Below are 57,671 nucleotides of genomic sequence, written 5' to 3' on the forward strand. Positions count from 1 at the left end.
GCGGAATCATCCGCTCTTTTTTTGTTTGCTATGTATAGCTCCTGCTGTTATTCAGCAGCAGAAACTTCTCTGATCGCGCGGCGGTCGAACGTTAGACGTGTGTTTTCACCAGTCTTAATGACGACTTTGCTTTCGTCGATAGAGTCAACAGTGCCGTGCAATCCCCCGATTGTCACTACTGAATCGCCTTTTTTCAGTTCCTCCTGCATTTGGCGCACAGCCTTTTGCTGTTTTTGCTGAGGACGAATCAGCAAGAAATAAAGGACCGCAAACATTAAAATAATAGGAACCAATGTACCTAAAGTGCCTGTCATAATTTTCACCCCTTTCTGTAAGCCAGTGATTAATTTTTATTTAGAAGCTTTTCGCATTTGGCTTGTTGTAGCCGTAACGCTCAAAGAACTCTTCTCTGAAATCACCCAGACGATCCTCACGAATAGCCTGTCTCACCTGCTCCATTAAGTGTAACAGAAAATGAAGGTTATGATAAGTTGTTAATCGAAGGCCCAATGTTTCGTTGCAGCGGATCAAATGTCTGATATACGCGCGTGTGTAGTTTTTACATGTGTAGCAATCACACTCTTCATCAATCGGACGGAAATCTCTTTCGAATTTTGCATTTTTCATATTGAGACGGCCATCAGCGGTAAACACTGTGCCATTTCTTGCAATCCGAGTAGGCAGCACACAGTCAAACATATCGACCCCGCGGATCGCCCCATCGATCAGCGCGTCCGGAGAACCGACCCCCATCAGATATCTTGGTTTATCCTTCGGCAAAAGCGGTGTTGTAAACTCAAGCACACGATTCATGACATCCTTCGGTTCACCTACAGATAATCCGCCTATAGCATATCCCGGAAAATCAAGAGAAATCAAGTCTTTCGCGCTTTGCGTGCGAAGATCTTCATATTCTCCGCCTTGCACGATGCCAAACAGCCCTTGTTCATCCTGACGGGTGTGGGCATTCAGACAGCGTTCCGCCCAGCGGCTTGTCCGCTCAACTGAGCGCTTCATATAATCGTACTCTGCCGGATATGGCGGGCATTCATCAAACGCCATCATAATATCAGAGCCGAGTGCGTTTTGGATCTCCATCGCTTTTTCCGGAGATAAAAACAGCTTGTCCCCATTTAAGTGATTGCGGAAATGGACGCCCTCTTCCTCTATATTACGAAACTTGCTCAAAGAAAAGACCTGAAAACCGCCTGAATCTGTTAAAATCGCGCGGTCCCAATTCATAAATTGATGGAGCCCGCCCGCTTCTTTCACAATATCCTGGCCCGGTCGGAGCCACAGGTGATACGTGTTGCTTAAAATGATGCCCGCATCCATTGCTTTCAGCTCTTCAGGCGACATCGTTTTGACTGTCGCCAGTGTGCCCACCGGCATAAAAACAGGCGTTTCAAAGGAGCCATGGGGCGTATGCACTTTGCCCAGCCGCGCCCCTGTTTGTTTGCATTCTTTTATAAATTCATAGCGTATTGGTTGTTCAGCCACTTTTGGTGAGGCCTCCTGTTCTCAAATTATAGAATCAGCATCGCGTCTCCGAAGCTGAAGAAACGGTATTCCTCTTCCACCGCATGGTTATAGGCGCGCAGAACGTTTTCTCTTCCCGCAAGCGCACTGACCAGCATAATCAATGACGATTTAGGCAGATGGAAGTTTGTAATCATTCCGTCAATGGCTTTAAATTCATAGCCCGGATAAATAAAGATAGATGTCCAGCCGCTTGATGCTTTAAATTGTCCGTCATGCTCCCCGGCAATCGTTTCAAGCGTGCGTGTCGAAGTTGTGCCGACGGAAATGATTCGGCCGCCCTTTTCCCTTACTTTGTTTAAGGCCGCAGCCGTTTCTTCTGACATTTGATAAAACTCCGCATGCATATTATGCTCTTCAACGTCATCGGCACTCACAGGGCGAAACGTGCCAAGGCCTACGTGAAGAGTAATGAACTCAATTTGCACACCTTTGTCTTTCAATTGCTGCAAGATTTCTTCCGTGAAGTGAAGGCCTGCAGTAGGCGCTGCGGCAGAGCCGATTTCTTTTGAAAACACTGTTTGGTAGCGCTCTCTGTCATCAAGCTGTTCTTTGATATATGGCGGGAGCGGCATCTCTCCAAGGGATTCCAGCACCTCATAGAAAATGCCTTCATATTGAAATTCTACTTTTCTGCCGCCGTGCTCAAGCTCATCCGTACAGACTGCCTTTAATCTTCCGTCTCCAAACGTCACTACGGTTCCCTTTTTCACCCGTTTCGCCGGTTTGACAAGCGTTTCCCATTTGTCACCAGCTTCTTGTTTGAGCAAAAGAAGTTCCACTTTCGCGCCGGTATCCTCTTTTGTTCCGAATAACCGCGCCGGGAGCACACGGGTATTGTTCAGCACAAGGCAATCTCCTTCTTTAAAGAAGCTGATAATATGCTTAAACGAGCTGTCAGTCAGCTCTCCCGTATGTTTATCAAGCACCATCAGCCTTGAAGCATCACGCTGTTCCAACGGCACTTGTGCAATTAAACGTTCCGGTAATTCAAAATCAAATAAATCGACTTTCATGATGATTTCACCTTTATTCTAGTCTTTTGTTATTTCATTCTGCCGAAAAGAGTAAGCAAAATTGATAATACCACACTTATGATGATACAAGTGACAACCGGGAAGAAAAACGTGACATTTCCCTTTTTCACAAAAATATCTCCCGGCATCTTGCCGACAACATGCAACACCGCTCCGATGATAAGCAAAACAGCACCAAGAATCATAATGATCTTAGGGAATTCAGTCATATCGGGGAGCCTCCATTTGGAAGTGATGATAAACGGCCGGTGTCACGATCCTTCCACGCGGCGTTCTTTGGATAAAACCAATTTGCAGCAGATACGGTTCGTAGACGTCTTCAATCGTATGCGGTTCTTCGCCGATCGTGGCTGAAATGGTATCAAGACCCACAGGTCCTCCGTTAAACTTTTCGATCATGCCCATCAGGAGCTTGTGGTCAATATGGTCCAAACCGAGACGGTCAACCTGAAGCCGCTCCAGCGCATCCTGCGAAATCTCTTCCGTAATCCGGCTGTCACCCAGCACCTGGGCAAAATCGCGGACCCTTCTCAGCAGGCGGTTCGCTACGCGGGGCGTCCCTCTCGATCTTCTCGCGATTTCAAGAGCAGACGGGTGATCAATCTCAACCTCGAATACGTCAGCGGTTCTTGTGACAATGTCCGCCAGCTCTTCTTGCGTATAGTATTCAAGTCGCGACATCACGCCGAATCGATCTCTTAACGGCGCCGTCAAAAGCCCTACCCTCGTCGTGGCGCCTACAAGCGTAAAAGGCGGCAAGTCGAGCCGGACGGAGCGGGCAGAGGGGCCTTTACCGATCACAATATCCAGACAAAAGTCTTCCATCGCAGGATAAAGCACCTCTTCAATTGATCTGTGCAGCCTATGTATTTCATCAATAAATAATACATCACCCGGCTCCAGTGCCGTTAATATGGCGGCCAAATCACCAGGTCTTTCAATCGCAGGCCCTGACGTCGTCCGCAATTCCACTCCCATTTCATTAGCAACAATGGAAGCAAGCGTCGTTTTCCCAAGTCCCGGCGGCCCGTACAGAAGAACATGATCCAGCGTCTCCTGTCTCATTTTTGCCGCGTCTATAAATACGCGCAAATTTTCTTTCACCTTATGCTGCCCGATATACTGCGCCAGATTTTGCGGCCTCAAACTTTGCTCTATCATTGATTCATGGTTGTCTGCTTCACTTGAGACGAGCCGTTCATCCATGAACATCACCTTACTTCAATAGTTTTTGTAATGCTTTTTTCACATATTGGTCTGTTGTCAGTCCAGCTTCTTCGTTTAAGTGAGGAAGCACCTTTTTGATTTCTTTTTCAGCGTAACCGAGAACCCTGAGGGCCTCAAGCGCTTCTTCGAGAGCCGTTTCTGCTGTTTGCTTTTCAAGCCTTTCTTCATGATTAAACAGGTTTTCAATCATTTCAGGCACGACATCAGCGAGCTTTCCTTTTAAATCAAGAATAATCTGGCGCGCGGTTTTCTTTCCTACACCAGGAAACTTGACCAAAAAGGCTTCATCCTCATTTTCAATCGCTTGGATAACCGCTCCAGGATCACCTGAGCCTAAAATGGCGAGTGCCCCTTTTGGACCGATTCCGGTCACGTTTAACAGCTTTGTAAAGAGCGCCTTCTCCTCTCTTGTTGAAAAACCGTAGAGCGAAAAAGCATCCTCTCTGATATGATGGTACGTAAAAATCGTCTCTTTGTTTCTCTCCTTGTATATAAACGGATTCGGCGTGAAGATCTGATAGCCAATGCCGCCGTTCTCTATCACAATATATTGGGGAGATACATAATCAATCGTCCCTTTTACAAATTCGATCACGCAAATTCACCTCTTTGACTGTTCTTCATTGTACCATAAAAACAGCCAAAGTCTCATAGAAAAGTTAACATACGTTCGCTTCTCTCTCATTCTTTCACGAAAAAAAAGACATGAATACATGTCTTCAATCAGCGGACGTCAACCGCTGTATGTCTTCATATGTTCTATTACGTCCTCAAACTCCGCTTTCGTCCGAAATGGAATGCCTTTCAGCAGATTTTTTTGCATATGGCTCTCCAGCCTTTCTAAATCAATTTGAAAAAAAGACTGAATCGGTTCGGAATCTGACTCAGGCCGCCCATGAAAGGTGGAAATCACGCCATGATCCGATACACCGATATACCCGTTCACCTTGCTGAGCGGAGAAATATCATCCATTTGCTTCCGGAAGAGTACATAGCCCTTTTTTTGTTCGACAAGCGTCCAGCCGGCATAAGCTGCCCAAAAATCATCCATAGAAAGCACTTTTTCATGCTTATGCTCAATGCTGACATCGCCGTCCAAATACACTTTTTCAAGCTGCACATGCACCTGCAGCGGCTCATAGTGCTCCACTTCCGCCCCTAATGCGCGGGGAGGAGCGCCTATTAGAAATGCTGCGGCTGAGCAAAAAATGCCCAGCAAAAGATACGCCGTGCTGAATCGTTTCACCCTCTACACCTCTTTGCACACGTTTATGACTAGTTTGACCAAAGAGGTTACTGCTTAACCGTTTTCTCGAAATTTGTTTGCGCGTTTTCTCTGACAAGCCGTTCCTCCGTCAAGACATCGGCGCTTTGCTCAGAAATCGTCAAGAATTGCGTCAGAAAAGCACTGAAAAAATACAATGCCGCAAAGATCCAAATCACCCCGCCTGCACCGAGCGGACCAATGAAAAGACTGACGATGCCTGGCGCGATAAACGCACATAAACCAGAACCTAAATTCAACACTGACATGGCAGCCCCTTTATTACCAGGTGCAAGCGTCGGCAAAAGCGCGCTTAATGGCACGTACCCAGCCAATGCCGCACCGTAACAGCAAGCGATCACCATCAGCACCCAAAACTGATGCCCGATCAACTGAGGCGTGTAATAAAGCGCCAGCGTAAAAATCCCGCACCCGACACCGCCAAACCACATCACAGTATTGCGCCAGCCAAGTTTATCTCCGACTGCACCAAAAATGATGTTACATACAATATTCACAAAAAACAGCGTCCCCCATATTTGCAGCCATTCCGAAACGGAATACCCGTAACGCGCTAAATAAGTAGGAAGAAAGATGGCAAATCCGAATTGCCCTATGGCATTAATTGTCTTGACCACTCCGCCAATGCCGACCTTAGGGTTTTCAAACATAATTGTAAACGCCTTCGACAGTTCTTTCCATTTCGGCTGATCTGGTTGGTGTACAGGTGTGAATGTATCTCTATTAAAAAATAAGGCGAGGAATCCGCCTGCCGCCACAAATAACAAAGCGCTCCAAAGCGTATTGATTTCTCCAAAGGCCGGAACCGCATAGCTGGAATAGAACGGCCCGAGCACGTTAAGGCCGCACGTAAACATAAACCAAAACCAGCCGACAGCTTTTCCGAGAATACGATGAGAGGTGCTGTATGACACCCACACGAGAAAAGAGTATGCAAACAGCGGATATCCCAAGCCTCTAAGTGCATAGCTGCCTAAGAGAGCCGGATAATGCATATGAGGAATCGCCCAGCCGATAAAAGCAACCGAACCGAGGATAAATGCAAGCAAACCGACAGTCATCGTTTTTCTTGGCCCCCAAGTTTGGACAAACGTGCCCGAAAGCCAAGCCGAGATGGTGACTGCAATGCCGTACATGGTAAATAAAGATGCGGATTGCTGCATGCTGAGACCGTGATCAACAAGAAAAGGAGACAGCCAGCCTTGTTCGAGCCCGTCTCCAACCATAAAGATGACAACGCCAATATAACCCCAAACCATGTGAGAAGGAATTCCGATTTTGTTCAAAATAGTTCCTTTACCTTGTGCTGTATTCATTTTCTCCACCGCCTGCTTAAAGTATCAAAGTATCGATGGAGGTTATATACCCAAGCTTTGTGACTGTTAATCCTGCTTGCTCAAAACGCGATTTTTTCATTGTGCTCGACACTGACAGGCATACCGATAGCAAGAGACTGCTGAGCCGCTCTGGCGATCCGCTCCGCTTGAAAACCGTCGTTGCCCGTGCAGGCAATTTCCCGGTTTGTGCCGATCGCTTCTGCAAACCGAATCATCTCCTCCTCATACGCATCCTTATAGCGCTCAAGGAAAAAGAAATGCGGTTTATCCTTCATCACGAAATCAGCCGTTGACACTTCGACTGTCGTCGGCCTGCTGTTGTCTGCCGCTGCCGAGCCTTTCGTCCCGAAAACCTCGACTCGCTGGTCATATCCGTACACAGCTTGACGGCTGTTGTCAATCACAGCCATGGCACCGTTTTCAAATGTCAGTGTAATGACAGCGGTATCAATATCTCCCAGCTCTGCAAAGGATGGATTCACCAAAGCCGCTCCTTTTGCATACACTTCCGTCACTTCACTTCCCATAATATATCTGGCCATATCAAAATCATGGATCGACATATCCATAAACAACCCGCCAGAAGTGCGGAGATAATCTACATATGGGGGTTCTGGGTCCCGCGACGTGATTTTTAACAAGTGAGGCGTACCAATTTCACCATTTTCAACAATGGTTTTGATTTTTTTAAAATGAGGATCAAAACGGCGGTTAAAGCCGACTTGAAGTGCAACTCCGTGTTTTCGGACGGCCGCAAGCGCTTCTTTGGTTTCATCTAGAGAAAAACTGATAGGCTTCTCACAAAAAATATGTTTTTTCGCCTCTGCCGCTTCCCTGATCATCTGTGCATGCGTGGCTGTCGGTGAGCAAATAAGAACAGCTTCAATATCAGGGTCATGCAATAAATCACGATAGTCAGAGGTTATGTATTCAATCTGATGGCTCTCAGCCCAGCTTTTTAGATCGCTTGCCTGATTATCAGAGACCGCCTTTATTTTCATATGAGGAATTCGGCCGATATTTTGAACATGAAGTTTGCCGATGCGTCCAGCACCGATAATCCCTGTCACAATCTGTTTTGTCATTGCTTGTTCCCCCTTGAACATTACGAAAGCGCTTCATTTTAAATTAATACTATCCCATTTGTAAGCGCTTTTCAAGAATGGAAATGATCGCTCTATGTCTCTTTTATCACAATCAAGGCTTATAGATAGCCTTCCTCTTCAAGACCAGATACACTAGATATAGGCTCTTTTTCCGAACAGTTTATGATTTTCCTGCAAACAGCTGCATAAAATAGAGCAAAGAAGGTGAATGAAATGCTGACAAAAGCAGAGGCACTGGCCCATTCAGTCATATACCGCAAGAACAGCAGATTTGATAAAGTCATAGAAAAGTCTGAAGAATTAACACTAATCGGCAAGGGAAGAAGCGCCTATGTATTTGCCTTAACAGAAGGCAATCGAAACATGGCGCTGAAAGTATTTTTTCCAGAGTATCAAGCGACAGCCATCAAAGAAGCCGCGATCTATGAAAAATTAGCCGGGTCCGCATTCTACCCTGACATTTACGAAACTGGTGATTCATTTATTCTCATGGAATATATAAAAGGTGAAACCTTTTATAACTGTTTGAAGAAAGGCATTGCGATCAATGACGACATGATTCAGCAGGTTGAAGAAGCACTGTCTGACGCCCGGGCAGCCGGTCTGAATCCGTCAGACATTCATTTGCGGAATTTGATATTGACTGAAACCGGCACAGTGCGGGTGATTGACGTTGCAAGATTCGAACAGACCAAAACGTGTACGCAGTGGAACGATTTAAAATCAGCGTACCATGCGCTCTACAAAAAACCGATATTCCCCAAAAAGATTCCGGGTTTTTGGCTGGAAATTATCGCATTTTTATATAAAAAAGATTGGTTTCAAAAGCATTTCGCACAGCGGAAAAGAAAATATTCTTAAATTGAAAAGGCAGCCGCTTGAGCGGCTGCCTTTTCAATTTATATTTACTTTCTGCCAGCAGAAATCATTTTCATTTGTTCAGGTGACAGCTTAATCAGATAGCCCCTCACAGTTAAGTAAACCGCTTTTGAGTCTTCCTCTCTGGAATGACAATACATTTTCTCCATTTCTGTCTCCCCCACCCTTTATTTGTTTATTTCATCATACCAGCCCTTTATTGAGCAGATTTTAAGGAAATGTAAAGATCGTATGAAGGAGAAAATACAGAAGTTCACACATGAATATGCCGTAAAATCCAACTTATCATATTGTTTTCCTCGATATCGCCGGTTGTCAGTCATCTGTTAAACTCTTATGTATCCCGTAATACCTTGAGCTTAGAGCGGCCAGAGGCGAACTTGTGAATGAAAACAATCTATCTACGGTAATGATCTAGACAGCAGTCCCATCCTAATCAATCACAATACTATGAAAATCGGCCATCACGCTTTACATGATATGGATGAAACGTATGAATGATGATCATCGGATACATACAGATCCGCCGCAGGCGACACTGAAGTGATGAAACATGAGTCAAGATAAACAGAACTAGTGAAAGACGACCTAATTATAGATTGACGTAGCTTGGCCATTTGCTGTTAAAGGACTTTAGCAAAAATTCCCTCAGTTGCCTTATAAAACAACGCGGCATCTCCTTTTCTCCCTCGTATTGATAATTACCCGTTATATAATGTGACAAATCAATTGTAGAAATAGTTCAATTAGCCCAAAATCCTTGTTATATATGTATTCTATATGTAGCGAGGAGGAAGCTTGATGGAAGATTTTGTTACTCATTTAAACGCGGTCTTATGGAGTACGCCCGTCATTTATATGTTATTGGGAGTCGGATTGATCTTTTCTATTATGACTCGTTTTTTACAAGTCAGACATTTGAAAGAAATGATTGTTCTGATGTTCAAAGGGAAGAGCTCTAAAGCCGGTGTTTCTTCTTTTCAAGCATTATCGATTGCACTGTCCGGCCGAGTGGGAACAGGAAACATTGCGGGTGTGGCGACAGCAATCGCCTTCGGCGGACCCGGTGCGGTGTTTTGGATGTGGGCGATTGCCTTTATCGGTGCGGCGAGCGCCTTTGTTGAGTCAACTCTTGCCCAAATGTACAAAGTGAAACAAGACGGCCAATATCGAGGCGGCCCCGCTTATTATATCGAAAAAGGATTAGGCATTAAGTGGTTTGCCATCATATTTGCCGCCGCTGCCCTTATTGCAATGGCCCTGCTGATGCCGGGCGTACAGTCCAACTCTATTGCGGCCGGCGTCCAAAATGCATTTGGCATTTCTCCTGCCATCACAGGCGGTGTTCTCGTTTTATTGTTAGGATTTATCATTTTTGGCGGCATCAAGCGTATTGCCAGTGCTGCGCAAATGATTGTTCCGTTTATGGCCATTGGCTATATCCTGCTGTCTTTCATCATTATTGTTATGAATATTTCTGAATTGCCTGCAGTGATTTCATTAATTTTCAAAAGCGCGTTTGCATTGGATTCCGCTTTTGGCGGCCTAATCGGCATGGCGATTTCTTGGGGTGTCAAACGAGGCATTTACTCAAACGAAGCCGGCCAGGGAACAGGCCCGCATCCGGCGGCGGCCGCAGAAGTTTCCCATCCGGTCAAACAGGGGCTGGTTCAGGCATTTTCGGTTTATATTGACACCTTATTTGTGTGTTCCGCTACAGCTTTCATGATCCTATTTACCGGGATGTACAATACCCAATCTGCAGATGGTTCTTTTATCGTACATCATCTTAAAGGCGTAGAGGCTGGACCTGGTTTCACTCAAGCGGCCATTGACAACGTCCTTCCCGGATTTGGCGCTGGTTTTGTTGCTATCGCTTTATTCTTCTTCGCATTTACAACGATTATGGCGTATTACTATATCGCAGAAACAAATATCGCCTATTTAGCCCGAGGCAGGGATGGCAAATGGGCCATATTTGGATTAAAACTGATTATTTTAGCCGCGACCTTCTACGGAACAGTAAAAACAGCTTCACTTGCTTGGGCATTAGGTGATGCAGGGCTTGGCATTATGGTATGGCTGAACGTCATTGCGATCGTACTGCTTGCCAAGCCAGCGCTAATCGCTTTAAAGGATTATGAGCGCCAAAAGAAGCAGGGCTTAGACCCGGTCTTTAATCCGAAAGCGCTGGGCATCAAAAACGCTGATTTCTGGGAGAAAGAATACACACAGGAAAATGAGCGTGTCTCTTGAATACACCAAAACGGGCTCGGTATGATATCGAGCCCGTTTTTCTATGAGCGCCAATTTGTATATACTTCTTGAACATCATCGTCATCTTCAAGGATGTCGATCAATTTTTCCAGCTTCTCAACAGCCTGATCATCGGCTTCCGCATATGTTTTCGGAAGCATGGTCACCTCTGCCGAAGAAATTGGATAGTTCGATTCGAGAGCTGTTTTTACGCCTTCAAAACGCTCGGGCTCCGTTAATACCACATAATGATCTTCTTCTGTCTGCAGCTCTTCTCCACCTGCTTCCAGCACATCAAGCATGAGCTCATCTTCATCTATTTGATGTTCTGTACGGTCAATCGTCATAAATCCCTTCCGTTCAAATAAAAAGGACACACATCCGTTTTCCCCCAAACTTCCGCCATTTTTATGAAATGATGTCCGCACATTTGAAGCTGTTCTGTTTTTGTTATCTGTAACACATTCAACCATGACGGCAACCCCGGATGGGCCGTAGCCCTCATAGGTAATTTCCTCATAGCTGCTTCCGTCTTGGTTCCCAGCGGCTTTTTGAATGGCACGGTCTATATTTTCATTCGGCATATTGGCGCCTTTTGCTTTTTCGATGACAAGACGCAATGCTGAATTTGTTTCGGGATCAGCTCCCCCTTCTCTCGCTGCCACATAGATGTCTTTCGCAAGCTTCATAAATATTTTTCCGCGCTTTGCATCCTGCGCATTTTTCCTTTTTTGTATGTTTTTCCACTTGGAATGGCCAGCCATGCTTTCACCTTCTTTTATCATTTTCTATGTACACTTTAATGTTTGTTTTTCACTGATGCAAAGAAAAAGGCTGCCGAGCGGCAGCCTTACAGTCTAGCGGGTGTTCATTTTGTGCAGCTTTCTGAACAGCCCTTTATCTGTCGATACTTGAACGTCACGGCCATTCGCATAGTTGCGTGCAGCTTTCGTAACATTATCCCTGTCGGACTGAGTGAACTCTCTGTGGCTTCTGACTGCGACAACCACTTTGTCATCCGTTACCATTACTTGTGTGTCAATGACGTTTTTGACTTGTTTCACCCGGTTGGCAATTTTTGCAGCCAGTCTTCTGTTTTCCTGGTTTTCATATCCGTTGTTTGTCGCATTTCGGTTCATGTTTCTGTTATTGGTGTAGTTATTTGTTCCGTCAGTTGCCAAGGGAACACGATCATCAGCAGTAACACCGTTACGGTTATTCACATTAGTCGTGTTTCGATTACCGTCGTTCTGGTCCTCCATTAATTCTGTAACAGGACCATCGTTGTCGACTCCTTCTCCCTGTCTGTCAGCATCATTTTCATTTGTATAATATCCAATTGGACGGGTATTGCCGTTATTGCGCGTATCATTCTGAGCATTATCGTTTGCTCCGCATGCTGTTAAGCCGGCTGTCATTAAAATCAAGCTCGCGATCGTCATTTTTTTACCCAATGGAAAAACCCCCCGTGGACGAATTGAGCATGTTTGCTCTGTATTATCATGCGCGTCCGAGGGGCATGTTAAGCTTGTCAGTTCTGTCCATTTGGCAATAGTCTGCGCGAAACAAAAAAAGGAACGATTTACATCGTTCCAAATCATCACTCATTTTCTTCTTCCGGCCGGCCAAACATTTGGTTGACAGAAGGCTGATTCGCCATTGGCATAGAAGCTCCGGCCGCATATGGATTTGGGTTTGGGTTAGCTACGCCATACGGTGGCATATAAGGGTTTCCATAAGCTCCCGAATAGCCAGGTGCGGAGAAATATGGCTGATGATTATCGTCACAGCCGCAATCGTCGGGATCATTGTATGGCATGTAGCCAGGAGCCGCAGACGGCTGGTATGCTCCCATCACTTGAGGACTCCCATAATAAGGGCCATAGGGCATTTGTCCATACGGAGATCCATAAGCCGGAGATGCGTATTGAGGCGCTCCGTATGAACCGTAATGTCCGTGATGGCTGTTTTCATGATGCTGGTTTTCAAATTGGCCCGGATCATACTGAGGCGATACAAAGCTTGGCTGGTATCCATAAGGCTGAACCATTGGATAAGCTTGTGCCGGATAGTACGGGTAGCATAATCCTGATCCCGGAAGGACTGGTGAAATTGGGACCGGACATGGGACGCAGTGAGCCGGATAATGATAATAAGGCTGAACAGCCGGCCCCGGCATATTCGGAACTGTGTGATGAATATTTTCTTCTTCCATACCGCCTACCTCTGGCGCCTTTGGCATATTAGGCATATTTGGATAATTTGCATTTTCCATATTACTCATAGCCTCCTGTTGTGGAAATTGATCTTGCATGTGATGCATATGATCCATATTTCCGTCATGATGTTTTTTCGGCTCCTCCGGTTTAGGAGGCGACCACGGCTGGAAAAGCTGTTTCATATCATAGTAATCGTTCACATCAGCCTCAGGGTATACATTTTCCTGCAAATTAGGCATCGGCGGGACATACGGCACAGACTCCTTTTCTTTCGGCTTTGTGTCTTCTACGTCAACAACGGACTTAGGCTTTTCTTTCGCATATGGATGTTCTTGCTTCATACTTCCGGCCGATGCCGGACTTTTGCCTGCTAATGGCTCTTTTCTGACTGGGACAGCTTCAGACGGCACTTTTATTTTCATTCCAGGCATGATTAAGTCTGGATTGCTAAGCTGCGTATTGAGTTTTTTCACTTCCTCAATATCAACTCCGTATTTTTCAGCTATTTTCCAGAGCGAATCGCCTTTTTGAACGATATGGATTTTCAACGTTTTCCCCTCCTATGCAAAACGTGAACAGTTCAGCTGAGATTACAATATGTTTCTTCACAACATATGCCCAAACAAAAGAAGTTATGAGTCAGGAGGGGAAATATTTCTGATTCTACGTAATCGAAAGCATATGGTTCAGGGCAAGGAGGGCATCTTGCTGAATGGCTTTCGGCACCTTGATCACGCCTGACGGATCTCCTTTTTCTATTTGTTCCAAAGACCACAGCAAATGCGGCAAATCGATTCGATTCATTGTCAGACACGGGCACATGTCAGGGTTAAGTGATTCGATTTGTTTATCAGGGTGCTCGTGAATGATCCTCTGGACAAGATTCATCTCTGTTCCGATTGCCCACTTGCTTCCCGCCGAAGCCTGGTTGATTGTATCGATAATATATTTTGTTGAACCGCTGTCGTCACTTAGCGTTACGACTTCATGTGAGCATTCCGGGTGTACAATGACCCGAATGTCAGGGTCTCGCTCTTTCACATCATAGATATTTTTCACAGTGAATTTTTCGTGAACTGAGCAATGCCCTTTCCACAAAACCACTTTCACATTCTTATGCTCAGATTCGGTAACTAATTCTTCTTTTATCGGATCCCACACAGCCATATCTTCAAGCCTAATGCCTAGATCATAAGCCGTATTTCTCCCTAAATGCTGATCAGGCAAAAATAAAATTCGTTTTTTCTGTGTAAACGCCCATTCAAGCACTTTTTTCGCGTTTGAAGAAGTCACGGTCGCCCCGCCATGCTTACCGACGAAAGCCTTGATCTCCGCAGTGGAGTTTACATACGTTAAAGGTATGATCGTATCTCCGAAAGTATGCTGAAGCTTCTCCCACGCCCTATTAGTCTGCTGCATGTCAGCCATATCCGCCATAGAACACCCTGCTCTCATATCGGGCAGGATAACCGTTTGTTCCGCGCCTGTCAGCATATCAGCGGTCTCTGCCATAAAGTGCACACCGCAAAATACAATATAATCCGCATCTTTATTTTTTTCCGCGATTTGAGCCAGTTGAAGGGAATCGCCTGTTTGATCAGCAAATTGTATCACTTCATCTTTTTGATAATGATGGCCCGGTATAAAGAGCCTGCTGCCGAACTTTTTCTTAATGGCGGCAACACGAGTTTCCATATCTTTTCTCGACATTCCTTTGTAACCTTCAGGCATCATATCATTCGATTGTTTTATCACATCAAGAATTGACATAATGGCATTCCTCCACAGATTCATTTGATAATGTGACATCCATGCTGATATCTAAACTCTTGACCGAATGTGTCAGAAATCCTAATGATATATAATCCACACCCGTCCCTTTAAAAGCAGCCAAAGTTTCTAACGTAATCCCTCCTGAAGCTTCAGTTTTGATATGGTCCGGTGTGAGAGTTGCGAAATGGCGGACTGTCTCTGGCGGACAGTTGTCAAACATAATAACATCCGCTCCTGCATCTATTGCTTCCCGCAGCTGTTCCTCCGTTTCAATTTCCACTTCGATTTTCACCATATGCCCAGCGGCTCGGCGCGCTTTTTGGCACGCCTCTGTAATAGAGCCGCAGGCCGCAATATGATTATCTTTGATCATGATGCCGTCATATAAGCCGAACCGGTGATTAGACCCGCCGCCGGCTTTGACAGCGTATTTCTCCAGCATTCTCAACCCTGGTGTTGTTTTTCTCGTGTCACAAATTCCAATCTGTTCATCATCCAGCCGCCGAACAGCCTCCCCTGTCATCGTCGCAATTCCAGAAAGCCTCTGAATAAGATTTAATACGACCCGCTCTCCTGATAGAAGCGCAGCTGCCGGACCGCGTAACACGGCAATCACTTCACCTTTTCGCAAAATGTCTCCATCTGTTTTATGTAAACGGGTTTGAACATCTTCGTCTAATAACATAAAGCCTTCTTTTATCACGGCAGCTCCCGCAAAGATGCCATCTGACTTTGCAACAATCTTTGCTTCACAGCTCTGTTCTCCAAATATAGACTGCGATGTAAGATCCCCCATCCCTATATCCTCAAGAAAAAAGTGATTCAGCATTTTTTTCAGCTGTACATGATTCATTTTTCCAAATCCCCTCGTTTTTTCTAATCTTTGTTCCGGTTTTTGTATGGACAATTTGTCTTCCCTGCCAGCGCTCATCAGAGTGAGGAAAGTCGGTGCGAAAGTGGGCCCCTCTGCTTTCCTCCCTCAAAAGCGCGGACGATGTCATTAGTTTTGCAACCTGCCATAAATGAGTAAGCTCCAGCTGAGATATTGTGATATCCTTCACATTTACTTCCTGATAAGGCAGCATATGAAGCCAGTTGCTTAGCTCAACCAAACTGCTTTGTTCCCGCAAGATGGACATGTGGTTTGTCATTCTGCTTTGCAATTCATACATCTCTGTATTCGGCACCCTGTATACTACAGTTTGTGGAGCAGATTGATATCGGCTGTAATAAGCCGGTTTTTGCATCATATGCTCTGCTGCCCTTTTTCCAAACACCAGGGCCTCTAATAAGGAATTGCTCGCAAGCCGGTTTGCTCCGTGTAAACCGGTGCATGAGGTCTCACCAACTGCATAAAGCCCCGGAACTGTCGTTTCCCCCCATTGATTAACTAAAACACCTCCCATCAAGAAATGCATTCCTGGGGCAACAGGTATTTTTCCGCTTTTTATATCAACCCCTGCTTTTTCACAAATAGCGGTGATGGTAGGGAAACGCGCTTCGAAATCAGAAATCGCGCTGCAGTCGATATAAACGCTGTTTCCTTTTGCCATTTCTTCATGAATTACCCGTGAGACGATGTCCCTTGGAGCCAGGTCACCTAAAGGATGCCGTTCAGCCATAACCCGGCGGCCCTGTTCATCAACTAAACATCCTCCTTCCCCTCTTACAGCTTCAGAAACAAGCCCGTAGGAAACACCGTGTTTCACAAGCAGTGTCGGGTGAAATTGAGTAAACTCTAAATCAGTTAGTTCCGCTCCGGCCCGATAAGCCAGTGAAAGACCGTCACCTGTGACAGATGGATCGTTTGTATGGTGAAGAAACAGGCTCCCGCATCCGCCGGCCGCCAGCACCACTTCATCCGCATGCCTTACGTTGATCCGCCCTTGGCTATCTTTTGTCATGACGCCGATACAGCGTCCGTGATCAATTAGTAAATCTACCGCCGTTTCATGCTCGATTAACTCGATTTTGCTGTTGACCTGTTTCAGCAAATACTCGACAAGCAGCCTGCCTGTTGTGTCTCCCCCTGCATGAAAAATGCGGTTGTGCGAGTGGGCTCCTTCTCTGCCAAGACATACATCGCCTTGATCGTTGCGATCGAATGGAAATTCTCTTTCTAATAAGTTTTGAATCATCCATTTCCCATCATGTAAAACGTCTGCTGCAATAGCTAGATCGTTATGCCCGCACCCGGCATACAGCGTATCCTCCAGATGGGCTTCAATTGAATCAAGCTCTGCATAAGCCGCAGCAATTCCGCCTTGTGCATAGACTGAATTGCTGTTTTTGACGCTTTTTTTTGTGATGACAGTCACTTCGTATGAGGGCGGAAACGCTGACGCTAAGGAAAGTGCCGCCGCCCCTGAACCGATGACTGCAACCGTCTTTTTAGACATATGCCACCCTCCTGTTGTTTACACCTGTCTTGACACCTATATTTACACAACGATAGAATAAACTCAAGAGTTTTTTATGAGAACGGATGGAGGTAAGACCGGATGATTTATTTAGATTATGCAGCAACAACGCCTATTTGTGAGGAAGCCCTTCACGTCTATCAGAAGCTCAGTATGGATATTTACGGCAATGCCAGCAGCCTGCATGACGCAGGTGGAAAAGCAAAATACATATTGGAGTACTGCCGCGAAAAAATCGCTGACATCATTGGCGGAGAAGCAAGCGGCATCTATTTTACAAGCGGCGGCACTGAGTCCAATTTTCTGGCCATTCACTCATTGCTCAACGGACTGCCAAAATCCAAAAGACATTTCATTACGACTGCCATGGAACATCAGTCCATTCACAATTGTGCCGGATTTCTGGAACAGCATGGATTCGATGTAACCATCATTGAACCGAATGAATTCGGGCTTATTACCGAGGAAATATTAGCAGCCCATATCCGCCCGGAAACAGGTCTGGTATCTATTCAGCATGCCAACTCTGAAACCGGGATTATTCAGCCCATTCAGCGTCTGTCTTCCTTTCTGCACAAAAGGGATATTCTTCTCCATTGCGACGCTGTGCAAACGTTTGGAAAAATCCCAATTTATACAGGCCAACTAGGGGTGGATGCACTCTCAATGTCCAGCCATAAAGTCCACGGGCCTAAAGGAGTAGGTGCGGTCTACATTCGGCCAGATGTGCCTTGGAAACCCGTCTATCCTCTTACCACGCACGAACAAGGATTCAGGGCTGGCACGGTGAATGTTCCCGGGATCGGAGCCTTCACTGCCGCTGCGGAGTTAATTGTGAGTGAAATGGATAAACAGTTATCCCGCAATAAGACATTAAGAACATACTTTTTAGACCAAATCAGCATTCGGTCTCTCCCTGTAATCCTTGCGGCTGACACTTCACAAACGGAATGTCTTCCCCATATTGTCGGGTGTTTATTTCGCTCATTTGAAGGACAATATGTTATGTTAGAATGTAATCGGAATAATATTTGCATTTCAACGGGCAGCGCTTGTTCTGCCGGTTATCACGGACCATCTGAAGCAATGAAAGCATTAAGAAAAACAGAACAAGAAGCCCTGCAATTTATCCGCATCTCTTTTGGAAGGCATACAACGGCTGAACAACTGGATCAGTTGTTACATACGTTTACATTGCTTTGGGAACAAAAGAAAGGAGAATTTGATATTGACCGAAGAATTAAAACTCATGGGTGCAAACAGGCGTGACCAGCTTCTTCTGTGGCTGAAAGAATCCACATCACCGCTAACAGGAGGAGAACTCGCCAAAAAAGCGAATGTTTCAAGACAGGTAATTGTTCAGGATATATCGCTCTTGAAAGCGAAAAATGAACCGATTATCGCGACAAGCCAAGGATATGTGTATATGGATGCATCTGCTCAGCAGCACCAGCAGACAGAAAGAATTATCGCTTGTCTGCACGGCCCGGAACGGACAGAAGAGGAACTGCAGATCATCGTGGACGAAGGTGTTACCGTAAAAGACGTAAAAATTGAACATCCCGTCTACGGAGATTTAACGGCAGCCATCCAAGTAGGGACCCGGAAAGAAGTAAGCCATTTCATCAAAAAAATCAATTCTACGAAAGCAGCCTATTTATCACAGCTGACTAATGGCGTGCATCTTCATACACTGACAGCACCCGATGAATACCGCATCGATCAAGCCTGCCAAGCACTTGAGGAAGCCGGCATTTTAATTAAAGACTAAAAAAAGCCCTTTATTGGGCTTTTTTATCATTGGTAAGACTGATATGCACCAAGAAGCTTCACGTTGCAGCCAAGCGCTTCGAGCTCTTGCATGGCACCTGGAATCAATACATCATCAAACGCTTTTTCTATATCAATAATAAAGAAATAATGGCCTAATCCGGTTTTTGTTGGACGCGACTCAATTTTTGACAAATTTAAGTTTCTCCAAGAAAAAGCAGACAGCACTCTATAGAGCGCCCCGGACTCATCCTCCGGAAGCATGACCATGAGGGTCGTTTTAGGCCTTGAACTCAGTTTTGAATTCACTTCAAATGATATGTTCGCATCAGGAGACAGGATAACAAATCTCGTATGGTTATCCCTGTAATCCTGTATATCTCGTTTGACAATTTTTAATTCGTATGTAGAAGCTGCCATGTCATTGGCAATGACCCCGATATTCAGCTCAGGATGATCACTGACAAACTTTGCTGCCGCTCCGGTTGAATTGGCATATTCATACGGAATGGAAGGTAATTGAGAATGGAGAAATTTATGGCATTGCCCAATCGCGTGTGAGTGCGAATAAATTTTGTCGAGCTCTTTCCATGCATCCTCTCTTGAAGGGTGGACGAGCAAGTGCTGATGAATTGGCAACGTCATTTCCCCTACGATTGGCAAGGGCTTTTCATGTATTAAATAGTCTATCGTTACATTTACCGATCCTTCTAATGCATTCTCTAAAGGAACAAAAGCAAAATCAACTTCACCTGCAACTGCCGCATCGATACACTCAGGTATTGTGCGGTAAGCAACGTGTTCGGCGCCGTTTTGAAAACAAGAACTGACTGCTAGATGTGTGAATGTTGCTGCTGGACCTAAATAACCGACTTTCATGACGATATTCTCTCCCTTATGCACCTGAACCTAATATTTCAACCTTTTCTACAAAATCGAACTTTCTGAGTTTATTCATTAACGTATGAATGTCCTCTTCCATTGCAGATGTACTGATAGACAGTGTCACATTCGCCCTGCCTTGAAGCGGTATGGTCTGGTGGATGGAAAGAACGTTGCTTCCAGAATCGGCTACCGCCTGCAGGAGCTGAGATAACGCGCCCGACCTATCCTCTAAATGAAAGAAAAGTGTGATAATTTGCTCTTTAACCATCGTATAAAATGGAAAAACAGCATCTCTGTATTTATAAAACGCACTTCTGCTTAAATCCACCTTCTGAACGGCATCTGCCACTGAATCTGCTTTTTTTCGATCAAGCAGCTTTTTGACTTCCAATGTCTTTCTCATCGCATCGGGCAATACATCTTCACGGACAAGATAAAATGTCTCCTCTTTCATTTGCACCCCCCCTTTAAAATAGAGAGCCTGACATCCAGGCTCTCCTCTCAGTCACATTAATCAATAAATTCAAACTCGAATTCCAGAAGCCTAATGATATCTCCATCCTTGGCTCCGCGTTCTCTGAGCGCTTCATCGACACCCATTCCTCGCATCTGTCTAGCAAACCGTTTAACCGATTCATCACGGGAGAAATCAGTCATCTTGAATAACCGCTCAAGACTGTCTCCAGAAAGCACATAGACACCGTCTGGATCGCGTGTAATGTTAAATGGCACTTCTTCATTCTCCATTGTGTACATGACACGGTTTTGTGTAAGCTCTTCCTCGTCGTACAGCGGGAATTCAGGCGTGTTCTCCAGCTGATTGGCGACTTCAAACAGAAGCTCACGAAGGCCTTCTCTTGTCACCGCACTGATCGGGAATACCGGGTAATCATCCGTAAGCTTATCTTTAAAAGCTTCCAGATTTTCCGCAGCCTGCGGCATGTCCATTTTATTCGCAACGATAATTTGCGGACGCTCAGTGAGACGCAGATTGTATTCGCTCAGTTCTTGGTTAATCGTGACGTAATCCTCATACGGATCGCGGCCTTCCAAACCGGACATGTCAATAACGTGAACAATCACCCGCGTCCGTTCAATATGGCGCAAAAATTGGTGGCCAAGTCCGACACCTTGATGTGCGCCTTCAATCAGTCCAGGCAAATCAGCCATAACAAAGCTGCGTCCGTCATCTGTTTCAACCATGCCGAGATTCGGGACAAGCGTTGTGAAGTGATAGTCGGCAATTTTCGGTTTTGCGGATGAGACAACAGACAGCAAAGTCGATTTACCCACACTCGGGAACCCAACAAGTCCGACATCCGCAAGCACTTTTAATTCAAGAACAACATAACGTTCTTTTCCCGGCTCGCCGTTTTCTGAAAGCTGAGGCGCGGGATTAGCCGGTGTGGCAAAGCGGGAATTCCCTCTTCCGCCTCTCCCACCCCTTGCGATAACAGCCTGTTGGCCGTGTTCTGTTAAATCAGCAATGACCTGCTTTGTATCATCATCTGTCACAACGGTGCCTGGTGGAACTTTAATGACCATATCATCAGCATTTCGGCCGTGCTGGTTTTTGGACATGCCATGCTCGCCGCGAATTGCTTTAAAGTGTTTTTTATATCTAAAATCCATCAGGGTGCGGAGACCTTCATCCACTTCAAAAACGACGTCTCCTCCATTTCCTCCGTCACCGCCGGCAGGACCGCCTTTCGGCACATATTTTTCCCGGCGAAACGCAACCATTCCGTTGCCGCCGTCGCCGCCTTTTACATAAACTTTGACCTGATCTACAAACATAATGTCCTCCGTTCTAAACCATTAAAAACTCCGCTAGTCCAACCCAATTTCAATCAAGCATTCATGACCTGTGATCTCAAAACGCATGATATCAATACCCTCAAAGCAATTTTGCCGAATCTCATCAAAAGCAGCTGGATCGGCAAAGGCGCCATGAAAATCAAGATACATAATCAGCTGTCTGTCAGGATGATCCGTTTGAAGCGAAACCGTTACATGATTCTCGCTCTCTCTGCTGACAGCTTGATCAAACAGAGAAAACAGCTTTCTCACGAGCTTCGTCAGCTTTTGATCATAAGCCGATAAATCCTTAATTTCTCCAAGGACTTCATATTCAAGCGTCATATAATGGGTTTTCCAATTAAACGTCAGAAAATCAAACGCCAATTGCGGTGTTTTCAGGTTTGAGAGCTTTGATTCGTGCTTTGCGTCTATAACCATTTCTTCAATCATTTCAAAAACGCGGTCATACTTCTGCAAGCTTAAGTTTCCTTTAATGAGCTGCAGCTTATTCATCCAATCATGCCGAGAATGGGCAAGCAGATGAATCAGTTCGTTTGTTAATGCCGTATCGCTTATATTTTCTTCTTGTTTTTTTGAAACATCCTTCATTTTCGCACTCCCAATCATTTAATTTCTTATTTAGGAGTCTGTATAAGTGTGTATTATGAATTATAACAGAGAAGGCTTTGTTAGAAAAACAATTGTTTTTCCCAGAAATATCATGTTCCTTTTTTTCTGGCTATGGTTGATTTGCAGCCAGGCAGAACATTTTATGTATTACTGCTTGGGGAACATATCCAGTGGGTTTGAGACATATATTCTCATTCTTGGCGGGGTCTGCTCGCACATACTCTGCATTTCATTCTTGATGTTTACTCCGCATTATTGCAAAAAAAACTCCAGTCATCATCGACCGGAGTTTTTTGAATCATTATTGAGCTACAGGATATACGCTCACTTTTTTGCGGTCACGTCCGAAACGTTCGAATTTAACAGTTCCGTCGATTTTCGCGAAAAGAGTGTCATCTCCGCCGCGGCCCACGTTTTCACCTGGGTAAATTTTTGTTCCGCGTTGACGGTAAAGGATAGAACCGCCTGTTACGAATTGACCGTCAGCACGTTTAGCACCTAAACGTTTAGACTCAGAGTCACGTCCGTTCTTTGTAGAACCTACTCCTTTTTTAGAAGCGAAAAACTGAAGATCTAATCTAAGCATGTAGCTCACCTCCTATATTATGTTTGTGGTCACACGCAAGTTATCTTTGTAATCTCGTTCGATTGTCTCCAGCGAAACAATCATGCCTTCAATCAGCAGCTGAGCTTTTTGGCGTGCCTCCGGATCAAGAGATTCAGGGAATTCAAAGTAAAAATAACCCCCGTCCTCCCCTATATCAAGAAGCGGCTCGAAGCCCGCGAGCACAATGACTGCGTTAACAGCTCCAAACACAACGGCTGTCACTCCGGCACAAACAAGATCTTGTCCATGTTCAGCAAAATTGGCATGGCCTGTCATTTCAAAAGACAATATGCCTTTGTCATGAGACCTTCTGATTGTTGCCTGAATCATGCTTACGCGTTGATTTTTTCGATCGTCAATTTAGTGTAAGGCTGACGATGACCTTGTTTTTTATGAACGTTTTTCTTTGCTTTGTATCTGAAAACAGTGATTTTTTTCGCACGGCCTTGTTTTTCAACTTTAGCCGTTACTGTTGCGCCTTCAACTGTAGGGTTGCCGACTTTCACGTTGTCTCCGCCAACAAACAAAACGTCTTCAAAAGTAACTGTTTCACCTGCTTCAGCAGCAAGTTTTTCGATGTAAACAGTTTGGCCTTCTTCAACTTTGATTTGTTTACCGCCTGTTTTAATGATTGCGTACATTCTCTGCACCTCCTATTAGACTAAGACTCGCCAGACACCAGGGGGCTTTAAAGCTCTTAACACCTGTACTGAGCGGTTGTAGCAATGGTGCTACATCCATAACATTAAAAAATATACCAAAATACAAGACGTTTGTCAATCCATTTTAGTAAGGCAGCAGCAGTTCCTCCATAGAGGAATTCGTCCGCTTATCAGCAAAGTAAGCATGCAAGACTTCATTCTCGTCAAGCTGGCTCAGTTTCTGCCCTGATTTCTCTATAATAATCGGGTGTTTGCATCCGCGCTTGAACTCGGCCATCACATGATAGACTTTGTCCTCTGCCTTTACAGTAAGCGGCAGCAGTTTTTCAAGCTCACGATTTTTTCCGTAATACCGTTCAAGGAGAAATCTCACATGGATATAATGCCTTTGCCTGTATTCCTCAAACAAAGAAACAGCCAGAAAGACAAACAAAACCCATGCGCTGATTTGCAGAGGAACCAAAAATAAAACCCAACACCCCAGCAACAGGCAGAAGCAGAGCGATGTTTTTAAATGAAGCCGGTGGGCTCTTTGAAAAGGAAGCTGCTTGGAAAACAACAGAAATAACAATTTTCCGCCATCAAGCGGCCAGATCGGCAGCAAATTCACAAATAAAATAGAAAGATTATAAAAGGTGAAGAGTTCAAAGGTATGCTGATGAATCACTGAGAATTCTGCAAGTGTCCAGGCAGCAAGCTGAAGCCAGATATGCTGAAGAGGGCCGGCAATAATGACCGCAAACTCCTCCTTTAACGGCCGATTCCCGTGCTCTTCCACTTCCACCGTTCCGCCAAACGGCAGCAAAAAGACACGTTTGATTCTCCAAGAAAAAAACACGGCCAGAGCAGCATGCCCCAGCTCATGGACCAGTACAATCAGAAGTAGACATAGCAATGCTTTCATATGGCCTGTGACTAAGCCTAGCGCAGCGATAATCCACAAAAAAGGGTGCACATGAATCTTCAAGATAAGGTCAATCCATTTATTCAAATGATATCACCTGTATCGGATCAATAAATTTATCGCCGTCTTTCATAGCAAAATAATAGACCCCTTTATGATGGTCATCCAATTTAATTGAGCCGAGTTTTTTGCCTTTATCTACAAAGTCATATAACGCAACATCGACATCTTTCAGTTTGCCATAAATACTGTAGGTGTTGTCCGCATGCTGCACCTTAATCGTCAGTCCCGTCTGGCTGTCTTTGCTGACTTCAACTACATAGCCTTCTTTTATGCTATCAATTGTATCACTGCTTGTTTCGACTTTAATCCCTTCCCCATTGTCCTGAAAATCCTGCTGCACTTTCCCGGATGCAGGCGCAACGAGATCTTGGCTCACTTCGACCTGCCGATCCTTATTTTTATGTTCAGGAGCCAGAAAAGCAAGAGGATTGCCAAATTTCGTTTCAAACCAATGGCTTGCTGAGGCAAATTGAAATTCAGTTTCGAAGGTTTTGGCAACAGCGGGTTTAATCTGGCTGACAGGCCCAATGTTTGTTTTATAGGCTATGGCGGAAACGAGAACAAGGCAAGCCGATAGAAGACATTTCAAGATTATTGAATCTGTTTTCACCAGAGGGTGTTTTCCGTTGAATGTTGAGATGCTATCTTCATAGACCGGAAGATTTCCATGCTTTTCCTCATCGGTTACCTTCACCCAGGACGGGGGGGGCTGCTTTTCAGAAACTGTCTGAGTAGAGGAACGTTTTGAGCCGGTAAGCTGTTTTCTTCTTTTCTCTAACCGTTTTCTGATTTCATCTGCTCTGTGACTCATTGCCATCATCCTTTGCATTCGTAGGGTTTGTACATCATATGTCTTGTCCATGGCAAATATTCGTTTTACTCAAGCACAAAGCAGACAATAAAAAAATCTGACACAGCATTTGCTTTGTCAGATTCTTCTCTTTGATTCTATTATGATCTTACTCCGAAAAATGACTTAATCTTAGCCATCATTCCTTTGTTTTGCTCTTCAAGCATCTGCAAAGGAACCGATTCACCTAAAATGCGGCGGGCAATGTTGCGATAGGCAATGGAAGCGCGGTTTTTCGGGTCCATTGCAATCGGTTCGCCGTGATTGGACGCTTTAATGACTTCATCATCATCGGCCACGATTCCGAGCAAATCGATCGACAAATGCTGTACGATTTCATCGATATCCATCGAGTCACCGTTTCTCATCAGGTGATTTCTGATTCTGTTGACAACGAGACGCGGCGGTTCAATGTTTTCCTCTTGCTCAAGCAGCCCTATAATACGGTCAGCATCACGAACAGCTGAGATTTCAGGCGTTGTGACCACAATGGCTTTGTCAGCTCCCGAAACGGCATTTTTATATCCTTGTTCAATTCCGGCAGGACAGTCTATGATGACATAATCAAATTCCTGTTTGAGCTGTTGGACCATATTTTTGATTTGTTCAGGAGCAACAGCTGTCTTATCGCTCGTTTGAGCAGCGGGCATCAAATAGAGCAGATCATCGAAACGTTTGTCTTTTACGAGCGCCTGATGCATTTTGCATCTTTCCTCTACAACGTCAACGAGATCATAAATAATTCTATTTTCAAGACCCATTACAACATCTAGGTTACGCAGCCCTATATCAGTGTCTACTAAGCATACACGCTTCCCTATAATGGCTAAGGCGGTACCGAGGTTCGCAGATGTTGTCGTTTTACCTACTCCGCCTTTTCCCGAAGTTATTACGATAGCCTCACCCAATTCACATTCCTCCCTCAAGCCTTGTTAGATCAGGTCTTAAATGAGCCAAATGTTGAAGGCGTTCAATGACCATATTTCCGTCTGTATCTAAGTAAGCACATTCCATTTCGTTCCCTTTTTGAATGTGGTCTGGGGAGCGATTTAACACGTGATTGATTCTTAATTGTGTCGGCAGCATTTCAGAGGCGGCGATGACCGCTTGATTATTCCCGTTACATCCGGCGTGCGCGACTCCTTTCAGGGAGCCCAGAATGAAAATGTTCCCTCCGGCCCTGACTGTTCCGCCTGGATTCACATCCCCGATCAGGAGCAAATCTCCTTTTACCTGCAGCACTTGGCCTGACCGGACAATTTTTGAAACGGAAACAATTTCAGCTTCCTCTTTCATACGCTGTGCTTCTTTTTTAGTCATGACTTCACTGTCAATAGAATGAACAAACAAATCCTTCTTTGACGCGATCAACTCGGTCAGCTGTCCCTCTTGCTCTTTATATAAAAAGCGATTTCCAAGCTTCACATGGACGCTGATTTTCTGGCCTTTACCATCCGTATATTGTTCAATTGACAGCATATTCTGAAGACCATCGAGAAGCTCATCAAAAGAACACGCATCATCCAGATGCAATGTTAACCCATTCTTTGTTCCTTTTATTGTTACATATTGCTGCTTTTTGGTCTTCACAATATCACCTCAACAACATACTCATTTCGTCAAAAAAAGATAAAATCCTTTTTACTCATCTCTCAATTCTTTCTTTAGACTGATAAAAAATAATCTAAATGGCAGAACCAGAATAAGAGCGGCTGCAATATTTAATAAAACTGTCGGTATAAACCGGTCAAGCACAAATCCGTTAAACGTCATGATGTCTTTATGAATCAAAGACTGAATGCCAAATACGTAAAATTCAAGCACGCAGACAGCGAGAACAGCTATTAATATTACCACAAAAGCGTTTGTATGCAGCACTTTAAACGCTTTTGAAGCCAAATAGCATAATCCGGCAAACCCAAACATATAAACGCCTAATAGACTTGTATAGTTCATGTCATATAAAAGCCCGAAAATAAATCCGTAAATCATCGCGTGTTTTTGGTTGATGAAAGCCGACATAAATATCAATACCAGCATCAGAAAACGCGGGACAAGCACCTGATCATCTGTAACGAAAGGGAAATGCACCAGATCTGTAAAAATGCTTTCCGCAGAAAAAACAAGCATCATAACGAAAGGGAGAAGGAAACGTTTCACGATCCTTCCTCCTCTGTATCGACTGTCGGCACATCACGGTTAACAACGATCACATTATTTAAATCGGAAAGGTCAGCCGCAGGTTTTACATAAGCAACTTTCGTTAATCCATAGGAATCTGACTCAACCTCCGTCACTTCACCGATTGTCAGCCCTTCTGGGAAAACCCCGCCTGTTCCTGATGTTTCAATAAGATCGCCTTTTTTCACGTCTTGTTTATCTTTTCGCTCGATAATTGACATCTTAAGCCGTTTTTTGTCTCTGTCATAGCCTTCGATCAATCCGTAGCCTTTGCTCCCTTTTTTTCCAGAAATTTTTGTCGCGACTCTGTTATTGCGGTCAGTATCGCTTAAAAGCTGAACAGTAGACGTAAAATTGTTAAGTCCGGAGCCTTTAATCTTGCCGATTAATGCGCCTTTTTCATTTGTAACAGCCATATCTTTCGCTACATTTTGCTGAGTTCCTTTATTAATTTTGACCTGTTTCGCCCAATGATCTGGGCTTCTGGCAATGACCGTCGCTAAAATCGGCTTGTAATCTTTAATCGAACTGACATGACCAAGCTCGTCACGCAAGGATTTGTTTTCTTCTTCAAGTTCTTGAAGCTTTGCTTCATATTGGGTCTGTCCGTCAAGCTTCTCTCTCAAACGCTCGTTTTCTTTGTATGTGTTTTTTAAATCATTCATGTTCTCAAATATCCCTGCAAAAAACTCGGCAGGCGTATGAAAAATATTTTGAAATACTCCCGTCGTATCGCCGATCACTTTCTCAGGCCAGGTGGTATTGCGGCCGCCCTTCAGCGAAAATCCAATCATAGCCACCAATATGATAATACACAGAAGTAATAGCATTAACCGTTTATTCGGCATCGTGTTACACCTCTTCTATTGAACTCCCGATTATCTAGTTTTCCCTTTGAAAAGATGGATGTGCTCCAATGCTTTTCCTGTTCCGATCGCTACACAATCAAGCGGGTCTTCGGCGATAAGAACCGGCATTTTTGTTTCTTCGCTGATGACTTTGTCCAAATTGCGAAGAAGCGCTCCGCCTCCGGTTAACACAATACCTCTGTCCATAATATCTGCTGCAAGCTCAGGCGGTGTTTTTTCAAGCGTGCTCTTCACTGCTTCCACAATTGTAGATACAGTGTCGCGCAGAGCATTAGAAATTTCTTTTCCTGTAATTTCGATTGTTTTCGGCAGACCTGTCAGTAAATCACGTCCGCGGATTTCCATTTTATCGGATTCTTCAGGCGCTTCTGCAGATCCGATCTCCATTTTAATCGCTTCAGCCGTACGGTCACCGATCATCAAGTTGTACGTTTTTCTGATGTAGTTGATAATTGCTTCATCCATTTCGTCACCAGCTACGCGGATTGACTGTGACGTTACAATGCCTCCGAGGGAAATGATCGCAACTTCTGTCGTACCGCCCCCGATATCGACAACCATGCTTCCAGTCGGTTCCCATACAGGCAGATTGGCTCCGATTGCTGCGGCAAACGGCTCTTCAATCGGATAGGCGTCACGCGCTCCCGCTTGTCTTGTCGCATCGATGACAGCGCGTTCTTCAACAGCTGTAATGCCTGATGGTACACAAACCATCACATATGGTTTCCTGGCAAACATGCCTTTATTTTTAATGGCTTGATTGATGTAATATTTCATCATAGTAGCCGTTGTTTCATAATCAGCGATAACGCCGTCTTTCATCGGGCGAAGAGCCACAACGTTGCCCGGTGTCCGTCCGATCATATTTTTCGCATCATTTCCGACAGCAACAATCGACTTCGTATCCGTTTGCAAAGCGACGACTGACGGCTCTCTCACAACAATTCCTTTTCCTTTTACAAAAACAAGCGTATTCGCAGTTCCAAGATCTATACCAAGGTCTCTTGTACCAATTCCAAACATATGTATGTATCTTCCTTTCTTAAAGCAAAAATACCCTAAAGGGAAAAACTCATAAACTCTATTATAGCTTAATTCGACGAAAAAAAAGTGTTACAAATATCCTTTTTCCTTTAAACTCACAAATTTTTTGTCCCCGATCACCAAATGGTCAAGCAGCTCGATGCCAATCAGGTTTCCGCATTCAAACAGCCGCCTTGTCACTTCAATATCTTCCCTGCTCGGCGTCGGATCTCCAGAAGGATGATTATGTACACAGATAAAGGAAGCGGCAGATCGTTTAAACGCTTCTTTAAACACCTCACGCGGGTGGACAATAGATGAATTCAGGCTTCCGATAAAGACGGTGCGTTTATGGATGACTTGGTTTTTTGTATTTAAATATAAACAGACAAAATGCTCCTGGGTTAAAAAGCGCATATCCTCCATGACAAGATTTGCACCGTCTTCCGGGGAGCGAATGACGAAATGTTCTTCGTTGGCTAATTTATGAATACGGCTTCCAAGCTCAACTGCCGCCAGGATTTGAACCGCTTTTACCATACCGATTCCCCGGATGCTCGACAGCTCTTCAACAGATGCCTCTTTCAGCAGACGCAGTCCGTCAAAAGAGCGCAGAAGCCGGCTGGACAGATCCATAACAGACTCGTGTTTCGTGCCTGTCCGCAATAATATAGCCAAAAGTTCATGATTCGCTAAGTTCTCGGCTCCGACTTTCAGCAGCCGTTCTCTTGGCTTTTCTTTCGTAGGGAAATCTCTGAGTTTTAATGGCAGATCGTGTATGACCAAGCACTCCTTTTCTTTCCCTTCCCGTTTATAGAACCGTCATGCCTTCATATCAAAATGGCGAAGAGCTCTCATCGTTTTTGATATAGGGAGTCCCATGACTGAATAATAATCTCCGTCTATTTTCTTTACAAAAAGCGCGCCTCTTCCTTGGATGCCGTATGCACCTGCTTTATCCATGGGCTCTTTCGTTTCAATATAAGTCCAAACCTCTTCTTCACTGAGGGGCCAAAACGTAACTTCTGTCTTATCATAAAATGTCTCACTGTGATTTTCGGCTTGTATACTGACCGCGGTAATTACTGAATGGCTTCTGCCTGAAAGCCTCCGCAGCATAGAAGCAGCTTCTTCCCGCTCTTGCGGTTTGCCGAGACATTCGCCGTCCATGCATACCATTGTATCAGCGCCAATAACGATTGCGTGCGGATGGAGATCAGCCACAGCCTTAGCTTTTTGTTTTGCCAACCATTGGACGTTTTCTTCTGGTGAAAAGTTTCGATTTAATTTTTCCTCTACTTCACTGACAATAATGGAGTAGGGCAGCTGGAGAAGATCGAGGAGTTCTTTCCTGCGCGGAGATTGTGACGCAAGTATTAGCGGCTTTGTCATGTTCGTCATCCTTTCAGGGTTTGCTTAAGAAAAAAAGATACTTGTTTATCCTATCAAATCATGAGGCTTGTCACAATTTCTGAAAAATAACTTTTTCATGACAAAATAAAAAAAGCCTGTCACTAAAGGACGTAGGCTCACGTACTTTCGCTTATTGAATGACGGCTAACAGCTGCTGCTGAGCCTTCCAACCGGCTTCAGCACTTGGGTCCTCTAATTCTTCTAACGCCTGCAAAATCGCTTTTTTCTCCCCTGTTTCAGACGCTTCATTATGACCGAGAGACTTTTCTATTTTCTCCACACTCGCCTTTGTAATGTCTTCGCCGAGAATCGCTTTTGCTGCAAGCTTCGCTGTCTCCTTGAAGGAATCTGTCATCTCTTGCTCTATTGATAAGGAAAGCTCTTTGCCTCCCCAAGCTTCAAAATCACTATCGATTAAAAGCTGCCCTAACTGTTGTGACACGTCCTTATCACTAGCTAAACCCGCGATGACATACGTATACCCGTCATCCTTTGACAGCGAAACGGCGGAATAACCTTTTTCGGTCAATTGTTCTGCTAACGTTTCGGCACCCTTTTCATTTGAGAATTTTCCGGCTTGTACAGCGTATGTTTTATATGTACCTTCAGCAGGCGCCGCCTGCTTTTCCGCGCCTGTGCTTTGTTTATCAGCAGAAGTATCTCCGGCCTTCGCTGTTTGGCTGCCCAGGGAACCATCTAAAGAAGCTGGTGCCGCCGCTTCTTTATTGCCCGAGATGTTCAACGCGAATAAACCTAATCCGGTGCCTATGACAGCTGCAAAGGCAATCGTCGCCGCCACTCTTTTTACGGGTTTGGCTGTCCCCGCTTTTCCTTTTGCATACAGGTTTGTTTTCTTTTTTTGATAGGGCGGAACGACTTTTGGATCCTCTTTAAACACCTTGTCCTCCTCGGAATCCCAGTTAAATTCATCTTCATCAGGGTGTTCATGGGATGCTGCGACCTCTTGTTCTGCCTTTCTCTTTTCCTCCCAATTTGAAAATGTCATGTTTTTTTCCGTCTCAGTTTCAGGCGTCTCTTGCTCGTAAACCGTCTCTTCTTTTCCATTAATCGTCACCTTGAGGGCTTTTTCTGCGGCTTTACTGTTTTTTTTATTCTTCCTTTTTTTCAATTCCGCTTCCTCCCTTCGTTTGCTTGACCATTCTTGTCGGCTTTTCATGCTACACACTTTAGCACAGGCGAAAAAAAAAGAACAAGACTTTTGTCGTCTTGTCCAAAAAACGTTCGTCAAATTTTTCAGCGGTCAGCCTAATGCTATCTTTATATAAAAAGAAATAATAGAGTCGCCGTATAAATAGGCTAAAATACTCCCAGCCGCAATTGCGGGGGCAAAGGGAAGCGGCTGCCTTTTGGCGAGTCTTCCAGTCAGGACAGCTGCCGATCCATACAATGCACCTATGAAAACGGAAAAGAAAAAGGCAGCTGCCAGCATTTCCATACCTAGCACAAAGCCAATGACCGCAAATAATTTAATATCTCCTCCTCCTATCCCGCCCCGGGTGAGTGCCGCAAATAAAGCCAGAAATACAAATCCGGCAGCCGCACCTAACAGACCGGCATACCAGGAATCAAGCGGAGAAATCAATCTGGCAGCACCCAAAAAGGGAAGAAAGAAAATCAATATTTTATTTGGAATCAGCATAAAATGAATATCTGTCACTGCTGCCATGATCAGAAGAGAGATAAACACGACAGCGGGAAACAGCTCCAAAGACGAGCCAAAGCGTATTCCTGCGGCGGCAAATAAACACGCTGTCACAAGCTCTGCCGCGGGATACATAAAAGAAATTCTATGCCCGCAGCTTTTACATTTTCCTTTTTGGAATAGAAATGACAGGATGGGAATTAATTCTGCTGGAGTTAATGTCTGCCGGCAAAACGAGCATGCCGAACGGGGTTTGACAATAGATTTATGCAAGGGGATACGGCACCCGGCCGTATAATAAAACGAACCAAGGATCAGCCCGAGGATAAAAAGAATGGGGAGCATTGACAACACACCTTTACAAGATACTGGTATGGATTGTAGCAGAATGGCTTGCCTAAACACCACTCAGGAAATTTTGATTTTATGCGTAAAAAACCCCTGCAAAATCTCATTTTCGATTCTGCAGGGGCTTGACGCCTTTATTTTAACCTTTTGCGAATGTCAGAAATAAAATAGAGCGATCCGGTAACCAGCACAATATCATTTGAGCCCTTTTTGCTTTCGATGAATTCGATTACCTTGTCCGGATCCTCATTCCAGCTTTTATTGCTGATTTCACTTGTATCATAAAGATCTTTCGCAAGAGAAGCACGCGGGAAATCAAAAGCAGCAAAATGAATCGCATGCGCTATGGTTTCCAGTTTCTTAATCATGTTTTGATACGGTTTGTCCTTTAACGCGCTAAACACCACAAAAATGCGGGAATCAGGGAAACGCTGTTTCATCGTTTCCGCCAGCTTCTCAACGCCTTCTTCATTATGCGCACCATCTAAGTATACCGGCGGATGTTCCTGAACAAGCTCTAACCGACCCGGCCAAGCAGCCTGTACAAGTCCGTTTCTTAACGCTTCATCACTGATATGGGCAATATTCTCCCTATTGAGCCACTCAGCAGCTAAAATGGACAAAGCCGCATTTTGTCTTTGATGGGTTCCGATCAGAGATGTCTGAATATCTTCATAATATTTCTCGCCCGTTTTGAATGAAAACTGTTCTCCGGCAGGCAGAGACGCTTCATTGGAAATAACACATGAATCATGTAATGATTGGAACGGCGCAGCATGTCGTTCAGCTTCATGACGTATGACCTGTACGGCTTCCGGCTGAGTAACAGCTGTAACGATTGGAATACTCTCTTTAATAATGCCGGCCTTTTCTCCTGCAATTTCTTCAATAGTGTTGCCCAAAATGTTCATATGGTCATGCCCGATGCTTGTTATCAATGTTAACAGCGGTTCAACCACATTCGTAGAGTCGAATCTACCGCCCAGACCTGTTTCAAAAATAACAAAGTCGACCTTATGAAACTCGGCAAAATATAAAAACGCACAAGCCGTCATCATTTCAAATTCTGTCGGCTGTCCGTACTCTGTGTGATCCAGCGCTTCAACATGCGGTTTGATATGATTGACGAGTGCCGTCCATTCCTCATCTGAAATCGGTGTCCCGTTAACGCTGATCCGTTCATTAAACGTAATGATATAAGGTGACGTAAACGTTCCAACCGTATACCCGGCTTCTTGCAGCATAGAACGAATAAATGCGACAGTTGATCCTTTTCCGTTTGTCCCTGCTACGTGGAACGCGCGAATCTTCTTTTCAGGATGGCCTAACCGCGCCATCAGCTGCTTCATTCGGCCGAGTCCGGGCTTCACTCCGAATTTCAGCCGCCCGTGAATCCAGCTGCGCGCTTCTTCATATGCAGTAAACAATGATAATCCCCTCTTTTATAAGACAAGGCGGTTTCTCTAGAAACCGCCTCGGCATTCATTAGCCCTTCAGTTCAGCCATTCGTTTTTGAACAGCATCACGCTTTGCCACATAATCTTTTTCTTTTTCACGTTCTTCATCAATTACGTGCGCAGGCGCTTTTTTGATAAATCCTTCATTTCCAAGTTTCTTTTGGACGCGCTCGACTTCTTTTGTCAGCTTATCGAATTCTTTTTGCAGGCGGGCAATCTCTTCATCAATATTAATCAAGCCTTCAAGCGGAAGAATCACCTCTGCTCCTGAGACAACAGCCGTCATCGCTTTATCAACGGCCTCAATATCCGTGCCGATTTTAAGCACGCTCGGATTCGTAAAACGTTCAACATATGAACGGTTCGCTTCGAGGCGGGCCGCTATTTCGTCTGTGCTTGTTTTAATATACAATTCAACCTGCTTGCTCATTGGCGTATTGACTTCACTGCGGATATTGCGCACAGAACGGATCAGCTCAACAAGAAGCTTCATGTCAGCTGCCGCTTCAGTATCGGTATGCTCCGGTACGACAACAGGCCATTGACTGACTGTAATGGATTCTCCTTGATGAGGAAGGTGCTGCCAAATTTCCTCCGTTAAGAATGGCATAAATGGATGGAGCAGGCGCATCGTTTGATCCAGTACATAAGCAAGGATGGAACGAGTTGTCTTCTTAGCCGCTTCGTCCTCTCCGTAAAGCGGAAGCTTCGCCATTTCAATATACCAATCACAGAAATCGTCCCAAATAAAGTTGTATAAATGGCGTCCGACTTCACCAAATTCATATCGATCAGCAAGCTGAGTCACATGCTCAATCGTTTCATTTAATCGCGTTAAAATCCACTTGTCAGCGACTGATTTTTCACCTGACAGATCAAGCCCATCGTATGTTAAGCCATCCATGTTCATTAATGCAAACCGGGAGGCATTCCAAATTTTGTTGGCGAAATTCCATGTCGATTCCACTTTTTCATAGCTAAAGCGCAGATCTTGGCCGGGAGAGCTTCCTGTGGCAAGGAAATAACGCAGAGAATCTGCTCCGTACTTGTCAATGACATCCATCGGATCGACACCGTTGCCAAGAGATTTACTCATTTTCCGGCCTTGCTCGTCACGAATTAAGCCATGGATTAAAACGTCTTTAAACGGGCGCTCATCTGTAAATTCAATCCCTTGGAAAATCATGCGTGATACCCAGAAGAAAATGATGTCGTACCCTGTCACGAGAACGTCTGTCGGATAGTAACGTTTAAAGTCTTCAGCCGTTACATCAGGCCAACCCATCGTGGAGAACGGCCAGAGTGCAGAACTGAACCACGTATCCAGTACGTCAGTATCCTGTTCCCACTTTTCGCTGTCCTCAGGCGCTTCAAGTCCGACGTAAAGCTCGCCTGTTTCTTTATGATACCAAGCAGGAATGCGGTGGCCCCACCACAACTGACGGGAAATACACCAGTCACGAATGTTTTCCATCCAGTGTAAATACGTTTTTTCGAAACGGTCAGGCACAAAGTTGACCTTTTCGTCTTTCTTCTGCAGCTCAATCGCAGCATCAGCAAGCGGCTGCATGCGCACAAACCATTGAGTAGAAAGATAAGGCTCAACAACAACCCCGCTTCGTTCACTATGGCCGACAGAATGCATATGATCCTCGATTTTGAAGAGAACTCCCGCCTCCTGTAAATCTTTTACGAGCTTTTTGCGGCATTCAAAACGATCCATACCTTGATATTGAAGAGCATTTTCATTCATCGTTCCATCTTCATTCATGACAAGAATGCGTTCTAAATTGTGGCGGTTGCCAAGCTCGAAGTCGTTCGGATCATGAGCAGGCGTAATTTTCACCGCACCTGAACCAAATTCCATATCAACGTAGTCATCACCGACAATTGGAATTTCACGATTTGTAATCGGCAGTAGCACCATTTTTCCGATAAGGTGCTTATAGCGCTCATCTTCAGGGTGAACGGCAACAGCTGAATCACCGAGCATCGTTTCAGGACGTGTCGTCGCAATGTCAATTGAGCCTGAACCGTCAGCGAGCGGGTAGCTCATATGATAAAACGCGCCCTGGACATCCTTGTATATGACCTCAATGTCGGATAATGCTGTTTTTGTCGCAGGGTCCCAGTTAATAATATATTCGCCTCTGTAGATCAGGCCTTTTTCATATAGCTTAACGAAAACTTCACGAACCGCTTTGCTCAAGCCTTCATCCAGCGTGAAGCGTTCACGGGAATAATCAAGACCAAGCCCTAGTTTCGCCCACTGGCTGCGAATAAACTCAGCATACTCTTCCTTCCACTTCCACGTTTCTTCAAGGAATTTTTCGCGGCCCAAATCGTAACGGGATGTGCCTTCTTCACGAAGTTTCGCTTCCACTTTAGCCTGTGTCGCGATGCCGGCATGGTCCATACCCGGAAGCCACAGCACATCGTAACCTTGCATGCGTTTCATTCTTGTTACAATGTCTTGCAGCGTCGTGTCCCACGCATGGCCAAGGTGAAGCCTTCCTGTTACGTTTGGCGGCGGAATGACAACAGAATATGGCTCTTTTGTCTGATCGCTGCCCGCTTCAAAAAATTTGCCTTTTAGCCAAAAATCATATCGGTCTTTTTCAACCGCTGCCGGATCGTATTTCGTCGGCATTGTTTGTTCATTCGTTTCCATCATAACCCTCCAGCATGTTTAAAAATGGCTGAGAACGAAAAAAGAGCTTCTCATCCCTGTAAAAGGACGAAAAGCTCTTTCGCGGTACCACCTTTTTTCATGAACTAAATCGGTTCATGCACTTACAACGGATAACGGGTGTTTCCCGAATTTCTCTACTCTTCTTTCAAGAAATTATGCTCCCGGGCGACCTTCCAATCAGACAACATAAGAAGCCTTTCAGCAAACGGCCTCTCTCTCTGCATGCGTCTTTTTTGTACTCTTCCCGTTCTAAGCAGGTGTATTTATCAGCTCATCATATACTTTATTTATGTTCTTTATTATAGTAAAAGTGTTTTTGATTCGTCAATCATCTTTTCCAAAAACGCCGTTTTCTATACATATGGGCAGGCTCCTATTGCAAAAGTTGGCATATGATGCTTATAAATGCGCAGAGGAGGATGCACCGTGAAGAAACGTTTCAGCTCTTATTCGCTGCCGCCGTGGGTGAGGCAAATTCGGCTTGTATCCGCACAAGTGATTATTCCCATTACGATTTTCCAAGGAATTAGAACCATTTTCTTTCCGACAACCTTTGATGTTTTGCTGCTTGCCATCCTAATCTTGTTAGCTTGCGCCCTGCATTTAGATTGGATATAAACAAAAAGTCCGCGCCATTAAGACGTGGACTCGTTTTCAGCCTGGAATTTTTTCGCTTGTTCATTCTCATGGATTTTCATCACAAACGGCTCAATATTTTTCATTTGCCAGTAAGCCTTTAATAAATGCGTGCATTCATCTTTTTCGTGCTGTCTCTTCCCGGTTTGATAACGGTTCAGCACCTTGTACATGGCTGCAGGATATGCCATATAGCTGAGAAAAAGACTGGCTTCTGTTTCGCGCAAAGGGAATGATTTCGTGTATGCATCATACCATTCGACGCATTCCGGACAAGCTTTTGGCAAACCTCTGAACAATTTTGTATAAAAGCCGAGCAAATCGTTTTGCGGCGGCCCGACAGACGCTCTTTCAAAGTTTGTCAAATACCCGGTTCCTGCATCATTATAGAGAAAATGGTGAATAGACAGGCTGCCATGATTCATGACAACTCTCGAGACACCCTTTTCTTTAGCCGACTCATACCAGTCCTCCATCCGCTCCAGTGCAAAGTTCACCGCGGAAATGGTTTCTGAAAAATAGGTTGCTGCCTGTAGTTCAAAAGGAGAAAGATACCATTCCTTCTCCGCTCTATCAACAAACTGTTCATAGAATATTTTATCCTGTTCCCACTGTTTTTTCGTTTGTCCGTAATAACGTTCAATGTCATCCCGGCTGACTTTCATTTCCTGCACGGTTCTCTCGTGAAGACGGGCTGTTTCTCTAAATAAGTAATCATGTTTCTGATCCCGTTCTTCCTCCTGGTCAAATTGGAGCCAAGGCATTAAATAATAGGAATTTCCTGATTGTACGCCGGAGAAAAACTCTCCGCTATTTGTTCTGTAAATGGGGACAAACGACCGGAAACCTTTTTCCTCAATCGCCACCATGTGATCTGTAAACTGTTTTCCGCGAGCCGCCTTCAATTTTTTCAGGGCAAATACACCGTAGTCTGTATACACTTTCCACACTAGAGGACTGACAGGCTCAATAAATTGAGCAGTCAGTCCGTACTCCTGAAGAACCGTTCGGGTATCTTCCATTCCATTCACCACATTTTCCGATTGCTTACGGCTTACGCATGGCTGTTGTTATATTGTGGAATATAGAGGATCTGTCCTGCTTTCAACTCATCGTCCAAGGCTAATGAATTCATTCTGATTAGCTGCTGGGAGGTGATTTCATACCGTTCACATAAACGTTCGATCGTATCTTCCTGCTGAACAATACATATTTTCATTCTCGAAAACTCATCCTCTTCTCTCGTAAAGAGTTTTGTTAAATAAAGAGAATTATCACTTTCCTTTGTTTGAGGCTCCTTTGTTTCAGCAGCAGGAGCAACCCTAGGAACAGCATCCGCTTCCTTCCTTTCTGTCTCAGAGGCAGTCAGCTGGAAGGATTGATAAGGAGTTTCTTCCTCAGGCTCTTCAGCCGAAGGTATTTTTCTCACTTCAATTTCAAAGCTTTCTTCCTCTTGTTCTTCCTTTTCCAGCAGTTTAGGCATGGAATAAAAAGAATCTTCCTCTTCTTGTTCGGGCACGAAGGTGCGGTATACCGTTGTAAGCTCTTTTTGAGGCGTCTCGTCTGAGCTGGCTTTTTGATTGAAATGAAGCTGTAACGCTTCGTCATCCTCCGTATATGGCGCTGACACCGATTTCTTCTCTCTGCTTTCTTCGATGGAGAGAACGGACTCAGATACAGGCTCCGAAGCTTCATCCTCTTCATGACGAAGCGCAGGCTCAGCGTGCTCCGGTTGGGTTGCTTCTCTCTCTTCTCGAAGCGCGGGCTCAGCGTACTCCGGGTGAGCCGCTTTTTCATCTTCTTGACGGAGTGCTGGCTCAGGACACTCCGGTTGAGCTGCTGCTTCCGCCTCTTGACGAAGCGCGGGCTCAGCGCGCTCCGGGTGAGCCGCTGCTTTCTCTTCTTGACGAAGCGCGGGCTCAGCGTACTCCGATTGAGCTGCTGCTTCCGCCTCTTGACGGAACGCGGGCTCAGCGCGCTCCAGGTGAGCCGCTGCTTTCTCTTCTTGACGAAGCGCGGGCTCAGCGTGCTCCGATTGAGCCGCTTCTTCATTTTGACCCTCTTGGCGCAGCGCATATTCAAGAGTAGGAGACACTGATGTTTCTCCTTCTTCCTTAGAACTCACACTCTCTGCATGTTGCTCAGCCTCCGCTGCAGAGTCCGCTTCTTCACGAACAACTGCTGTTGCAGCTGCTGGCTCCGGCGTTTCCTTTTCGGCATAAACCATCCCTTGAATCTCTTTTTCTAAAGCTTCTGATTGTGGCTCAGCTTCTCCTGTTTCCGGCTCTGCACGAGTCGGAGCTTTCGCACTTTCTCGCGACTCTGGTTCTAAGGCAATTGATTCCAGGGGTGCAGATGCTGCTTTTTCTGTTTCCAGTTCTTCACGGATCCCCACTTTCGAGATAAAAAGTTCTGGCGGTTCATCCCTTAATTCCGCTTGCTCTTCCGGAGGCGCATTCGTTTCTAATACACTTTGGATCGGCGGTTCAGAAAGCTCTTCCTCCCTAATTGCAGCAGGCGCTTCGTACAGAGGAATCTCCGGCTCTTTATCTGCTGTATCATCCAAAAGCCCTTCGATCGCTAAATCAGCCTGAATCGTTAAAATGCGCGAATCGGTTAATTGATAGTCAAATGCGTCAATAAAGACGAAGACATCCTGTAAATGGCTCACTTTATTTTTAGGAATGGTAATATCCACAGGAAAACAGTGAGTCAGTTCCGCGCTTCCATCCTCTCTCTTTCTGACTTCTTCAACAAACCGCTTATCAGTATAAAGCTCTTCGGTATGTTTGTTTTGATCTATGTTGTACTCACCTGTAAGTTCAAGCGATCCTCTGATTGATACATAATCATTGACTTCCTGAACCCTAATATCAGGATCTAATGAAATAGAAAGCAGTTCAGAAACTTCCTGTCCTTTTTGGAAACAGATCGATTCTTCTACAGAAAATTGCAATCGATGATTTTGCGGCAAGTTCATATCCTCCTTTCATCTAATCCTTAAAATTAGATGTCACTAAAGGTGTATGTATGAACTGGAGGAAATATGAGTGGGAGTACACAGAAAAAACCGGCCCAAGGATACCCTTGATACCGGTTTTCACTTTATCCGCGGCTGATCTCAGCGAATACTTTCTCAGCTGCCTGGATTGTTTTTTCAATATCTTCATCAGTATGGGCCGTTGAAAGAAAAAGGCCTTCAAATTGTGATGGCGGGAGGAATACACCTTCATTCGCCATCCCTTTATAATAATTGGCAAACAGCTTCAAATCAGATGATTTGGCTGTTTCATAATTGATGACAGGTTCGTTTGTAAAGAAGAAACCGATCATTGAGCCTGCGCGGTTAAAGGTATGCGGAATGCCGTGAGCCTCGGCCGCTTTAGAAATGCCTTCTTCCAGCCTGTCGCCTTTTTTGATGAAATTGTTGTAGGATTCAGGTGTAAGCTGCTTCAATGTTTCTAAGCCAGCAGTCATCGCAAGCGGGTTGCCTGACAATGTGCCCGCCTGATAGATCGGACCGCTCGGAGCGATCTGCTCCATGATTTCAGCCTTGCCGCCATAAGCGCCCACAGGGAGCCCGCCCCCGATCACTTTTCCTAAACAAGTGAGATCAGGCGTTACGCCAAAATAGCCTTGAGCACATTGATAATCGACCCGGAAGCCAGTCATCACTTCATCAAAAATCAGCAGGGAACCATATTCCTCCGTGATCTCACGCAAACCTTGCAGGAATCCTTCTTGCGGCGGAACAACCCCCATATTTCCGGCAACCGGCTCTACGATAACACCGGCAATGTCTTCACCGAATTGCTGGAAAGCAAGCTTTACACTTTCTAAATCATTGTACGGGACAGTAACGGTGTTTTTCGCAATGCCTTCTGGCACGCCGGGGCTATCCGGCAGACCGAGAGTAGCCACTCCTGAACCTGCTTTAATCAAGAGAGAATCGCCGTGTCCGTGGTAGCAGCCCTCAAATTTCACAATCTTGTTGCGGCCTGTATAGCCTCTCGCTAAACGAAGAGCACTCATTGTAGCCTCCGTTCCGGAGCTGACCATTCGAACAATTTCTACTGAGGGCACACGATCAATGACGAGCTTTGCCAATTCATTTTCAACTTCAGTCGGGGCGCCAAAGCTTGTCCCGTATTCAGCCACTTTTTTGAGGCTCTCTACGACGCGGTCATTTGTATGGCCTAAAATTAAAGGCCCCCATGACAAGACGTAATCAATATACTCATTTCCGTCAATATCAATGATTTTTGAGCCTTTTCCGCGCTCCATAAAAATCGGGTCCATGTCTACTGATTTAAATGCGCGAACAGGACTGTTCACACCGCCCGGCATGAGTTTTTGCGCTTCTTTAAAAGCCGCTTTGGATTTTTCATAGCTTCTCATCTGCCTCAACTCCTGTCAACTGAATAAAATTACTCCGCAAGCCATTTCGCTGCGTCTTTCGCATGATACGTAATAATCAGATCGGCACCTGCACGCTTCATGCTTGTTAAAATTTCTAACACGATTTCCTTTTCTTTGATCCAGCCGTTCTGCGCTGCAGCCTTCACCATTGAATACTCTCCGCTTACATTATAAGCAACGAGCGGCAAAGGAAATTCATTTTTAACATCACGCATGATATCCATATATGAAAGCGAAGGTTTGACAATCAAAAAGTCCGCGCCTTCCTCGACATCTGATTGTGCTTCGCGAAGTGCTTCCATACGGTTGGCAGGATCCATCTGGTATGTTTTGCGGTCCCCGAATTGAGGCGTGCTGTTTGCTGCATCACGGAACGGCCCGTAAAACTCACTTGAATATTTCACAGCGTAAGACATGATCGGAATATTCACGAACCCTTCTTTATCGAGCGCTTCTCTGATCACGGTAACAAATCCGTCCATCATGTTTGAAGGCGCAATGATATCCGCACCTGCTTTCGCTTGGCTGACAGCTGTCTGCGCCAAGAGCTCCAGCGATTCATCATTAAGGATGACCCCGTCTTTAACAAGCCCGCAATGGCCGTGGTCTGTATATTCGCATAAACATGTATCAGCGACAACAACCATCTCAGGGAAGTGGTTTTTAATTTCTGTGATGGCTTTTTGAACGATGCCATGATCATGGTAGGCTTGTGTCCCGCAGTCATCTTTTTCTCCTGGGATCCCGAACACGATAACGGATTGAATGCCCAGTTTGACCAGCTCTGCCACTTCATCCTTCAGTAGATCTAATGAAACATGGTACACATCAGGCATAGACGGCACAGCTTTTTTACCTTCCAGCCCTTCAACGACAAAAATCGGATAAATAAAATCGGATGGGTGCAAACGCGTTTCCTTCACCATCTCTCTCAATGCTTTTGAAGACCGCAGGCGGCGGTGTCTGTTAAATGATTGACTCATATTCTCTCTTCCTCTCTTGACATGCTGCACATTAACTCAAGCATGCCATCTATTGTAAATGTATCAGGCGTATGCGATGTGATGCCGTACGTCATCAGGGCGTCCCTTGTTAAAGGCCCGATGCTGATACAGGCCGTCCTGTTCATCTGCCACTTTTTCAATTCTTCTTTTAAGACATGCATAAACGTATGTACGGTTGATGAACTCGTAAATGTCACGTAATCAAATGAATATTGACTCGCACACTTTTTCAGATCCTCAATGCCTTCTTCATCAGGAATCGTTTCATAGACAACCCATTCTTTCACTTCAAAACCGAGCGGGACAAGCTCTTGTTTCACCACATCACGTGACAAATTGCCTTTAACTACGGTAATCCGTTCCGCAGGTTCAGCATGCTGCTTAAGGGTTTCTGCCAATTGTTCAGCAATATAGTCCTTAGGCATCACATCAACTGATACGTTATGCGTTTCCAAACGGCGGGCCGTTTTTTCACCGACGGCCGCAATTTTTTTATACGCAGGAAGAATAAGCTGATTTTCCTTGAGGTAAGAAAAAAAGAAGTCCGCTCCGTTCACACTTGTAAAAACAATCCAGCCGGGCGCAGCAAGGTCCTCTTTCACCTGTTTCGCAACATCATTCGGCAAAGCGGAGCGAAACGTAATTAATGAGGTCAAAACCGCTTTCCCGCCAAGTGACTCCACTTTTTGCTGAAACGATTTTGCCTGCGCCTTATTTCGGGTGACCAGCACTGTTTTTCCCTTCAACGGAAGATCATTTTCCATCCTCATCAAGCTCCCGTTTTACACGATCGATTAATTCTTTGGCTCCTTTATCAGCCATAAGAGCGGCACAGCGCTTTCCAACTTCCTCCGGATCGTTTCCTGTAACGGTTTCTTTATAAATGATTTTTCCGTCAGGAGAAGCGACAAGACCTATCAACTCAATTTCATCCTGCTCGTTTAAAACGGAGTAGCCTGCGATCGGAACCTGGCAGCCGCCCTCCAACGCGTTTAAATAGGCACGTTCCGCCAACACGGTCCGTTTTGTATATTCATCTGTAAACTGTGAAAACAACGCCATTAGCTCTTCATCCGATTCTCGGCACTCAATCGCCAAGGCTCCTTGGCCCACTGCAGGCAAACAGCGTTCAGGCTCGAGGAATTCGGTTACAACGTCTTGCTTCCATCCCATTCTGGAAAGCCCGGCAGCAGCTAAAATAATTGCGTCATAATCCTCAGTTTCCAGTTTTTGAAGTCTCGTATCTATATTACCTCTAATCCATTTAATTGTAATGTCAGGACGCTCAATCAAAAGCTGAGCGCTTCTTCTTAAACTGCTTGTGCCGATGACAGCGCCTTCCTTCATTTCTGAGAGCTTTTCGCGATTCTTTGAAATAAAAGCATCACGAGGGTCTTCTCGTTCAGGAATACAGCCGATCACAAGGCCTTCTGGCAAAACAGCAGGCATGTCCTTCATGCTGTGTACCGCCATATCAATCTCTTCGTTTAAAAGCGCTTGTTCAATCTCTTTGACAAACAGCCCTTTTCCGCCCACTTTTGATAGCGTAACATCGACGATTCGATCGCCCTTTGTCACAATTTCTTTGATTTCAAAAGCAAATGAAGGTTTGATTTCCTTCAGTTTTTGAATGACCCATTTCGTTTGAGTCATAGCGAGTTTGCTCCGTCTGGAACCTACTTTAATCGTTCTCATATTTTTTCCTCCCGAATCTGCTTGGTACATCATTTAACTGAACCAATGGAATTGCGACAGGCTTCCAAGCAGGAAATAGTTGATCATCAGCACGAGAAAACAAGCCGAATTCCACAGTGCAGCGACCTTTCCTTGCAGCTCTTTAATCAGCCTGATATAGAGATAATAGCTGTACAGCAGCAGGACGACAAACGAACCAAGCACTTTAGCGTCGAACCAATACAGCGTTTCTAGTGAGACATACGCCCAAATAACCCCGAGAATCAAACTCAGCAACAGCATCGGGACTCCGATGACATTCAGAACATATGCCATATAATCAAGCTTAGACAAATCTTCTATTCTCAACAGCCATTTTCCCCATTTTTTCTTTTTCAGCAGACGATATTGAAACAGATATAACACTGAAAAAACGAAAGAAAGGGAAAAAGCGCCGTATGAAAGAATTGCCATTGTAATATGAATCACCAACAGCTCGGATACAAGCTGCCCGGAAAAAGCGGCTGACTGCTGCTCTGTCGGTGAAAATGTATGAATGGCAATCATGGAAAACCCTATTACATTTGTAAAAAAGACAATAAAGTCGACTCGTAAAAGCTTTGTCAGTACAAGTGACAGCGTGACAAGAACCCAGGCATAAAAATATAGCGCCTCCGTCACATTTAATACCGGAAACCGCCCGGTCACCCACATAAAGTAGGCCAAATACACGGTTTGAAGAGTCCAGACAATAGAAAGCAACCAGAAGGCCATTTTTCCAGCCTTCCGGTTGTGTTGAAGAAAATCTATAAAATAAAAGAGCACACTTAATGCGTAAATGACGATTGTCCCCTCATTAAGTCTAGCCATTGCAGTATCAATCATTCAGCTTTCACTCACTTACAAGCGGGGCAAAGCCCGCTTTTGATTCAGCCTTCTTAAAAGAATGGACCTTTTGGCTGCTTTCAACAGTATCCATCATTTGACGGCCCGCAGCTTCCTCAATATCAAAAATCTGCATAAACAAAGCCAGTTTTTCTTCAGAATCAGCATCTGCCGCAAGCTCTTTCACCTTTAATATCGGATCGCGGAGCATTTGGTTAATGATACTTTTGGTGTGTTTGTTCAACAGTTTTTTCTCTCTTGTGCTTAAATGAGGCAGCTTCCGCTCGATGCTGTCCATCGTTTCTGACTGGATGGCAAGCGCCTTTTCGCGCAATGCGGAAATAACCGGGACAACCCCAAGTGTATTCAGCCATTGTTTAAACTCCACAATGGTTTCTTCGATTAACAGTTCAACTTTTTCAGCTGTTTCTCTGCGCTCTTTCATGTTCGCCTCTACAATGCCTTCCAGATCGTCAATATCATAAAGGAAAACACCTTCAAGATCATTCAGCGCCGGATCAAGGTCTCTAGGCACGGCAATGTCTACCATAAACAGCGGACGTCCCTTACGAAGCTTATTCGCATTCTCCATCATTTCTTTCGACACGACAAAATCACTTGCACCGGTTGAACTGATTAAAATATCGGCCTCCGCAAGCGCGCTTTCAAGCTGATTCAAGCTTCTCGCCTCACCGGAAAAACGGTCTGCAAGCTCCTTTGCTTTCAAGTATGTTCGGTTAATGACAGTGACCTTGCCAATTCCATGTCCGTGCAAGTTTTCCGCAGCAAGCTCGCCCATTTTTCCCGCACCAAGAATCAATATATGCTTGGTTGAAAGGTTTCCGAAGATTTTTTTCGCAAGCTCAACAGCCGCATAGCTAACAGACACTGCATTAGAGCCAATGTCTGTTTCAGCGTGAGTCCGTTTACCTACCGTAACCGCCTGCTTAAACAATTCATTAAAAATCGTGCCGATCGTTTTTTCTTGCTGAGCTGTTTTAAAGCTGTCGCGCACCTGGCCAAGAATTTGCGTTTCACCGATCACCATAGAGTCCAATCCGCAGGCTACACGGAACAAATGCTCTACAGCCGCATCGCTTTCGTAAAAACGTAAAAACGGTGAAAGGTCTTCTTTGCTTAATTCAAACCATTCAGCTAAAAACTTCTTTATATAATAACGGCCGGTATGGAGCTGGTCGACGACCGCATAGATTTCCGTGCGGTTGCAGGTTGAGACAATGATGTTTTCAAGAATGCTTTTCTCTGCTTTCAGCTGCACCATCGCTTCCGCCAGCTCATTCGGCTGAATGCTTACTTTTTCACGTATCTCAATAGGGGCGGATTTATAATCTACTCCCACAACAAGTATATGCATAGCTTTCATTACACCCCCAACGCCAAAACTTTATTTATAATCATTCTAACATAGAATTCATTATTTATAAAGATTATAACATAGTTTCTTTCGCAAATTGTGAACAGATTTTAAAATTCTTATGCTATATTAGAAAAAGCTTCACGTGCAATAAGCATTCCTATTGACAATACCAAAAACAGCAAAATTTTACTACACATCACTCTAAAATAAGAAGGTGATATGCATGAAACAAAAATCAATTTTATTCCCTTGTCTTCTGCTTGCCGCATCTGTATATGCATGGCTTGAAAGCGGACAAGCCGATCTGTTTTCAGGGCAGGATCAATGGCCCGTTCTCCTCATGCTGTTAGGCGCAGCCTTTGTATACCAAGGTAAAAAAGAAGCCGTCACACCCCATTTCTTTATCGGTTTGCTTCTTTTTGGGATCGGTTTGCACTTTTTCGCCAAACCGAAATGGATGTGGTGGCCGGATGATTTTGAAACGCTTCTATTTATGATCGGCTTTTCGCTCTTGGTGTCAACCGTTCAGAAAAAGGAATATGTATATGAAGCTGTGTCGATGATTTGTTTTTCCCTGTTTTTGTACTTTTTCAAACAAATTATGGCTTGGCTTGAGTCTGCGAATATTCCGACAGCGCTTCTGAAAGAGTATTGGCCATTTGTCTTTATTGGAATTAGTTTATTGTTATTATTGATGAAACGGAAAAAATCTATACGATAAATAAAACCGGCAGAGAAAATTCTCTACCGGTTTATCATTTTTTTGATCGCTCCCCAAGCTTCGTCTTTCCCCTTCTTCGTTTCAGAGGAGAAGAGAATCAGCTCGTCTTCCGGATCAATATTTAATGTCTGGCGGACAACTTTTGCGTGTTTGTCCCATTTTCCTTTCGGGATCTTATCCGCCTTTGTAGCGATAATAATGACAGGGATGCCGTAATACTTTAAGAATTCATACATCTGCACATCATCAGCAGACGGCGCATGCCGCAAATCAACGATCTGCACCACTGCTTTCAATTCCTCGCGTGACGTGATGTAGGTTTCAATCATTCTGCCCCAAGCTTCACGCTCAGTCTTTGACACTTTGGCAAAACCGTAACCCGGCACATCCACAAAATGCAGCTCATCATTGATAATGTAGAAATTCAGCGTTTGTGTTTTTCCCGGTTTTGATGATGTTCTCGCAAGATTTTTGCGATTGATTAATGAATTGATAAAAGACGATTTTCCCACGTTCGATCTTCCGGCCAGTGCAATTTCCGGAAGCCCCCCATCAGGGTACTGCTCCGGCTTAACCGCACTGATCACGATTTCTGACTTTGTGACTTTCATTTCTTCTCTCCTACTAAGGCATGTTCCAACACTTCGTCTAAATGGGACGCCAATATAAATGTCAGGCCCTCTCTGACGCTTTCCGGAATATCCTCTATGTCTTTTTCATTTTCTTTAGGCGCAATAATGGTCGTTAATCCCGCTCTATGCGCGCCAAGCGCTTTTTCCTTTAAACCGCCGATTGGCAGCACGCGCCCGCGAAGCGTGATTTCCCCAGTCATGCCGACTTCACGTGAAACTGCCCGTCCCGTTAAAGCAGAAACAAGGGCTGTTGCCATCGTAATACCAGCTGACGGACCATCTTTAGGCACCGCACCTTCAGGTACATGTATATGAATATCATACTTCTCATGAAAGTCAGGTTCAATGCCAAGTTCTTCAGTTTTTGAGCGCACATAGCTGAACGCGGCCTGAGCAGACTCTCTCATGACATCTCCGAGCTTTCCTGTCAAAATCAATTTCCCTTTCCCCGGAGAAAGCGATACTTCAATCGACAGCGTATCTCCGCCGACGGTTGTATAAGCAAGCCCTGTAACGACACCTACCTGATCCTCTATTTCAGCTTGTCCGTATCTGAAAACGCGCTTTCCGATAAAGTCCTGAAGATTCTTTTCAGTAACCGTAATCCGTTTTCGCCCTTCAGCAACAATGGTTCTGGCCGCCTTCCGGCAAATCGCGGCAAGCTGGCGTTCAAGGCTTCTCACACCAGCTTCTCTCGTGTAGTAGCGGATGATATCGAGTATCGCCTGATCACGCAGCTGCAGGTTGCTTTTCTTAAGCCCGTGTTCCTTGATTTGCTTCGGCAGCAGGTGGTCCTTCACGATTTCAAGTTTCTCTACTTCTGTGTAACCCGCAATATTAATGATTTCCATTCTGTCTCTGAGCGGCCCCGGGATCGTGGCCAAATTGTTTGCCGTTGCGATAAACAGCACTTTTGATAAATCAAAGGTTTCTTCAATATAGTGATCACTGAAGGTGCTGTTTTGCTCTGGATCTAGCACTTCAAGCATAGCAGATGACGGGTCGCCTCTGAAATCAGATGACATTTTGTCAATCTCGTCCAATAAGAATACCGGATTCAGCTTGCCTGCTTTTTTCATGCCTTGAATAATACGTCCAGGCATTGCTCCGACATACGTCCGTCTGTGTCCGCGAATCTCTGATTCATCACGCACTCCGCCGAGTGAGATTCTGACAAATTTCCGCTCCATGCTTTTTGCAATTGATTTGGCTAAAGACGTTTTCCCGACACCTGGAGGTCCTGCCAAGCAAAGAATCGGGCCTTTTAGGGATTTTGTCAGCTTTTGGACAGCCAAATATTCCAAGATCCGTTCTTTCACTTTTTCAAGTCCGTGATGCTCTTCGTCCAAGAGACGCCCTGCCTCTTTCAAATCAAGTTTATCAGCAGTCTCATCCGTCCACGGGAGAGCGATCAGCCAGTCGATATAGTTGCGGATCACGGAGCTTTCCGCGGAACTTGACGGAATTTTTTCGTATCTGTTTAATTCCTTAAGCGCCGTTTCCTTTACATGGTCAGGCATGCCCGCTTGTTCGATTTTTTCCGTCAGCGTCTGCACTTCGCCTGTCTTGCCTTCTTTATCCCCAAGCTCTTTTTGAATCGCCTTCATTTGTTCACGCAAGTAATATTCCTTTTGCGTACGCTCCATCGAACGTTTGACGCGCTGGCCGATTTTTTTCTCGATCTCCAGCACTTCTTTTTCATTATTAATAAAATCAATGACCTTGTTCAGTCTGTCTTTGACCTCCGCCGTTTCTAAAATATCCTGCTTATCCTTGAGCTTAAGAGGCAGGTGAGAAGCAACGATGTCTGCCATTCTCCCTGGCTCTTCGATATCAGTAACAGCAGCGTACGTTTCAGCCGAGATTTTTTTAGAAATTTTTATGTACTGATCAAAGTGGTCTAACAAAGTCCGCATCAATGCTTCGTCTTCTGTATCTTTAGAATCATCTTCATGAATCAGCTGAATGTCGACCGACGTATAATCCTCATACTCATTGTATTTGACGATCTGGGCGCGCTTGAGGCCCTCAACCAACACACGAATCGTACCGTTCGGAAGCTTCAGCATTTGCTTAATTTTTGTATAGGTGCCGACAGTAAAAATCTCGTCTTCACCCGGTTCGTCTATCGAAATATCCTGCTGAGTGGCTAAAAATATCATATGATCATGCATCATTGCCTGTTCAAGGGCTTGGACCGACTTGTCACGTCCTACATCTAAGTGTAAAACCATCGTCGGATACACTAATAAACCTCTTAAAGGGAGGAGCGGGATGCTGCGTTTTAATTCTTCTGCCATGTGACTGACACCTCCGTGACTTTAGTATGAACCATTATAATACAACTTTTTCATCCTTGTACAATAAACGGCATGGTTCCACTTTCTATAATACAGTCTCCTCGTAGTATACCCTTTCTTTCTGATATGAAAAAGGAAAAGATGTCCTTCATAAAAAAAACCCTATTTTAGAAATAGGGTCAAACGGATTCTTTATTGATTTGCATATGAAGCGGTTTTTGTTCTGTTGGCGGATTCACTAAAATTTCATCAAGCACTTCCTGGAACGTCTTCACTGCAATAATTGTGATTCCATCAATCTTCTTTAAGATCGTCTGCTGATTTTCATATGGGATAATCACTTTTTTCGCCCCGGATTGCTTTGCTGCTTTTATTTTCGGAATCACGCCTCCAATGGGTTTTACAAGACCATTCAGGCTGATTTCGCCCGTCATGGCTACGGTATTGTCAATTGGGATTTTGTGAATCGCCGAGAAAATCCCTGCTGCCATCGCGATACCCGCCGACGGCCCGTCAATCGGGATCCCTCCTGGGAAATTAACGTGAATATCATAATCAGACGGCTTCATCCCCATTGTTCGCAGGACGGTTAACACGTTTTCGACCGACCCCTTTGCCATGCTTTTTCTCCGGATTGATTTTGATTGGCTGCCGATACTTTCTTCTTCAGCTATCCCTGTGATATTAATGGATCCTTTCTCCTGAGCCGGGCTTACACTCACTTCGATTTCCAAAAGCGACCCGCTGTTAGGTCCGTATACAGCAAGCCCATTTATGATGCCGACTTGCGGTTCAGCTCCGATTTTCTGCTCGTGCTTTGGAGTAAGCTGACTGGAATGAATAACCCATTCAATATCCTCAATTGTAATGTCTTTCCGATTCTCTGTTACTGCCATTCCCGCTGCGATTTGTATCATGTTAACGGCTTCCCGCCCGTTCCGCGTAAAGCTCGTCAACAGATCCAGACCTTCAGCAGAAATGTTTTTTTCAATTTTATCCGCTGCTGTTTCGGCAACTGTTTTCAGCTCATCCTTTTCAAGCTCACGGAAAAACACCTCTAAACAGCGGGATCTGATAGCTGGCGGAATTTCATTCGGCATTCTTGTCGTTGCGCCAATCAGGCGAAAATCAGCCGGCAGCCCATTTTGAAAAATATCGTGAATATGATTCGGGATTTGTGTATTTTCCTCACTGTAATACGCGCTGTCTAAAAAAACTTTTCTATCCTCAAGCACCTTCAGCATTTTATTCATTTGAATAGGGTGCAGCTCACCTATTTCATCAATAAACAGCACACCGCCATGAGCATGGGTAACAGCCCCCTGCTTCGGCTGCGGAATCCCCGCCTGTCCCATCGCTCCTGCCCCTTGGTATATAGGATCATGGACAGAGCCGATGAGCGGATCGGCAATTCCTCTTTCATCAAATCGTGCTGTTGTCGCATCGAGTTCCACAAAAACAGCTTGCTCTTTAAACGGCGATTGTGTATGTTTTTTCGCTTCTTCTAACACAAGCCGTGCAGCAGCAGTTTTACCGACACCCGGAGGTCCATAGACAATGACATGCTGAGGATTCGGCCCGCACAAAGCGGCCTTTAATGCTTTAATGCCGTCTTCCTGTCCAACGATATCTTGAAAGCTTTTGGGGCGGACTTTTTCAGATAATGGTTCGGACAAGCTGATAGCGCGCATTTTCCGAAGCTGCTCCATTTCCTTCTTTGATTCCTTATCTATCGTGACCTTTTGTGTCCTTTGATTTTTAAGCAAATTCCAAAAATACAAACCAATGATAATCCCAAAAAACAGCTGAATAAATAACGCGATCCCTGTCCAACTCATGATGGTCCCTCCTGAAAAACAATTTATGTATCCAATTCATTCCTCTGAATGCTAGTATCTCCCACAGGAGACGGGAATAAACGTTTTTCCGGAAGAGTTTGCACGACAAAAAACCTCCTGAATGTCACCACTCAGGAGGTTTGTGCTTATCATTATGCAGATGTTTTGTCTTGGTTTACCTCAGTGCCGTCTTTTAATAAGAGGCGAGGAGGCTCTCCATGTGTCACCGTCGCTCCTGTAATCACACATTTTTCAATGTCATCACGAGAAGGCAGATCAAACATCACATCAAGCATGATGCCTTCAATGATAGAACGAAGTCCGCGAGCGCCAGTCTTGCGTTCAATTGCTTTTTTAGCAATTTCAGAAAGAGCGCCTTCTTCAAACTCAAGCTCAACATTGTCAAGCTCAAGCATTTTCTTGAATTGCTTCACAAGGGCGTTTTTCGGTTTTGTTAAAATCGCAACCAACGCTTCCTCGTCAAGTTTTTCAAGACTTGCAATAACCGGAAGACGTCCGATAAATTCAGGGATTAACCCGAAGCGAAGCAAGTCTTCAGGAAGCACTTTTGAAAGAAGATCCTCTTTCTCAAGATCAGCAGCTTTATTCTCTCCGCCGAATCCAATGACTTTTTGGCCTAAGCGGCGTTTGATGATTTGTTCGATACCATCGAAAGCACCGCCGCAAATGAACAAAATGTTTGTTGTGTCAATTTGAATGAATTCTTGATGAGGATGCTTACGTCCTCCTTGAGGCGGCACGCTTGCCACTGTACCCTCAAGAATTTTAAGCAGCGCCTGCTGTACACCTTCACCTGACACGTCACGTGTAATAGACGGGTTTTCTGATTTTCTTGCCACTTTATCAATTTCATCAATATAAATAATGCCTTTTTCAGCTTTTTCCACATCATAATCAGCAGCTTGGATGAGCTTCAAAAGAATATTTTCTACATCTTCACCCACGTATCCAGCTTCAGTCAGAGACGTAGCGTCCGCAATCGCAAACGGCACATTTAAAATGCGGGCCAATGTTTGCGCCAGAAGGGTCTTACCGCTTCCTGTAGGACCGATTAATGAAATATTACTTTTTGAAAGCTCAACATCATCCACTTTGCTGTTGGAGTTAATGCGCTTATAGTGGTTATACACAGCAACAGCGAGTGATTTCTTCGCTTGATCCTGGCCGATGACATATTCATTCAGAATTTCGCGGATTTCCTGAGGCTTTGGTACGTCTTTAAATTCTACTTCTTCCTCTGTTCCGAGTTCTTCCTCCACAATTTCAGTGCAGAGTTCGATACATTCGTCACATATATATACACCAGGTCCGGCTACAAGCTTACGAACCTGATCTTGTGTTTTTCCACAAAACGAGCATTTTAATTGTCCTTTTTCCTCGTTAAATTTAAACATTCTTTCACCCCTTAATCTTGTCTCACTTTTTCTTTTACCGGCAGAGCAAAAGAAAATGATACTTGAAACGAACGAGTATGTATTGCATTTTACCATACTTTCCAAAAAGACGGTAACAATGTGTTTCTGACTTGCACATTCTATATGTATGACAAAAAACAGCCCTGCATTAACTATCTTGCCCCAAGAAAAAGAGATATATCATAATTGTACAAAACAAGGCACGAATCATTCGCGCCCTGTTTTATTCTTACTATTATTATGCACCATATTAACGGTTTTCTACAAGAAAATCAATCGCTTTGCGAACTTTTAAATCTTCTTTCATCGCGTCAGTAGAACCGATGGCTTGTTTAATATTTTCAACAGGCATGTTGTATGCTTCAGCCATTTTAGAAAGCTCAGCATCAACTTCCTCATCAGATACTTCAAGGTTTTCCGCTTTCGCAATTCCTTCAAGAGTCAGGTTAGATTTAACGCGTTTTTCAGCATCTTCTTTCATTTGCTCTTTTAACGCAGCCTCATCTTGGCCGGAGAATTGAGTGTAAAGCTCAAGGTTCATGCCTTGCATTTGCAGACGCTGTTCGAATTCTTTCAGCATGCGGTCAAGCTCAGTGTCGACCATTGCTTGCGGTACATCGATTTCAGCATTTTCAGAAGCTTTCAGAACAAGCTCTTCACGCAATTTAGCGTCAGCTTCGTTTTCTTTTGCTTCTTCTAAACGTTTCTTTGTTTTCTCAGTTAATTCAGCGAGTGTTTCCACTTCTTCATCGATATCTTTTGCGAATTCATCATCAAGTTCAGGAAGCTCTTTCGCTTTGATTTCGTGAATTTTCACTTTGAACACAGCTGGTTTGCCAGCAAGCTCTTCAGCGTGGTACTCTTCAGGGAATGTCACTTCAACATCCTTCTCAGCACCAGCTTCAAGACCGATTAGCTGCTCTTCGAAGCCAGGGATGAATGAACCAGAACCAACTTCAAGAGAGTAGTTTTCTGCTTGTCCGCCTTCGAATGCTTCGCCATCAACGAATCCTTCGAAATCCAGAACAACTGTGTTTCCTTCTTCAACAGCGCCTTCTTCTTTGACAACAAGCTCCGCTTGACGCTCTTGAAGCGCTTTTAGTTCGTTTTGAACATCTTCGTCAGTTACAGTTGCATCGTCTTTTTCAACGCCCAGGCCTTTGTATTCGCCAAGCTTCACTTCGGGTTTCACTGTTACTTTCGCAGTGAAGATTAAGCTTTCGCCTTTTTCGATTTTCTCAACATCGATTTCAGGACGGTCTACAGGCTCGATTCCAGCTTCTTCAACCGCTTTAGGGTATTCTACAGGAAGAAGAATATCCAAAGCATCTTGGTAAAGAGCTTCTACGCCAAAACGCTGTTCGAATAATCCGCGAGGAATTTTACCTTTACGGAATCCAGGAATTGAAACTTGTTTTACTACTTTTTTAAATGCATCATCAAGTGCTGTTTTAAACGTTTCAGCATCAACTTCAACCGTTAAAACGCCTTCGTTGCCTTCTTGTTTTTCCCATTTTACAGACATGTGTTTCCCTCCAAAAATCTATTCAGGTTGTGTCGGTCTTCCATTCTAAAGCAATCATTCGGCTTCGTCCAACAAAAACAAAGCTGCCAAAGATCAGAATCATTATGTATAGATGTGAATAATGAACTGCAAAGCCTGTCCAACCGTATTTCTTATAACCCGTTATACACAAATACAACCATTATATTATAACATAACACTTAGCGCTTTCAACTATATGGCGCGATTTACAAATAAGAAATTTCTTCAATATCTTTTATCATGGTGCATGCTTCATCAAGTTCTCTGTCGGTAAACTCATACATCATATGAAGTTCTTCTCTTTCTATTTCAATCCCGTGCATCTCATAACCGACTTTATGCAGGGCAGCCGCCCAAAGGTCAGCCGACAGCAATTTCGGCTGGAACGGATATAAAACGTACATATGTCTTCTCCACAGTTCTTCCACTGCCGCATACAAGGTCGGATTTTCATTTCCAAGCGTCTCATCCAGCACACGGAGAACACGGTGTAAAATCGGAGCGGCATCAGGCGGGACAATCTCAGACGGTTCAATGGTCAGCGACTCGCCAAATTTAGTAATGTGCACGGGTTTGCTATACTCGTGCTCAGCAAGCAGCATGACGATCATTGTTTTGATAATCGGGTGAGCCGAGGGGTCTTGAAGGAGTGTTTTGAGCAGACCTGTATACTTCGCTACATTCCGGTCTTTTAAGGAATGAATTAAATTCATTTGCTCCTCAGGGCTTGCCAGCACTTTCTCCGTATCAATGGTATCCTCATATTCCTCGGTCCAAGCCTCATCCTCACGTTCCGGATCGGTCATTTTACGGCTGAAATCAAGCAGCTTATAAAATTGCTCGGCGCTTTCCGCAGGCAGCTGGTTTTCATCCAAAACAGCTTCAATCGTGCTTTTGACTTCTTCGTATTTTTTGAGCTGAATTAAGATGGTCATGTACACCTGCAAAACCGTGAAATAATGGCCATAGCCTTCTTTTAGCATCTTCTCGCAGACGCTTTTTGCCTCTTCCAATTCGCCCAGCTCCAAAAAGCAGATGGCCATCCCTAAGTGAAGATCGGATTCAGTATCGTCATATTTCATCGCTTCTGAAAACAAATCAAGCGCTTCTTGATACTTTTTTTCCTTCAGTGATGACATCCCTTTTTCCACAAGACGGTCTTTCAGATGAGGAAAAGGAATAATTTTTGCGTTCTTCTTGTCATGCGTCATACCTATATTCCTTTCAGGCATTTATTTTGTTCAAGTGTATCAACACCTGCGAACAAAAACAAGGAATGAAAGGTTTCACCAGGCGAAAAAAGCCGCCCGACAAATGCCGGCGGCTTTTTCAGGCTTGAAGCCAAGAGCTTCTTTGTGCTTCAAATTGCTTGATCTCATCTTCAAGCAAAAGCGTTAATGAAATTTCATCATAGCCGTTGATAAGCATCTCTTTCCAGTGCTGATCAACTTCAAAAGAAATTTGATTGCCTTCACTGTCATGAATAAGCTGATTTTCAAGGTCGACAGTCATTTGCAATGACTGGTTTTCATACTGCCCGACAAGCGTTCTCCAATTGTCATATGGCATGCGAATCGGCAGCATGCCGTTCTTAAAGCAGTTCTGGTGGAAAATATCGGCAAATGACGGCGCGATAATAATTTTAAACCCATAATCATCAAGCGCCCATGGAGCGTGTTCACGCGATGACCCGCACCCGAAGTTCTCCCCTGCTATTAAGATGGAAGCCCCTTGATAAGCAGGCTGGTTTAATTCAAATTCAGGGTTCGGTTCACCTTTCTCATCATATCTCCAATCAAAGAATGCAAAACGGCCGTAGCCTGTTCTTTCAATTCTCTTCAAAAATTGTTTCGGAATAATCTGGTCTGTGTCAACATTGATTCGATTTAATACGGCCGCTTTCCCCGTATGTGTTTTCAAAGGTTCCATCTCGCGCACTCCTTACACAACTGTTTTTTCCTGATAAAACTTTCTGACATCAACGAAGTGTCCGTGAATGGCAGCCATCGCAGCCATTGCCGGACTGACGAGATGTGTTCTTGCACCTTTTCCTTGTCTGCCTTCGAAGTTGCGGTTAGAGGTTGACGCACAGCGCTCTCCTTCAGGAACAACGTCATTATTCATGCTTAAACACATGCTGCAGCCTGACTCTCTCCATTCAAATCCAGCTTCCAAGAAAATGTGGTCAAGCCCTTCTTTTTCAGCCTGAAGCTTCACGCTTTGAGATCCGGGAACGACAATGGCTCTTACGCTGGCAGCTACCTTCTTCCCTTTGATCATATCAGCTGCCTGGCGAAGGTCAGTCAT

At 44.6% G+C, this 57,671-nt stretch carries 58 protein-coding genes, 1 pseudogene and 2 other annotated features (1 of these 61 running past the window's edge); of the genes and pseudogenes, 7 read left to right on the plus strand and 52 right to left on the minus strand.

The window, feature by feature from the left end; genetic code table 11:
• Window positions 1–47: 47 nt before the first annotated feature.
• The 9 genes from yajC to iolG form a co-directional block, all read right to left on the minus strand.
• A complete protein-coding gene (gene yajC / locus SC79_RS08125; protein ID WP_003237527.1) occupies window positions 48–314 on the minus strand; it encodes a preprotein translocase subunit YajC in 267 nt (88 codons plus the stop codon).
• A gap of 40 nt (window positions 315–354) precedes the next feature.
• A complete protein-coding gene (tgt, locus tag SC79_RS08130; protein WP_039074628.1) occupies window positions 355–1,500 on the minus strand; it encodes a tRNA guanosine(34) transglycosylase Tgt in 1,146 nt (381 codons plus the stop codon).
• Between the two features lie 26 nt (window positions 1,501–1,526).
• Window positions 1,527–2,555: a tRNA preQ1(34) S-adenosylmethionine ribosyltransferase-isomerase QueA gene (queA, locus tag SC79_RS08135; RefSeq protein WP_010331018.1), complete on the minus strand. Its 1,029-nt coding sequence runs from the start codon at window positions 2,553–2,555 to the stop codon at window positions 1,527–1,529.
• Between the two features lie 29 nt (window positions 2,556–2,584).
• On the minus strand, window positions 2,585–2,785 hold the full coding sequence (locus tag SC79_RS08140; RefSeq protein ID WP_039074629.1) for a DUF2905 domain-containing protein: 201 nt from the start codon (window positions 2,783–2,785) through the stop codon (window positions 2,585–2,587).
• On the minus strand, window positions 2,778–3,782 hold the full coding sequence (gene ruvB / locus SC79_RS08145) for a Holliday junction branch migration DNA helicase RuvB (protein ID WP_039074630.1): 1,005 nt from the start codon (window positions 3,780–3,782) through the stop codon (window positions 2,778–2,780). The genes SC79_RS08140 and ruvB overlap by 8 nt, the downstream gene beginning before the upstream one ends.
• A gap of 10 nt (window positions 3,783–3,792) precedes the next feature.
• Window positions 3,793–4,398, minus strand: coding sequence for a Holliday junction branch migration protein RuvA (ruvA, locus tag SC79_RS08150; protein ID WP_010331021.1), 606 nt, complete (start codon window positions 4,396–4,398; stop codon window positions 3,793–3,795).
• A gap of 138 nt (window positions 4,399–4,536) precedes the next feature.
• Complete coding sequence (gene bofC, locus SC79_RS08155) at window positions 4,537–5,049, minus strand: sporulation cell-cell signaling protein BofC (RefSeq protein WP_039074631.1); 513 nt, start codon at window positions 5,047–5,049, stop codon at window positions 4,537–4,539.
• 47 nt (window positions 5,050–5,096) lie between these two features.
• Window positions 5,097–6,404, minus strand: a complete 1,308-nt coding sequence (locus SC79_RS08160) for an MFS transporter (protein ID WP_039074632.1) — start codon at window positions 6,402–6,404, stop codon at window positions 5,097–5,099.
• An 80-nt stretch (window positions 6,405–6,484) separates the two neighbouring features.
• On the minus strand, window positions 6,485–7,510 hold the full coding sequence (gene iolG / locus SC79_RS08165; RefSeq protein ID WP_039074633.1) for an inositol 2-dehydrogenase: 1,026 nt from the start codon (window positions 7,508–7,510) through the stop codon (window positions 6,485–6,487).
• A gap of 234 nt (window positions 7,511–7,744) precedes the next feature.
• Between iolG and SC79_RS08170 the strand changes: the two genes are divergently transcribed.
• Window positions 7,745–8,392: a phosphotransferase gene (locus tag SC79_RS08170; RefSeq protein ID WP_039074634.1), complete on the plus strand. Its 648-nt coding sequence runs from the start codon at window positions 7,745–7,747 to the stop codon at window positions 8,390–8,392.
• Between the two features lie 44 nt (window positions 8,393–8,436).
• Here SC79_RS08170 and SC79_RS20940 read toward each other — a convergent pair whose 3' ends face one another.
• The gene (locus SC79_RS20940; RefSeq protein WP_010330286.1) at window positions 8,437–8,559 is read right to left on the minus strand and encodes a hypothetical protein; all 123 of its coding nucleotides are present in this window, start codon (window positions 8,557–8,559) and stop codon (window positions 8,437–8,439) included.
• A 652-nt stretch (window positions 8,560–9,211) separates the two neighbouring features.
• Between SC79_RS20940 and SC79_RS08175 the strand changes: the two genes are divergently transcribed.
• On the plus strand, window positions 9,212–10,666 hold the full coding sequence (locus SC79_RS08175; RefSeq protein ID WP_039074635.1) for an alanine/glycine:cation symporter family protein: 1,455 nt from the start codon (window positions 9,212–9,214) through the stop codon (window positions 10,664–10,666).
• Between the two features lie 41 nt (window positions 10,667–10,707).
• Here the strand turns inward: SC79_RS08175 and SC79_RS08180 are convergent, their stop codons facing one another.
• The 6 genes from SC79_RS08180 to nadB all read right to left on the minus strand — a co-directional run bounded on the left by SC79_RS08180 (window position 10,708) and on the right by nadB (window position 17,057).
• The gene (locus SC79_RS08180; RefSeq protein ID WP_039074636.1) at window positions 10,708–11,430 is read right to left on the minus strand and encodes a YebC/PmpR family DNA-binding transcriptional regulator; all 723 of its coding nucleotides are present in this window, start codon (window positions 11,428–11,430) and stop codon (window positions 10,708–10,710) included.
• Between the two features lie 93 nt (window positions 11,431–11,523).
• Window positions 11,524–12,120: a YhcN/YlaJ family sporulation lipoprotein gene (locus tag SC79_RS08185; RefSeq protein ID WP_039074637.1), complete on the minus strand. Its 597-nt coding sequence runs from the start codon at window positions 12,118–12,120 to the stop codon at window positions 11,524–11,526.
• 146 nt (window positions 12,121–12,266) lie between these two features.
• Window positions 12,267–13,433 carry a spore coat assembly protein SafA gene (gene safA, locus SC79_RS08190; RefSeq protein WP_039074638.1) on the minus strand — a complete coding sequence of 389 codons (1,167 nt, stop codon included), beginning with the start codon at window positions 13,431–13,433 and terminating at the stop codon, window positions 12,267–12,269.
• Between the two features lie 115 nt (window positions 13,434–13,548).
• Complete coding sequence (nadA, locus tag SC79_RS08195; RefSeq protein WP_039074639.1) at window positions 13,549–14,655, minus strand: quinolinate synthase NadA; 1,107 nt, start codon at window positions 14,653–14,655, stop codon at window positions 13,549–13,551.
• Complete coding sequence (gene nadC, locus SC79_RS08200; protein ID WP_039074640.1) at window positions 14,642–15,511, minus strand: carboxylating nicotinate-nucleotide diphosphorylase; 870 nt, start codon at window positions 15,509–15,511, stop codon at window positions 14,642–14,644. The genes nadA and nadC overlap by 14 nt, the downstream gene beginning before the upstream one ends.
• Window positions 15,465–17,057: an L-aspartate oxidase gene (nadB, locus tag SC79_RS08205; protein WP_039074641.1), complete on the minus strand. Its 1,593-nt coding sequence runs from the start codon at window positions 17,055–17,057 to the stop codon at window positions 15,465–15,467. Before nadB ends, nadC begins: the two co-directional genes overlap by 47 nt.
• A 102-nt stretch (window positions 17,058–17,159) precedes the next feature.
• Between nadB and SC79_RS08210 the strand changes: the two genes are divergently transcribed.
• Window positions 17,160–18,347, plus strand: coding sequence for an IscS subfamily cysteine desulfurase (locus SC79_RS08210; protein WP_039074642.1), 1,188 nt, complete (start codon window positions 17,160–17,162; stop codon window positions 18,345–18,347).
• Window positions 18,307–18,849: a transcription repressor NadR gene (locus SC79_RS08215; RefSeq protein WP_039074643.1), complete on the plus strand. Its 543-nt coding sequence runs from the start codon at window positions 18,307–18,309 to the stop codon at window positions 18,847–18,849. The genes SC79_RS08210 and SC79_RS08215 overlap by 41 nt, the downstream gene beginning before the upstream one ends.
• Before the next feature lie 26 nt (window positions 18,850–18,875).
• On the opposite strand, the gene pheA is transcribed toward SC79_RS08215, so the two are convergent.
• The 4 genes from pheA to SC79_RS08235 are packed head-to-tail and all read right to left on the minus strand — an operon-like array spanning window position 18,876 to window position 22,142.
• A complete protein-coding gene (gene pheA, locus SC79_RS08220; protein ID WP_039074644.1) occupies window positions 18,876–19,727 on the minus strand; it encodes a prephenate dehydratase in 852 nt (283 codons plus the stop codon).
• A gap of 16 nt (window positions 19,728–19,743) precedes the next feature.
• Window positions 19,744–20,187 carry a transcriptional regulator ThrR gene (gene thrR, locus SC79_RS08225; RefSeq protein WP_003222630.1) on the minus strand — a complete coding sequence of 148 codons (444 nt, stop codon included), beginning with the start codon at window positions 20,185–20,187 and terminating at the stop codon, window positions 19,744–19,746.
• Window positions 20,188–20,243: 56 nt separating this feature from the next.
• Entirely contained in the window at window positions 20,244–21,530 is a 1,287-nt protein-coding gene (gene obgE / locus SC79_RS08230) for a GTPase ObgE (protein WP_039074645.1), read from the minus strand.
• A 33-nt stretch (window positions 21,531–21,563) separates the two neighbouring features.
• Window positions 21,564–22,142 (minus strand): sporulation initiation phosphotransferase B, encoded by a 579-nt coding sequence (locus SC79_RS08235; RefSeq protein WP_039074646.1) that lies wholly within the window; start codon window positions 22,140–22,142, stop codon window positions 21,564–21,566.
• A 77-nt stretch (window positions 22,143–22,219) separates the two neighbouring features.
• Between SC79_RS08235 and SC79_RS20945 the strand changes: the two are divergent.
• Window positions 22,220–22,343, plus strand: a pseudogene (locus tag SC79_RS20945) (hypothetical protein).
• A 121-nt stretch (window positions 22,344–22,464) separates the two neighbouring features.
• On the opposite strand, the gene rpmA reads toward SC79_RS20945, so the two are convergent.
• The 16 genes from rpmA to valS form a co-directional block, all read right to left on the minus strand.
• Window positions 22,465–22,749: a 50S ribosomal protein L27 gene (rpmA, locus tag SC79_RS08240; protein WP_003152662.1), complete on the minus strand. Its 285-nt coding sequence runs from the start codon at window positions 22,747–22,749 to the stop codon at window positions 22,465–22,467.
• Window positions 22,750–22,761: 12 nt separating this feature from the next.
• The gene (locus SC79_RS08245; RefSeq protein ID WP_003229669.1) at window positions 22,762–23,100 is read right to left on the minus strand and encodes a ribosomal-processing cysteine protease Prp; all 339 of its coding nucleotides are present in this window, start codon (window positions 23,098–23,100) and stop codon (window positions 22,762–22,764) included.
• Window positions 23,101–23,102: 2 nt separating this feature from the next.
• The gene (gene rplU / locus SC79_RS08250; protein ID WP_010330275.1) at window positions 23,103–23,411 is read right to left on the minus strand and encodes a 50S ribosomal protein L21; all 309 of its coding nucleotides are present in this window, start codon (window positions 23,409–23,411) and stop codon (window positions 23,103–23,105) included.
• A gap of 13 nt (window positions 23,412–23,424) precedes the next feature.
• Window positions 23,425–23,499: a sequence feature (ribosomal protein L21 leader region), on the minus strand.
• 57 nt (window positions 23,500–23,556) lie between these two features.
• Entirely contained in the window at window positions 23,557–24,423 is an 867-nt protein-coding gene (gene spoIVFB / locus SC79_RS08255; protein WP_039074647.1) for a stage IV sporulation intramembrane metalloprotease SpoIVFB, read from the minus strand.
• Window positions 24,416–25,210: a M23 family metallopeptidase gene (locus SC79_RS08260; protein ID WP_039074648.1), complete on the minus strand. Its 795-nt coding sequence runs from the start codon at window positions 25,208–25,210 to the stop codon at window positions 24,416–24,418. Before SC79_RS08260 ends, spoIVFB begins: the two co-directional genes overlap by 8 nt.
• Window positions 25,211–25,350: 140 nt before the next feature.
• Window positions 25,351–26,157: a septum site-determining protein MinD gene (gene minD, locus SC79_RS08265; protein ID WP_039074649.1), complete on the minus strand. Its 807-nt coding sequence runs from the start codon at window positions 26,155–26,157 to the stop codon at window positions 25,351–25,353.
• 1 nt (window position 26,158) lies between these two features.
• Window positions 26,159–26,839 (minus strand): septum site-determining protein MinC, encoded by a 681-nt coding sequence (minC, locus tag SC79_RS08270; RefSeq protein ID WP_039074650.1) that lies wholly within the window; start codon window positions 26,837–26,839, stop codon window positions 26,159–26,161.
• A gap of 51 nt (window positions 26,840–26,890) precedes the next feature.
• Entirely contained in the window at window positions 26,891–27,409 is a 519-nt protein-coding gene (gene mreD, locus SC79_RS08275) for a rod shape-determining protein MreD (RefSeq protein ID WP_010330271.1), read from the minus strand.
• Window positions 27,406–28,278 carry a rod shape-determining protein MreC gene (mreC, locus tag SC79_RS08280; protein WP_039074651.1) on the minus strand — a complete coding sequence of 291 codons (873 nt, stop codon included), beginning with the start codon at window positions 28,276–28,278 and terminating at the stop codon, window positions 27,406–27,408. Before mreC ends, mreD begins: the two co-directional genes overlap by 4 nt.
• Window positions 28,279–28,308: 30 nt before the next feature.
• Window positions 28,309–29,322 carry a cell shape-determining protein MreB gene (gene mreB / locus SC79_RS08285; protein WP_039074652.1) on the minus strand — a complete coding sequence of 338 codons (1,014 nt, stop codon included), beginning with the start codon at window positions 29,320–29,322 and terminating at the stop codon, window positions 28,309–28,311.
• 90 nt (window positions 29,323–29,412) lie between these two features.
• Window positions 29,413–30,108 carry a RadC family protein gene (gene radC / locus SC79_RS08290; protein ID WP_039074653.1) on the minus strand — a complete coding sequence of 232 codons (696 nt, stop codon included), beginning with the start codon at window positions 30,106–30,108 and terminating at the stop codon, window positions 29,413–29,415.
• Between the two features lie 36 nt (window positions 30,109–30,144).
• Window positions 30,145–30,714, minus strand: a complete 570-nt coding sequence (locus SC79_RS08295) for a Maf family nucleotide pyrophosphatase (RefSeq protein WP_039074654.1) — start codon at window positions 30,712–30,714, stop codon at window positions 30,145–30,147.
• Window positions 30,715–30,865: 151 nt separating this feature from the next.
• The gene (locus SC79_RS08300; protein WP_039074655.1) at window positions 30,866–31,864 is read right to left on the minus strand and encodes an SPOR domain-containing protein; all 999 of its coding nucleotides are present in this window, start codon (window positions 31,862–31,864) and stop codon (window positions 30,866–30,868) included.
• A 132-nt stretch (window positions 31,865–31,996) separates the two neighbouring features.
• Window positions 31,997–32,743, minus strand: a complete 747-nt coding sequence (locus SC79_RS08305) for a prepilin peptidase (protein WP_039074656.1) — start codon at window positions 32,741–32,743, stop codon at window positions 31,997–31,999.
• A 137-nt stretch (window positions 32,744–32,880) separates the two neighbouring features.
• The gene (locus tag SC79_RS08310; protein WP_039074657.1) at window positions 32,881–34,173 is read right to left on the minus strand and encodes a bifunctional folylpolyglutamate synthase/dihydrofolate synthase; all 1,293 of its coding nucleotides are present in this window, start codon (window positions 34,171–34,173) and stop codon (window positions 32,881–32,883) included.
• Between the two features lie 58 nt (window positions 34,174–34,231).
• On the minus strand, window positions 34,232–36,874 hold the full coding sequence (gene valS / locus SC79_RS08315) for a valine--tRNA ligase (protein WP_039074658.1): 2,643 nt from the start codon (window positions 36,872–36,874) through the stop codon (window positions 34,232–34,234).
• Between the two features lie 59 nt (window positions 36,875–36,933).
• Window positions 36,934–37,156, minus strand: a binding site (T-box leader).
• Window positions 37,157–37,321: 165 nt separating this feature from the next.
• On the opposite strand from valS, the gene SC79_RS08320 reads away from it, so the two are divergent.
• On the plus strand, window positions 37,322–37,513 hold the full coding sequence (locus SC79_RS08320; protein WP_010330262.1) for a hypothetical protein: 192 nt from the start codon (window positions 37,322–37,324) through the stop codon (window positions 37,511–37,513).
• A gap of 17 nt (window positions 37,514–37,530) precedes the next feature.
• Here the strand turns inward: SC79_RS08320 and cotN are convergent, their stop codons facing one another.
• The 8 genes from cotN to hemA all read right to left on the minus strand — a co-directional run bounded on the left by cotN (window position 37,531) and on the right by hemA (window position 46,888).
• Complete coding sequence (gene cotN / locus SC79_RS08325) at window positions 37,531–38,553, minus strand: spore coat protein CotN (protein WP_039074660.1); 1,023 nt, start codon at window positions 38,551–38,553, stop codon at window positions 37,531–37,533.
• Between the two features lie 32 nt (window positions 38,554–38,585).
• Window positions 38,586–40,505 (minus strand): LysM peptidoglycan-binding domain-containing protein, encoded by a 1,920-nt coding sequence (locus SC79_RS08330; protein WP_039074661.1) that lies wholly within the window; start codon window positions 40,503–40,505, stop codon window positions 38,586–38,588.
• A 131-nt stretch (window positions 40,506–40,636) separates the two neighbouring features.
• Complete coding sequence (hemL, locus tag SC79_RS08335; protein ID WP_039074662.1) at window positions 40,637–41,929, minus strand: glutamate-1-semialdehyde 2,1-aminomutase; 1,293 nt, start codon at window positions 41,927–41,929, stop codon at window positions 40,637–40,639.
• Window positions 41,930–41,958: 29 nt separating this feature from the next.
• Window positions 41,959–42,933, minus strand: a complete 975-nt coding sequence (gene hemB / locus SC79_RS08340) for a porphobilinogen synthase (RefSeq protein WP_039074663.1) — start codon at window positions 42,931–42,933, stop codon at window positions 41,959–41,961.
• Complete coding sequence (gene hemD / locus SC79_RS08345) at window positions 42,930–43,718, minus strand: uroporphyrinogen-III synthase (RefSeq protein ID WP_039074664.1); 789 nt, start codon at window positions 43,716–43,718, stop codon at window positions 42,930–42,932. The genes hemB and hemD overlap by 4 nt, the downstream gene beginning before the upstream one ends.
• Window positions 43,708–44,649, minus strand: coding sequence for a hydroxymethylbilane synthase (gene hemC, locus SC79_RS08350; RefSeq protein ID WP_039074665.1), 942 nt, complete (start codon window positions 44,647–44,649; stop codon window positions 43,708–43,710). Before hemC ends, hemD begins: the two co-directional genes overlap by 11 nt.
• Window positions 44,650–44,682: 33 nt before the next feature.
• Window positions 44,683–45,513 (minus strand): cytochrome c biogenesis protein, encoded by an 831-nt coding sequence (locus SC79_RS08355; protein ID WP_010330255.1) that lies wholly within the window; start codon window positions 45,511–45,513, stop codon window positions 44,683–44,685.
• A gap of 7 nt (window positions 45,514–45,520) precedes the next feature.
• Complete coding sequence (hemA, locus tag SC79_RS08360; protein WP_039074751.1) at window positions 45,521–46,888, minus strand: glutamyl-tRNA reductase; 1,368 nt, start codon at window positions 46,886–46,888, stop codon at window positions 45,521–45,523.
• A gap of 226 nt (window positions 46,889–47,114) precedes the next feature.
• On the opposite strand from hemA, the gene SC79_RS08365 reads away from it, so the two are divergent.
• Window positions 47,115–47,612 (plus strand): hypothetical protein, encoded by a 498-nt coding sequence (locus SC79_RS08365; RefSeq protein ID WP_039074666.1) that lies wholly within the window; start codon window positions 47,115–47,117, stop codon window positions 47,610–47,612.
• 23 nt (window positions 47,613–47,635) lie between these two features.
• On the opposite strand, the gene yihA is transcribed toward SC79_RS08365, so the two are convergent.
• The 8 genes from yihA to leuC all read right to left on the minus strand — a co-directional run.
• Window positions 47,636–48,223, minus strand: coding sequence for a ribosome biogenesis GTP-binding protein YihA/YsxC (gene yihA / locus SC79_RS08370; protein WP_010330252.1), 588 nt, complete (start codon window positions 48,221–48,223; stop codon window positions 47,636–47,638).
• Window positions 48,220–50,544, minus strand: a complete 2,325-nt coding sequence (gene lon, locus SC79_RS08375) for an endopeptidase La (RefSeq protein WP_039074667.1) — start codon at window positions 50,542–50,544, stop codon at window positions 48,220–48,222. The genes yihA and lon overlap by 4 nt, the downstream gene beginning before the upstream one ends.
• 179 nt (window positions 50,545–50,723) lie before the next feature.
• On the minus strand, window positions 50,724–52,382 hold the full coding sequence (lonB, locus tag SC79_RS08380) for an ATP-dependent protease LonB (protein ID WP_039074668.1): 1,659 nt from the start codon (window positions 52,380–52,382) through the stop codon (window positions 50,724–50,726).
• 152 nt (window positions 52,383–52,534) lie between these two features.
• A complete protein-coding gene (clpX, locus tag SC79_RS08385; protein ID WP_039074669.1) occupies window positions 52,535–53,797 on the minus strand; it encodes an ATP-dependent protease ATP-binding subunit ClpX in 1,263 nt (420 codons plus the stop codon).
• Window positions 53,798–54,068: 271 nt separating this feature from the next.
• The gene (gene tig / locus SC79_RS08390) at window positions 54,069–55,343 is read right to left on the minus strand and encodes a trigger factor (protein ID WP_010330248.1); all 1,275 of its coding nucleotides are present in this window, start codon (window positions 55,341–55,343) and stop codon (window positions 54,069–54,071) included.
• A gap of 227 nt (window positions 55,344–55,570) precedes the next feature.
• The gene (gene ddcA, locus SC79_RS08395) at window positions 55,571–56,575 is read right to left on the minus strand and encodes a DNA damage checkpoint antagonist DdcA (protein WP_039074670.1); all 1,005 of its coding nucleotides are present in this window, start codon (window positions 56,573–56,575) and stop codon (window positions 55,571–55,573) included.
• Window positions 56,576–56,693: 118 nt separating this feature from the next.
• On the minus strand, window positions 56,694–57,293 hold the full coding sequence (gene leuD, locus SC79_RS08400) for a 3-isopropylmalate dehydratase small subunit (RefSeq protein ID WP_039074671.1): 600 nt from the start codon (window positions 57,291–57,293) through the stop codon (window positions 56,694–56,696).
• A 12-nt stretch (window positions 57,294–57,305) separates the two neighbouring features.
• Window positions 57,306–57,671, minus strand: partial view of a 3-isopropylmalate dehydratase large subunit gene (gene leuC / locus SC79_RS08405; protein ID WP_039074672.1) — the 3' end only. It continues 1,053 nt past the right edge of the window; 366 of the gene's 1,419 nt are visible here — the last part of the coding sequence; its start codon lies off the right edge, out of view; its stop codon occupies window positions 57,306–57,308.

Source organism: Bacillus sp. MSP13 (genome assembly GCF_000815295.1).
GTDB classification, from domain to species: domain Bacteria; phylum Bacillota; class Bacilli; order Bacillales; family Bacillaceae; genus Bacillus; species Bacillus vallismortis.

Excerpts from the sequence above, each read along its gene's own strand:
- yajC (WP_003237527.1), bottom strand. The coding sequence starts at position 314 with ATGACAGGCACTTTAGGTACATTGGTTCCTATTATTTTAATGTTTGCG.
- queA (WP_010331018.1), bottom strand. The coding sequence starts at position 2,555 with ATGAAAGTCGATTTATTTGATTTTGAATTACCGGAACGTTTAATTGCA.
- SC79_RS08140 (WP_039074629.1), bottom strand. The coding sequence starts at position 2,785 with ATGACTGAATTCCCTAAGATCATTATGATTCTTGGTGCTGTTTTGCTT.
- ruvB (WP_039074630.1), bottom strand. The coding sequence starts at position 3,782 with ATGGATGAACGGCTCGTCTCAAGTGAAGCAGACAACCATGAATCAATG.
- SC79_RS08160 (WP_039074632.1), bottom strand. The coding sequence starts at position 6,404 with ATGAATACAGCACAAGGTAAAGGAACTATTTTGAACAAAATCGGAATT.
- iolG (WP_039074633.1), bottom strand. The coding sequence starts at position 7,510 with ATGACAAAACAGATTGTGACAGGGATTATCGGTGCTGGACGCATCGGC.
- SC79_RS08170 (WP_039074634.1), top strand. The coding sequence starts at position 7,745 with ATGCTGACAAAAGCAGAGGCACTGGCCCATTCAGTCATATACCGCAAG.
- SC79_RS20940 (WP_010330286.1), bottom strand. The coding sequence starts at position 8,559 with ATGGAGAAAATGTATTGTCATTCCAGAGAGGAAGACTCAAAAGCGGTT.
- SC79_RS08175 (WP_039074635.1), top strand. The coding sequence starts at position 9,212 with ATGGAAGATTTTGTTACTCATTTAAACGCGGTCTTATGGAGTACGCCC.
- SC79_RS08180 (WP_039074636.1), bottom strand. The coding sequence starts at position 11,430 with ATGGCTGGCCATTCCAAGTGGAAAAACATACAAAAAAGGAAAAATGCG.
- nadA (WP_039074639.1), bottom strand. The coding sequence starts at position 14,655 with ATGTCAATTCTTGATGTGATAAAACAATCGAATGATATGATGCCTGAA.
- nadC (WP_039074640.1), bottom strand. The coding sequence starts at position 15,511 with ATGAATCATGTACAGCTGAAAAAAATGCTGAATCACTTTTTTCTTGAG.
- nadB (WP_039074641.1), bottom strand. The coding sequence starts at position 17,057 with ATGTCTAAAAAGACGGTTGCAGTCATCGGTTCAGGGGCGGCGGCACTT.
- SC79_RS08210 (WP_039074642.1), top strand. The coding sequence starts at position 17,160 with ATGATTTATTTAGATTATGCAGCAACAACGCCTATTTGTGAGGAAGCC.
- pheA (WP_039074644.1), bottom strand. The coding sequence starts at position 19,727 with ATGAAAGTCGGTTATTTAGGTCCAGCAGCAACATTCACACATCTAGCA.
- thrR (WP_003222630.1), bottom strand. The coding sequence starts at position 20,187 with ATGAAAGAGGAGACATTTTATCTTGTCCGTGAAGATGTATTGCCCGAT.
- obgE (WP_039074645.1), bottom strand. The coding sequence starts at position 21,530 with ATGTTTGTAGATCAGGTCAAAGTTTATGTAAAAGGCGGCGACGGCGGC.
- SC79_RS08235 (WP_039074646.1), bottom strand. The coding sequence starts at position 22,142 with ATGAAGGATGTTTCAAAAAAACAAGAAGAAAATATAAGCGATACGGCA.
- rpmA (WP_003152662.1), bottom strand. The coding sequence starts at position 22,749 with ATGCTTAGATTAGATCTTCAGTTTTTCGCTTCTAAAAAAGGAGTAGGT.
- SC79_RS08245 (WP_003229669.1), bottom strand. The coding sequence starts at position 23,100 with ATGATTCAGGCAACAATCAGAAGGTCTCATGACAAAGGCATATTGTCT.
- rplU (WP_010330275.1), bottom strand. The coding sequence starts at position 23,411 with ATGTACGCAATCATTAAAACAGGCGGTAAACAAATCAAAGTTGAAGAA.
- SC79_RS08260 (WP_039074648.1), bottom strand. The coding sequence starts at position 25,210 with ATGAGTCACAGAGCAGATGAAATCAGAAAACGGTTAGAGAAAAGAAGA.
- mreC (WP_039074651.1), bottom strand. The coding sequence starts at position 28,278 with ATGCCGAATAAACGGTTAATGCTATTACTTCTGTGTATTATCATATTG.
- mreB (WP_039074652.1), bottom strand. The coding sequence starts at position 29,322 with ATGTTTGGAATTGGTACAAGAGACCTTGGTATAGATCTTGGAACTGCG.
- SC79_RS08295 (WP_039074654.1), bottom strand. The coding sequence starts at position 30,714 with ATGACAAAGCCGCTAATACTTGCGTCACAATCTCCGCGCAGGAAAGAA.
- SC79_RS08305 (WP_039074656.1), bottom strand. The coding sequence starts at position 32,743 with ATGCTCCCCATTCTTTTTATCCTCGGGCTGATCCTTGGTTCGTTTTAT.
- valS (WP_039074658.1), bottom strand. The coding sequence starts at position 36,874 with ATGGAAACGAATGAACAAACAATGCCGACGAAATACGATCCGGCAGCG.
- cotN (WP_039074660.1), bottom strand. The coding sequence starts at position 38,553 with ATGGAAGATACCCGAACGGTTCTTCAGGAGTACGGACTGACTGCTCAA.
- hemL (WP_039074662.1), bottom strand. The coding sequence starts at position 41,929 with ATGAGAAGCTATGAAAAATCCAAAGCGGCTTTTAAAGAAGCGCAAAAA.
- hemB (WP_039074663.1), bottom strand. The coding sequence starts at position 42,933 with ATGAGTCAATCATTTAACAGACACCGCCGCCTGCGGTCTTCAAAAGCA.
- hemD (WP_039074664.1), bottom strand. The coding sequence starts at position 43,718 with ATGGAAAATGATCTTCCGTTGAAGGGAAAAACAGTGCTGGTCACCCGA.
- hemC (WP_039074665.1), bottom strand. The coding sequence starts at position 44,649 with ATGAGAACGATTAAAGTAGGTTCCAGACGGAGCAAACTCGCTATGACT.
- SC79_RS08355 (WP_010330255.1), bottom strand. The coding sequence starts at position 45,513 with ATGATTGATACTGCAATGGCTAGACTTAATGAGGGGACAATCGTCATT.
- hemA (WP_039074751.1), bottom strand. The coding sequence starts at position 46,888 with ATGCATATACTTGTTGTGGGAGTAGATTATAAATCCGCCCCTATTGAG.
- SC79_RS08365 (WP_039074666.1), top strand. The coding sequence starts at position 47,115 with ATGAAACAAAAATCAATTTTATTCCCTTGTCTTCTGCTTGCCGCATCT.
- yihA (WP_010330252.1), bottom strand. The coding sequence starts at position 48,223 with ATGAAAGTCACAAAGTCAGAAATCGTGATCAGTGCGGTTAAGCCGGAG.
- lon (WP_039074667.1), bottom strand. The coding sequence starts at position 50,544 with ATGGCAGAAGAATTAAAACGCAGCATCCCGCTCCTCCCTTTAAGAGGT.
- lonB (WP_039074668.1), bottom strand. The coding sequence starts at position 52,382 with ATGAGTTGGACAGGGATCGCGTTATTTATTCAGCTGTTTTTTGGGATT.
- clpX (WP_039074669.1), bottom strand. The coding sequence starts at position 53,797 with ATGTTTAAATTTAACGAGGAAAAAGGACAATTAAAATGCTCGTTTTGT.
- tig (WP_010330248.1), bottom strand. The coding sequence starts at position 55,343 with ATGTCTGTAAAATGGGAAAAACAAGAAGGCAACGAAGGCGTTTTAACG.
- ddcA (WP_039074670.1), bottom strand. The coding sequence starts at position 56,575 with ATGACGCATGACAAGAAGAACGCAAAAATTATTCCTTTTCCTCATCTG.
- leuD (WP_039074671.1), bottom strand. The coding sequence starts at position 57,293 with ATGGAACCTTTGAAAACACATACGGGGAAAGCGGCCGTATTAAATCGA.